General features: G+C 75.0%; 51 protein-coding genes (1 of these 51 running past the window's edge). 22 read left to right on the top strand and 29 right to left on the bottom strand.

Annotated elements, in window-relative coordinates:
- The 4 genes from ACFV4F_RS17025 to ACFV4F_RS17010 all read right to left on the bottom strand — a co-directional run.
- A protein-coding gene (locus ACFV4F_RS17025; protein ID WP_380438251.1) for a PP2C family protein-serine/threonine phosphatase crosses the window boundary here: on the bottom strand, window positions 1-353 show its beginning. Its footprint begins 835 nt before the window's first position; the window shows 353 of its 1,188 coding nt (coding positions 1-353); its start codon is at window positions 351-353; the stop codon falls past the left edge of the window.
- A 191-nt stretch (window positions 354-544) separates the two neighbouring features.
- A complete protein-coding gene (locus tag ACFV4F_RS17020; RefSeq protein WP_380503160.1) occupies window positions 545-3,766 on the bottom strand; it encodes a UvrD-helicase domain-containing protein in 3,222 nt (1,073 codons plus the stop codon).
- Window positions 3,767-3,812: 46 nt separating this feature from the next.
- A complete protein-coding gene (locus ACFV4F_RS17015) occupies window positions 3,813-7,148 on the bottom strand; it encodes an ATP-dependent helicase (RefSeq protein WP_380503157.1) in 3,336 nt (1,111 codons plus the stop codon).
- A 312-nt stretch (window positions 7,149-7,460) separates the two neighbouring features.
- Window positions 7,461-7,838, bottom strand: a complete 378-nt coding sequence (locus tag ACFV4F_RS17010; RefSeq protein ID WP_380503154.1) for an MGMT family protein — start codon at window positions 7,836-7,838, stop codon at window positions 7,461-7,463.
- Window positions 7,839-7,973: 135 nt separating this feature from the next.
- Here ACFV4F_RS17010 and ACFV4F_RS17005 point away from each other — a divergent pair, with 135 nt between their 5' ends.
- Window positions 7,974-10,805, top strand: a complete 2,832-nt coding sequence (locus ACFV4F_RS17005; protein ID WP_380503151.1) for a flippase-like domain-containing protein — start codon at window positions 7,974-7,976, stop codon at window positions 10,803-10,805.
- Between the two features lie 168 nt (window positions 10,806-10,973).
- Here the strand turns inward: ACFV4F_RS17005 and moeZ are convergent, their stop codons facing one another.
- The 5 genes from moeZ to ACFV4F_RS16980 form a co-directional block, all read right to left on the bottom strand.
- The gene (gene moeZ, locus ACFV4F_RS17000; RefSeq protein WP_380438241.1) at window positions 10,974-12,152 is read right to left on the bottom strand and encodes an adenylyltransferase/sulfurtransferase MoeZ; all 1,179 of its coding nucleotides are present in this window, start codon (window positions 12,150-12,152) and stop codon (window positions 10,974-10,976) included.
- Window positions 12,153-12,396: 244 nt separating this feature from the next.
- A complete protein-coding gene (locus ACFV4F_RS16995) occupies window positions 12,397-13,398 on the bottom strand; it encodes an NAD-dependent epimerase/dehydratase family protein (protein WP_380503148.1) in 1,002 nt (333 codons plus the stop codon).
- A 136-nt stretch (window positions 13,399-13,534) separates the two neighbouring features.
- The gene (locus ACFV4F_RS16990) at window positions 13,535-14,641 is read right to left on the bottom strand and encodes a hypothetical protein (protein WP_380503145.1); all 1,107 of its coding nucleotides are present in this window, start codon (window positions 14,639-14,641) and stop codon (window positions 13,535-13,537) included.
- Window positions 14,641-16,323, bottom strand: a complete 1,683-nt coding sequence (locus tag ACFV4F_RS16985; RefSeq protein ID WP_380503142.1) for a DUF3492 domain-containing protein — start codon at window positions 16,321-16,323, stop codon at window positions 14,641-14,643. The genes ACFV4F_RS16990 and ACFV4F_RS16985 overlap by 1 nt, the downstream gene beginning before the upstream one ends.
- A gap of 226 nt (window positions 16,324-16,549) precedes the next feature.
- Window positions 16,550-17,467 carry an alpha/beta fold hydrolase gene (locus ACFV4F_RS16980; RefSeq protein WP_380503139.1) on the bottom strand — a complete coding sequence of 306 codons (918 nt, stop codon included), beginning with the start codon at window positions 17,465-17,467 and terminating at the stop codon, window positions 16,550-16,552.
- A 234-nt stretch (window positions 17,468-17,701) separates the two neighbouring features.
- On the opposite strand from ACFV4F_RS16980, the gene ACFV4F_RS16975 reads away from it, so the two are divergent.
- The 3 genes from ACFV4F_RS16975 to ACFV4F_RS16965 all read left to right on the top strand — a co-directional run bounded on the left by ACFV4F_RS16975 (window position 17,702) and on the right by ACFV4F_RS16965 (window position 19,190).
- On the top strand, window positions 17,702-18,343 hold the full coding sequence (locus ACFV4F_RS16975) for a TetR/AcrR family transcriptional regulator (RefSeq protein ID WP_380438231.1): 642 nt from the start codon (window positions 17,702-17,704) through the stop codon (window positions 18,341-18,343).
- A gap of 164 nt (window positions 18,344-18,507) precedes the next feature.
- Window positions 18,508-18,735 (top strand): DUF3107 domain-containing protein, encoded by a 228-nt coding sequence (locus ACFV4F_RS16970; RefSeq protein WP_359963217.1) that lies wholly within the window; start codon window positions 18,508-18,510, stop codon window positions 18,733-18,735.
- A 128-nt stretch (window positions 18,736-18,863) separates the two neighbouring features.
- Window positions 18,864-19,190: a hypothetical protein gene (locus ACFV4F_RS16965; protein ID WP_380438229.1), complete on the top strand. Its 327-nt coding sequence runs from the start codon at window positions 18,864-18,866 to the stop codon at window positions 19,188-19,190.
- A 21-nt stretch (window positions 19,191-19,211) separates the two neighbouring features.
- Here ACFV4F_RS16965 and ACFV4F_RS16960 read toward each other — a convergent pair whose 3' ends face one another.
- Entirely contained in the window at window positions 19,212-19,937 is a 726-nt protein-coding gene (locus ACFV4F_RS16960) for a ferritin-like fold-containing protein (RefSeq protein WP_380438227.1), read from the bottom strand.
- 709 nt (window positions 19,938-20,646) lie between these two features.
- Here ACFV4F_RS16960 and ACFV4F_RS16955 point away from each other — a divergent pair.
- The 5 genes from ACFV4F_RS16955 (at window position 20,647) to ACFV4F_RS16935 (ending at window position 26,052) form a co-directional block, all read left to right on the top strand.
- Window positions 20,647-22,617: a DEAD/DEAH box helicase gene (locus ACFV4F_RS16955; protein WP_380503136.1), complete on the top strand. Its 1,971-nt coding sequence runs from the start codon at window positions 20,647-20,649 to the stop codon at window positions 22,615-22,617.
- A gap of 156 nt (window positions 22,618-22,773) precedes the next feature.
- Window positions 22,774-23,685 carry an alpha/beta fold hydrolase gene (locus ACFV4F_RS16950; protein ID WP_380438223.1) on the top strand — a complete coding sequence of 304 codons (912 nt, stop codon included), beginning with the start codon at window positions 22,774-22,776 and terminating at the stop codon, window positions 23,683-23,685.
- A gap of 343 nt (window positions 23,686-24,028) precedes the next feature.
- On the top strand, window positions 24,029-24,187 hold the full coding sequence (locus ACFV4F_RS16945) for a hypothetical protein (protein ID WP_359963543.1): 159 nt from the start codon (window positions 24,029-24,031) through the stop codon (window positions 24,185-24,187).
- A 319-nt stretch (window positions 24,188-24,506) separates the two neighbouring features.
- Window positions 24,507-25,145, top strand: a complete 639-nt coding sequence (locus tag ACFV4F_RS16940) for a DUF6758 family protein (RefSeq protein WP_380438221.1) — start codon at window positions 24,507-24,509, stop codon at window positions 25,143-25,145.
- 46 nt (window positions 25,146-25,191) lie between these two features.
- On the top strand, window positions 25,192-26,052 hold the full coding sequence (locus ACFV4F_RS16935; RefSeq protein ID WP_380438219.1) for a PHP domain-containing protein: 861 nt from the start codon (window positions 25,192-25,194) through the stop codon (window positions 26,050-26,052).
- 136 nt (window positions 26,053-26,188) lie between these two features.
- On the opposite strand, the gene ACFV4F_RS16930 is transcribed toward ACFV4F_RS16935, so the two are convergent.
- Window positions 26,189-26,827 (bottom strand): suppressor of fused domain protein, encoded by a 639-nt coding sequence (locus tag ACFV4F_RS16930; RefSeq protein WP_380438216.1) that lies wholly within the window; start codon window positions 26,825-26,827, stop codon window positions 26,189-26,191.
- A 347-nt stretch (window positions 26,828-27,174) separates the two neighbouring features.
- On the opposite strand from ACFV4F_RS16930, the gene corA reads away from it, so the two are divergent.
- Window positions 27,175-28,299, top strand: coding sequence for a magnesium/cobalt transporter CorA (corA, locus tag ACFV4F_RS16925; protein WP_380503133.1), 1,125 nt, complete (start codon window positions 27,175-27,177; stop codon window positions 28,297-28,299).
- Between the two features lie 26 nt (window positions 28,300-28,325).
- On the opposite strand, the gene ACFV4F_RS16920 is transcribed toward corA, so the two are convergent.
- Entirely contained in the window at window positions 28,326-29,249 is a 924-nt protein-coding gene (locus ACFV4F_RS16920) for a DMT family transporter (protein WP_380503130.1), read from the bottom strand.
- Window positions 29,250-29,384: 135 nt separating this feature from the next.
- On the opposite strand from ACFV4F_RS16920, the gene ACFV4F_RS16915 reads away from it, so the two are divergent.
- The 4 genes from ACFV4F_RS16915 (at window position 29,385) to ACFV4F_RS16900 (ending at window position 33,196) form a co-directional block, all read left to right on the top strand.
- Window positions 29,385-29,918, top strand: coding sequence for a hypothetical protein (locus tag ACFV4F_RS16915; RefSeq protein ID WP_380499237.1), 534 nt, complete (start codon window positions 29,385-29,387; stop codon window positions 29,916-29,918).
- Window positions 29,919-30,055: 137 nt separating this feature from the next.
- Window positions 30,056-31,351, top strand: a complete 1,296-nt coding sequence (locus ACFV4F_RS16910; protein WP_380438208.1) for a magnesium transporter MgtE N-terminal domain-containing protein — start codon at window positions 30,056-30,058, stop codon at window positions 31,349-31,351.
- A gap of 40 nt (window positions 31,352-31,391) precedes the next feature.
- On the top strand, window positions 31,392-31,979 hold the full coding sequence (locus tag ACFV4F_RS16905) for a DUF1003 domain-containing protein (RefSeq protein ID WP_380438280.1): 588 nt from the start codon (window positions 31,392-31,394) through the stop codon (window positions 31,977-31,979).
- 56 nt (window positions 31,980-32,035) lie between these two features.
- Entirely contained in the window at window positions 32,036-33,196 is a 1,161-nt protein-coding gene (locus tag ACFV4F_RS16900) for an Mrp/NBP35 family ATP-binding protein (RefSeq protein ID WP_380438206.1), read from the top strand.
- An 88-nt stretch (window positions 33,197-33,284) separates the two neighbouring features.
- Here the strand turns inward: ACFV4F_RS16900 and ACFV4F_RS16895 are convergent, their stop codons facing one another.
- The 4 genes from ACFV4F_RS16895 to sigE all read right to left on the bottom strand — a co-directional run bounded on the left by ACFV4F_RS16895 (window position 33,285) and on the right by sigE (window position 36,622).
- Entirely contained in the window at window positions 33,285-33,962 is a 678-nt protein-coding gene (locus tag ACFV4F_RS16895; protein WP_380438204.1) for a hypothetical protein, read from the bottom strand.
- Window positions 33,963-34,187: 225 nt separating this feature from the next.
- On the bottom strand, window positions 34,188-34,625 hold the full coding sequence (locus ACFV4F_RS16890) for a sec-independent translocase (RefSeq protein ID WP_380438202.1): 438 nt from the start codon (window positions 34,623-34,625) through the stop codon (window positions 34,188-34,190).
- A 153-nt stretch (window positions 34,626-34,778) separates the two neighbouring features.
- Window positions 34,779-35,780 carry a zf-HC2 domain-containing protein gene (locus ACFV4F_RS16885; RefSeq protein ID WP_380438200.1) on the bottom strand — a complete coding sequence of 334 codons (1,002 nt, stop codon included), beginning with the start codon at window positions 35,778-35,780 and terminating at the stop codon, window positions 34,779-34,781.
- A complete protein-coding gene (gene sigE / locus ACFV4F_RS16880; RefSeq protein ID WP_380503174.1) occupies window positions 35,777-36,622 on the bottom strand; it encodes an RNA polymerase sigma factor SigE in 846 nt (281 codons plus the stop codon). Before sigE ends, ACFV4F_RS16885 begins: the two co-directional genes overlap by 4 nt.
- A gap of 174 nt (window positions 36,623-36,796) precedes the next feature.
- On the opposite strand from sigE, the gene ACFV4F_RS16875 reads away from it, so the two are divergent.
- A complete protein-coding gene (locus ACFV4F_RS16875; RefSeq protein WP_380503171.1) occupies window positions 36,797-37,429 on the top strand; it encodes an O-methyltransferase in 633 nt (210 codons plus the stop codon).
- 124 nt (window positions 37,430-37,553) lie between these two features.
- On the opposite strand, the gene ACFV4F_RS16870 is transcribed toward ACFV4F_RS16875, so the two are convergent.
- Window positions 37,554-37,721 (bottom strand): DUF3117 domain-containing protein, encoded by a 168-nt coding sequence (locus ACFV4F_RS16870; protein ID WP_014137929.1) that lies wholly within the window; start codon window positions 37,719-37,721, stop codon window positions 37,554-37,556.
- 298 nt (window positions 37,722-38,019) lie between these two features.
- Between ACFV4F_RS16870 and ACFV4F_RS16865 the strand changes: the two genes are divergently transcribed.
- A complete protein-coding gene (locus ACFV4F_RS16865) occupies window positions 38,020-38,820 on the top strand; it encodes an enoyl-CoA hydratase-related protein (RefSeq protein WP_380438198.1) in 801 nt (266 codons plus the stop codon).
- Window positions 38,821-38,828: 8 nt separating this feature from the next.
- Here ACFV4F_RS16865 and ACFV4F_RS16860 read toward each other — a convergent pair whose 3' ends face one another.
- Both ACFV4F_RS16860 and ACFV4F_RS16855 read right to left on the bottom strand, forming a co-directional pair.
- Entirely contained in the window at window positions 38,829-39,449 is a 621-nt protein-coding gene (locus tag ACFV4F_RS16860) for a DNA-3-methyladenine glycosylase I (RefSeq protein WP_380438196.1), read from the bottom strand.
- Window positions 39,446-39,916, bottom strand: coding sequence for a DivIVA domain-containing protein (locus ACFV4F_RS16855; protein ID WP_380438194.1), 471 nt, complete (start codon window positions 39,914-39,916; stop codon window positions 39,446-39,448). Before ACFV4F_RS16855 ends, ACFV4F_RS16860 begins: the two co-directional genes overlap by 4 nt.
- Before the next feature lie 118 nt (window positions 39,917-40,034).
- On the opposite strand from ACFV4F_RS16855, the gene folP reads away from it, so the two are divergent.
- On the top strand, window positions 40,035-40,847 hold the full coding sequence (gene folP / locus ACFV4F_RS16850; protein WP_380438276.1) for a dihydropteroate synthase: 813 nt from the start codon (window positions 40,035-40,037) through the stop codon (window positions 40,845-40,847).
- A 69-nt stretch (window positions 40,848-40,916) separates the two neighbouring features.
- Here the strand turns inward: folP and ACFV4F_RS16845 are convergent, their stop codons facing one another.
- Both ACFV4F_RS16845 and dapE read right to left on the bottom strand, forming a co-directional pair.
- Window positions 40,917-41,726 (bottom strand): TIGR00730 family Rossman fold protein, encoded by an 810-nt coding sequence (locus ACFV4F_RS16845; protein ID WP_380438192.1) that lies wholly within the window; start codon window positions 41,724-41,726, stop codon window positions 40,917-40,919.
- Between the two features lie 113 nt (window positions 41,727-41,839).
- On the bottom strand, window positions 41,840-42,916 hold the full coding sequence (gene dapE / locus ACFV4F_RS16840; protein WP_380438190.1) for a succinyl-diaminopimelate desuccinylase: 1,077 nt from the start codon (window positions 42,914-42,916) through the stop codon (window positions 41,840-41,842).
- Window positions 42,917-43,061: 145 nt separating this feature from the next.
- Here dapE and ACFV4F_RS16835 point away from each other — a divergent pair, with 145 nt between their 5' ends.
- Entirely contained in the window at window positions 43,062-44,126 is a 1,065-nt protein-coding gene (locus tag ACFV4F_RS16835) for a hypothetical protein (RefSeq protein WP_380503127.1), read from the top strand.
- 292 nt (window positions 44,127-44,418) lie between these two features.
- Entirely contained in the window at window positions 44,419-45,192 is a 774-nt protein-coding gene (locus ACFV4F_RS16830; RefSeq protein ID WP_380503125.1) for a hypothetical protein, read from the top strand.
- A gap of 101 nt (window positions 45,193-45,293) precedes the next feature.
- Here the strand turns inward: ACFV4F_RS16830 and dapC are convergent, their stop codons facing one another.
- On the bottom strand, window positions 45,294-46,445 hold the full coding sequence (gene dapC, locus ACFV4F_RS16825; protein ID WP_380503123.1) for a succinyldiaminopimelate transaminase: 1,152 nt from the start codon (window positions 46,443-46,445) through the stop codon (window positions 45,294-45,296).
- 20 nt (window positions 46,446-46,465) lie between these two features.
- Window positions 46,466-46,792, bottom strand: a complete 327-nt coding sequence (gene fdxA, locus ACFV4F_RS16820) for a ferredoxin (protein WP_030061559.1) — start codon at window positions 46,790-46,792, stop codon at window positions 46,466-46,468.
- A gap of 131 nt (window positions 46,793-46,923) precedes the next feature.
- Here fdxA and ACFV4F_RS16815 point away from each other — a divergent pair, with 131 nt between their 5' ends.
- Together ACFV4F_RS16815 and ACFV4F_RS16810 are read left to right on the top strand one after the other, a co-directional pair.
- Window positions 46,924-47,940, top strand: a complete 1,017-nt coding sequence (locus ACFV4F_RS16815) for a GNAT family N-acetyltransferase (protein ID WP_380503120.1) — start codon at window positions 46,924-46,926, stop codon at window positions 47,938-47,940.
- 57 nt (window positions 47,941-47,997) lie between these two features.
- Entirely contained in the window at window positions 47,998-48,870 is an 873-nt protein-coding gene (locus ACFV4F_RS16810) for a transglutaminase family protein (protein WP_380438180.1), read from the top strand.
- 58 nt (window positions 48,871-48,928) lie between these two features.
- On the opposite strand, the gene ACFV4F_RS16805 is transcribed toward ACFV4F_RS16810, so the two are convergent.
- From ACFV4F_RS16805 to ACFV4F_RS16795, 3 genes are read right to left on the bottom strand one after another with little or no spacing between them, the layout of a single operon-like run.
- Window positions 48,929-49,558, bottom strand: a complete 630-nt coding sequence (locus ACFV4F_RS16805) for a response regulator transcription factor (RefSeq protein WP_359963282.1) — start codon at window positions 49,556-49,558, stop codon at window positions 48,929-48,931.
- Window positions 49,551-51,248, bottom strand: coding sequence for a Mu transposase C-terminal domain-containing protein (locus ACFV4F_RS16800; protein ID WP_380503117.1), 1,698 nt, complete (start codon window positions 51,246-51,248; stop codon window positions 49,551-49,553). The genes ACFV4F_RS16805 and ACFV4F_RS16800 overlap by 8 nt, the downstream gene beginning before the upstream one ends.
- On the bottom strand, window positions 51,245-51,835 hold the full coding sequence (locus ACFV4F_RS16795) for a TnsA-like heteromeric transposase endonuclease subunit (protein WP_380438175.1): 591 nt from the start codon (window positions 51,833-51,835) through the stop codon (window positions 51,245-51,247). Before ACFV4F_RS16795 ends, ACFV4F_RS16800 begins: the two co-directional genes overlap by 4 nt.
- Window positions 51,836-52,188: 353 nt before the next feature.
- Between ACFV4F_RS16795 and ACFV4F_RS16790 the strand changes: the two genes are divergently transcribed.
- Window positions 52,189-52,785: a hypothetical protein gene (locus ACFV4F_RS16790; RefSeq protein ID WP_380438173.1), complete on the top strand. Its 597-nt coding sequence runs from the start codon at window positions 52,189-52,191 to the stop codon at window positions 52,783-52,785.
- Between the two features lie 104 nt (window positions 52,786-52,889).
- Here the strand turns inward: ACFV4F_RS16790 and ACFV4F_RS16785 are convergent, their stop codons facing one another.
- The 3 genes from ACFV4F_RS16785 to ACFV4F_RS16775 are packed head-to-tail and all read right to left on the bottom strand — an operon-like array spanning window position 52,890 to window position 55,851.
- The gene (locus ACFV4F_RS16785; protein ID WP_380503114.1) at window positions 52,890-54,149 is read right to left on the bottom strand and encodes a sensor histidine kinase; all 1,260 of its coding nucleotides are present in this window, start codon (window positions 54,147-54,149) and stop codon (window positions 52,890-52,892) included.
- Between the two features lie 8 nt (window positions 54,150-54,157).
- A complete protein-coding gene (locus ACFV4F_RS16780; protein ID WP_380438169.1) occupies window positions 54,158-54,880 on the bottom strand; it encodes an ABC transporter permease in 723 nt (240 codons plus the stop codon).
- Window positions 54,877-55,851 (bottom strand): ABC transporter ATP-binding protein, encoded by a 975-nt coding sequence (locus ACFV4F_RS16775; RefSeq protein ID WP_380438167.1) that lies wholly within the window; start codon window positions 55,849-55,851, stop codon window positions 54,877-54,879. The genes ACFV4F_RS16780 and ACFV4F_RS16775 overlap by 4 nt, the downstream gene beginning before the upstream one ends.
- Between the last annotated feature and the right edge of the window lie 234 nt (window positions 55,852-56,085).

The raw sequence follows: 56,085 nt of genomic DNA, 5'->3' as shown, positions 1-56,085 counted from the left end.
CTGACCCAGCCGATCGCCGCGACCAGGACGATCGCGACGACGCTGGCGGCGTGCACGGACTGGCCGAGCGCGTCGCCGCGGAAGGCCATCAGGAAGGCCACGGCCTCGGTGCACAGGCCGATGGCGAGCGGGTACCAGGTGCGGCGGCTGACCACGGCGGCCAGCGCGGGTACGGCGGTGAGGGCGGGTTCGACCGTGACCTCGGTGCCGCTGACGTAGTCGAGGAGGACGATCAGCGCCATGCCGATGTAGGGCAGCGCGAGCGCCGTCCTCGGCCAGGTGCCGGTCGTGCCCGGAGCGGGTCCCGGGGTCGGCCCGGTGAACCGCTCTCTGATCCATCCGGTCGCGCTCAACTTCGGTTTCTCCAGCAGAAGACGCCGATGCCCGGAGGCACCTGCGGCGATGACTGAGGGTTAGGAAATGCGGGCCTCGCCGGCGGCCGGAGTACGGGGGTTGACCGGTTACCGACCCCACAATAGGCGCGAAACGTGCACTACGCACAGGTTTCGCCCGTTGCCATGATGACTTGGATGCTCTCCGTGACTCATTCTTCACTGTTCCCGATCAGGAGCCGTTCCAACTCTTTTCGGTCGGGAAGTCCTGACGGTCGCACGACGCGCCCGCTGCGGACGTACAGGAACGACGCCGTGACCTGCTCCGGCGGGACTCCCGCGTACTCGGCCCACGCGACCCGGTAGACCGCGAGCTGCAGCGGGTCGGCGGTCTCCTCGCGGTGGGTCTTCCAGTCCACCACTTCGTAGCGTGACGCACCACCGGATCCTGACGTTTCGTCACCTTCCCGGTAGACCGCGTCGATCCGGCCGCGCACCACCCGGCCCGCCAGCACCAGCTGGAACGGCGCCTCCACCCGGTACGGGCGCCGGCCGGCGTACGGGGTGCGCAGGAACGCCTCCTTGAGGCGCTCCAGGTCCTGCTCGTCCTCGACGCCGTCGTCGTCCGCGCCGGGCAGCGCGCCGGGCTCGACCAGCAGCAGCGGTTCGATCCGGGACTGCACCCACGCGTGGAAGCGCGTGCCCCGGCGGGCCGCGGGCTGCGGGGGGCGCGGCATCGGGCGGGCGAGGTCGTGCGCGAAGCCGTCCGGGTCGGCGGCCAGGCGCAGCAGCTGGGTGGCGGACAGGGCGGCGGGCAGCGGCACCTCCCGGACGCTGCGCCGGGTCCGCTCCAACTCGCCCAGCAGGGCGGTGAGATCGCGGTCCCAGGACTCGACCTGGCGGCGGTCCTCGGCGCCCATCGGCTCCGGGTCAGGGGCGGGCGCGCCGGCGAGGCGGGCGCGCACGACGCCGGCGACGCGGCGCCGGGCGTGCTGGGCGGCCGGGTCCAGCGGCAGCGGCCAGGGCCGCTCGGCGGGCGCGGCGAGGGCCGGGTTCTCGGCGCCCTTCTCCGGCTGCTCGGCCCAGTGCTCGATCTCGCCCGCGCCGGGCCGCTCGCAGTGCTCCCGCAGCTGTTCGAGGAACGCGGACGGGCCGCGGACGGTCTTCTGGGTGGGCCCCCACCAGTGGCCGGAGGCGAGCAGCAGGGAGCGCGGCCGGGTGAACGCGACGTAGCCGAGGCGCAGTTCCTCGACGCCGGAGTGCTCGGCCAGCTCCTTCTTGAACGCGGCCACCGACTTGGCGTTCCACCCGCCGCGCACGTCGGGCAGGGTGGCGGCGTCACCGCGCAGGGCGTGCGGGAGCACGCGCTTGGTGCTGGTCCAGCGCTCGCGCGGGCTGCCGGAGGGGAACGCGCCCTTCACCAGGCCGGGCACGGCGACGACGTCCCACTCCAGGCCCTTGGACTTGTGGGCGGTGAGGACCTTCACGGTGTCCTCGCCGCCGGGCAGGCTGCTGTCCAGGCCGCGCTCGTACTCCTGGGCGGCGCGCAGGAAGCCGAGGAAGGCGGCGAGGCCCGGGTCGCCGTCGAGGTCGGCGAAGGAGGCGGCGACGTCCAGGAAGGCGTGCAGGGTCTCGCGGCGGCGGGCGGCCAGTGCCTGCGGGGAGGCGGCGAGTTCGACCTCCAGGCCGGTGGCGGCGAGGACCCGGTGCAGGACGTCCATCAGCGGCTCGGACAGCGAGCGGCGCAGGTCGCGCAGCTCCTGGGCGAGGCGGGCGAAGCGCACCCGGGCCTCGGCGGAGAACGGCAGGTCGTCGGTCTGATCGCCCTGATCGGCGTCGAGGAAGGTCTCCAGGGCGTCGGCCAGCGAGACCACCTCGGTCGGGTCGGTCTCGGCGACGGCGGCGGCCAGCGCCTCCACGCCCTCGGGCCGGCCGGTGCGCACGAGGTCGGCGGCGCGGCGCCCGAGCAGGGCGAGGTCGCGCGGGCCGATCCGCCAGCGCGGGCCGATCAGCAGCCGCACCAGGGCCGCGTTCGCGGTCGGGTCCTGGAGCACCTCGCAGACCGCGACCAGGTCGGCCACCTCGGGCAGCTGGAGCAGCCCGCCGAGGCCGACCACCTCGACCGGCACATCGCGGGCCACCAGCGCCGCGTGGATGTCCGGGAAGGCGGCGCCGCCGCGGCACAGCACGGCGATCCGGCCGGGCGCGGTGCCGGTGCGCACGAGGTGGGCGACGGAGTCGGCGAGCCAGTCGACCTCCTCCGCGTGGGTGGGCAGCAGCGCGGCCCGGACGAAGCCGTCGTGCTCGGCGCCGGGAGCCGGGCGCAGCGCCTCGACGCCCTCGTGCATGGCGCGCAGCGGCGCGGCGAGTTCGTTGGCGAAGGCGAGCAGGCGCCCGCCGCTGCGGCGGTTCTCGCTGAGCGCGTAGCGGGCGGCGGGCCGGCCGCCGGCCCGCGGGAAGTGCCGGGGGAACTCGTCGAGGTTGGCGACGGAGGCGCCGCGCCAGCCGTAGATCGCCTGGCAGGGGTCGCCGACGGCGGTGACGGGGTGGCCGCCGCCACGGCCCTCGGGCCCGGCGCCGAACAGCCCGGCGAGCATGAGCCGCTGGGCGACGGAGGTGTCCTGGTACTCGTCGAGCAGCACGACCCGGTACTGGCCGCGCAGGAGTTCGCCGACCTCGGGGCGGCGCTGGGCGAGCCGGGCGGCGGCCGCTATCTGGTCGCCGAAGTCCATCAGTCCGGCGGCGGCCTTGCGGCGCCGGTAGTCCTCGACCAGGCGCAGCAGTTCGAGCCGGGCGCGGGCGGTGGCGGGGACGGCCCGCAGGTCGTCGTTGGTGAGCTTGGCCGTGGCGAGGGCGTCGAGCAGGTCCTCGTCGTGGGCGCGCAGGGTGTCGGGTTCGACGAGGTGTTCGGCGAGTTCGCCGTCGAGGGCGATGAGGTCGGCGACGAGGTTGGCGAAGGTGCCGGTGAGGGCGGGGAACGGGCCGGGGCTGGTGCGCAGCACCTTGGCGGCGAGCTGGAAGCGGGTGGCGTCGGCGAGCAGCCGCACGTCGGGTTCGACGCCGATGCGCAGGCCGTGCTCCTTGAGGAGGCGCCCGGCGAAGGCGTGGTAGGTGGAGATCTCGGGTTCGCCGAGCGGCTCGGCGTCGTCAGAGTCGGCGACGCCGGCGCGCAGGAGGGCGGTGCGCACGCGTTCGGCGAGCTCGCCGGCGGCCTTGTTGGTGAAGGTGAGGCCGAGGACCTCCTCGGGGCGCACGGCGCCGGAGCCCACCAGCCACACCACCCGGGCGGCCATCACGGTGGTCTTGCCGGAGCCGGCGCCGGCGACGATCACGGCGGGTTCGAGGGGGGCGCCGATGGCCGCCATCTGCTCCCGGTTGAACGGGATCCCGAGCAGCTCCTTGAGCTGGTCGGGATGGCTGAGCACGGCGGTCACCCCGCAACGTTAACCGGAGCGGCGGACATTCTTTGCCCCGCGACCATCACTCCACCAGCTGGGCCCCGTCGCGCTGGGCCGAGCAGCTGCGCCGGAACGCGCAGCGGTCGCAGCCGCCGCCGGTGCGGGGCACGAAGCGCTCGGCGAGGACGCGTCCGGCGGCCTCGGCGAGCAGGTTCTCGATCCACGGCTCGCCCTCGGGCGGCTCCTGGCGCTGCACCTTGGGGGCGTCCTGGGCGGCCTTGGCGGCCGGCTCGCGCAGGTGGACCAGCTCGGCGCCGCCGGCGTGCGGGGCGCCGCCGGCGAAGCCGGGCAGCTCGTTCAGCGCCCCGGCCCGGACGGCGAGCTGGTAGACGGCGAGCTGCTTGTGCTCGGGCAGCGACTTGTCGGTGGGGATCTGCTTGCCGGTCTTGAAGTCGACGACGTAGGCGCGCCCGGCCGCGTCCTTCTCGACCCGGTCCATCGAGCCGCGGATGCGCACCGAGACGCCGCTGACGTCAAGGGTGACGTCGAAGCCGTGCTCGGTGGCGACGAGGTCGCGGCCGCGTTCGAGGACGTGCCAGTTGAGGAAGCGCTCCAGGGCGGCGCGGGCCTCGGTCTTCTCCTGCCGGGACTTCCACGGCGCGTCGAAGGCCAGCGCGTCCCAGACGGTGTCCAGGCGCTCCATGAGGACGGCGAGGTCGGCGGGGGTGCGCCCGGAGCCGACCTCGTCGGCGAGGGCGTGGACGACGTTGCCGAAGCCCTGGGCGGCCGAGCTGCGGACCTGGGCCTTGACCTCCTTGTCCAGGAACCACTGCAGCGAGCAGTTCTCCAGCTGCTCCAGGCCGCTGCCGGACAGCCGCACCGGCAGGTCGGGGCCGCGCAGCGGCTCGGGGGCGGCGGTCGGGTCGTCCAGGCCCCACCAGCGCTCGGGGTGGGCGGCGGGCACGAGCGGCAGCCCGTCCTCGTCCGCGGCGGCGGCGAGGACGGCGAGGCGTTCGGCGGCGGCCCGGCGCAGCTCGGGCGAGCGGGCCGGGTCGACGGTGACGGCGCGCAGCTCGGCGACGAGCGCGTGGACGGCGAGCGGGCGGCGCGGGCGGTGGGTGACGTCCTCGACGGTGACGGGCGGGGTGCGGCGCACGACGCGGCCGGTCCCGGGGTCGACGTCGTCGCGGTAGAGCTCGCGCAGGAAGCGGGAGGGCTCGTCGCCGTCCTCGGCGGGCGCCTTGACGGCGGTGACGATCAGCCGTTCCTTGGCGCGCGTCGCGGCGACGTAGAAGAGGCGGCGTTCCTCGCCGAGCAGGGCGGCCGGGGAGAGCGGTTCGGCGAGGCCGTCGCGGCCGATCCGGTCGGCCTCCAGGAGGGAGCCGCGGCGGCGCAGGTCGGGCCAGAGGCCGTCCTGGACGCCGGCGACGACGACCAGGCGCCACTCCAGGCCCTTGGAGCGGTGGGCGGTCATGAGCCGGACGGCCTCGGGGCGCACGGTGCGCACGGTGAGGGTGTCGGCGGCGATGTCCTGGGCCTCCAGCTCGGCGAGCAGGTCGAGGGCGCTGCGGTGGCCGGTGACCTGCTCCTCGGCGCGGGCGGCGGTCTCGAACAGGGCGCACAGCGCGTCGAGGTCGCGGTCGGCGTTGCGGCCGGCGGCGCCGCCGCGCAGGGCGGCCCGCTCCAGGCGCTCGCGCCAGCGGCGGCTGCCCTCCCACAGCGCCCACAGGGCGTCCTCGGCGGTGCAGCCGCCGGCGAGCGCCTCGCGGACCTTGCGCAGCAGCGTGCCGAGGTCGCGGGCGCGCCGGGCGGGGGTGCCGCGGGCGTGGAGGGGGTCGAGGGCGACGAGCCGCTCGGGCTCGGCGAGGGCCTCGCGCACCAGCTCGCCGGCCGGGCGCAGCGCCGCGGCGGGGCGGCCGTCGGCGCGCAGCGCGGCGCGTTCCTCCTCGCGCAGGGCGCGGCCGAGGCGGCGCAGGTCGGAGCCGTCGAGGCCGCCGAGGGGGCCGGTGAGCAGGGCGTGGGCGGTGTCGGTGGTGAGGGGATCGGCGGCGTCCGGGTCGCCGTGCCGGTCGCGGGCGGCCTGCTCGGCGCAGACCCGCAGGGCGAGCAGCAGCTGGGCGACGGCGGGCTCCTCGCGCAGCGGCAGGTCGTCGCCGTCGATCTCCAGGGGCACGCCGGCCGCGCCGAGGGCGCGCCGCACGCCCGGTATGGAGCGGGCGCCGGCCCGGACGAGGACGGCCATCTCGCCCCACGGCACGCCGTCCTCCAGGTGGGCGCGGCGCAGCAGGTCGGCGACGGAGTCGAGCTCGGCGCCGGGGGTCGGGTAGGTGTAGACCTCGACCCGGCCGCCCTCGCGGGAGGGCAGCAGGGCGCGGTGCTGGGCGAGCTTGTCGGCGGGCAGGCGGCCCATCGGCATGCGGCGGGCGAGTTCGCGGGAGGCGGCGAGCAGGACGGCGCCGGAGCGGCGGGAGACGCGCAGCACCCGGACGTCGGCGGGGGTGCCGTCGGCGCGGGGGAAGGCCTGCGGGAAGTCGAGGATGCCGTTGATGTCGGCGCCGCGGAAGGCGTAGATCGACTGGTCGGGGTCGCCGACGGCGACGAGGTCGCGCCCCCCGCCGGCGAGCCGGCGCAGCAGGCGGACCTGGGAGGGGTCGGTGTCCTGGTACTCGTCGACGAAGACGACGTCGTAGCGGGCGCGCAGGTCCTCGGCGACCTCGGGGCGCTCGGCGAGCAGGACGGCGCGGTGGACGAGCTCGGCGTAGTCGAGGACGCCGCGCAGGTCGAGGACGTCGAGGTAGTCGGCGAGGAAGTGGGCGGCGGCGGCCCAGTCGGGGCGCTGGACGCCCTGGGCGAAGCGTTCGAGCTCGGCCTCGCCGAGGCCGAGCTCGCGGCTGCGGGCGAGGACGGCGCGGACCTCGTCGGCGAAGCCGCGGGTGGTCAGGCAGGCGCGCAGGTCCAGCGGCCAGGGGATGCGGGAGCTGCCGAGGCGGGCGTCCTCGGCGCCGCCGGCGAGCAGTTCGCGGACCATGACGTCCTGCTCGGGGCCGGACAGCAGGCGCAGCGGCTCGGCGTAGTCGGCCGGGTCCTGGTGGGCGCGCAGGAGGGCGTAGCAGAAGGAGTGGAAGGTGGTCGCCTGCGGGGCGGGGGTGGAGGTGGCGAGGCGTCCGGACATCCGGTCGCGCAGCTCCATGGCGGCCTTGCGGCTGAAGGTGAGGACCAGGATCCGCTCGGGGTCGGTGCCGCGCTCGATGCGCCGGGCGACGGCCTCGACGAGCGTGGTGGTCTTGCCGGTGCCCGGCCCGGCGAGCACCAGCAGCGGCCCGCCGGGGTGCTCGACCACGGCGCGCTGGTACTCGTCCAGCGCGGGCGGTGCGGGCTGGACGAGCGGGCTGCGCACGAGCCGGAAGGGGGTGCTCACGCGCCCGCCTCGCTACGCTCGGCAGGGGCGTTCGCCCATGCGCACTTCTTGATGGTTCGCTCGCTGCTCTCGCTCACGCGCCCGCCTCGCTACGCTCGGCAGGGGCGTTCGCCCATGCGCACTTCTTGATGGTTCGCTCGCTGCGCTCGCTCACGCGCCCGCCTCGCTACGCTCGGCAGGGGCGTTCACCCATGCGCACTTCTTGATGGTTCGCTCGCTGCGCTCGCTCACGGAGGTTCCTGGGGTCGAACAGGGGCATGACGGGGGCGGGCCGCGCGGGCCCGCCCGCATCGAGCCTACGATCCTGCCCCGTCAATCCCCTCGGCGTCCCGGGTTCAGGGGGGATTGGGAACCGTCCCAGCGGGCGCGCTTGAGGTCCACGCGCGGCGGGTCGGAGAGTTCGCGCAGCGGGGTGCCCTCCTCGCCGTAGTGGGCGAGGGCACGCTGCTCGTGGCCGGGCAGGAAGCGTCCGTCGGCGCGGATCACCCGCCACCAGGGCACCGAGCCGCCGTACAGGGCCATGACCCGCCCGACCTGGCGCGGACCGCCCTGGCCGAGGTACTCGGCAACGTCCCCGTAGGTCATCACCCGGCCGGGTGGAATCCGCTCGGTCAGGTCGAGAACCAGTTCGGCGAAGGGCGGCAGGTCCGCCGGGAAGCCGTCGTCGTCAGCGTCCGTCACCTGCGGCATTCTTCCTTATGGGGGCGCGTGCGGAACCCCGCGGATTCGATCCGCCGCGCCCGATCCGGCCCCTGTCCAGCACGGGGGGCCGGGGCATGCCACCATCTTCCGGGGCGGTGAGTGGTGATACGAGGACAAGACCAGATGACCGGGACGGCAGACGTGGGCGCGCACGAGGACTCCGACGAGTCCGCCGCCCGCATGCCCGCAGGTCCCGGCGGTGAGCCCGCTCCCGGGCCCGCGCCGGAAGTCTCCCTGATCAAGGACCGTACGATCAAGACCCCCCAGCCGACCGGCCCCGCCGCGACCCCGACCGTGCCGCTGCCCGAGCCCGCCCAGGCGCCCGAGGCGGGCCCGCGTCCCACCGGCGCGGCCGTCCCCGGGGCCGGCCCGGAGCCGGTGCCCGCCCCCGAGCCGGTGCCCGCCCCCGAGCCGGCGCCCGCGCCCGACGCCACGACCGCGGAACACGCGCTCGCGTCCTTCCACGACCCGCTGGACGACACCCCGCACCTGGACGTCGACGAGCCGCTGCTCGCCGCCCGCGCGCACCGCCCGACCGACCTCCTGCGCTTCCTCGCCGGCGTCTTCGGGATAGTCGCCGTGTTCGTCCTGGCCGGCGTGGCGACCTCGACCACCACCGGCATCGAGCAGGACATCGCGACCAACGCGCCGCGCTTCTCCGCGGTGCTGTCCACGATCACCGGCCTGCTCTCCAGCGTCGCGGTGCTGGCCGTGCCGCTGGCCTTCGCGGTCGAGCGGCTGATCAAACGCGACGGCCTGCGGGTCGCCGACGGCGTCCTCGCCTCGGTGCTCGCCTACGGCGTCTCGCTGGGCATCGACTGGTGGGTCGCCGAGGGCGCCTCCGAACACATCAGGGACGCCCTGACCAGGCTCCCCATGGACAGCAACGGGGCCCTGACCGACCCCGTCCACGGCTACCTGGCGCCGGTGATCGCCTACATGACCGCCGTCGGCATGTCGAGCCGACCACGATGGCGGGTCGCCCTGTGGGTCGTGGTGGTCTTCAGCGGGATCACCGAACTGCTCGGCGGCTACACCACCCCGCTGTCGCTGCTGCTCACCGTCCTGATCGGCTGGTCCGTCGCCTACGGCACGCTGTACGCGATCGGCTCGCCCAACATCCGCCCCACCGGCCAGCACCTGATGATCGGCCTGCGCAAGGTCGGCTTCACCCCGGAGAGCGCCCACCGCGCCCCCGACGCCCCCGGCGGCACCCGCCGCTACTACGTCGCGCAGCAGGACGGCCCGCCGCTGGACGTCCACATCATCGACCGCGAGCAGCAGGCCTCCGGCTTCTTCTACCGTGCCTGGCGCCGGCTGCGGCTGCGCTCGGTGGCCGTGCGCCGCAGCCCCCAGTCGCTGCGCCAGGCGCTGGAGCAGGAGGCCCTGATCGCGTACGCGGCGGCGGCCTCCGGGGCCCGCGCGCCGCAGCTGGTCGCCACCTCCGAGCTCGGCCCGGACGCCGCGATCCTCGTCTACGAGAACGTCGAGGGCCGCACCCTGGACGAGCTCTCCGACGACGAGGTCACCGACCGGGTGATGGCCTCGCTGTGGGAGTCGGTGGCCGCCCTGCACGAGCGCCGGATCGCCCACCGGCGCCTGACCGGCGAGTCGCTGCTGGTCGTCGACGACAAGACGGCCTGCCTGGTCAACCTGTCCGGCGGCGACATCGCCGCCACCGACCTGACCCTGCGCATCGACGTCGCCCAGCTGGTCACCACCTTCGCGCTGCGGATCGGCCCGGAGCGCGCCGTCGCCGCCGCCAACGCCGTGCTCGGCGCCGAACGGGTCGCCCAGGCCCTGCCGCTGCTCCAGCCCGTCGGGCTCTCCCGCTCCACCCGCATCGACCTCGCCAAGCTCTCCAAGGAGCGCAAGACCGCCGCCCGGGCCAAGGCCCTGGAGCAGGTCGCGGCCGGCGAGCGCACCCAGCAGCAGGCCGAGGAGGACATCGCGGCGGCCGGCGAGGACCTGCTCAGCCGCATCCGCGGCCAGATCCTCCAGATCGCCCCCGAGGCCCCGATGGAGCCCGCCAAGCTGGAGCGGCTGAAGCCCAAGAGCCTGATCATGGTGATCGCGCTCACCTTCGCCGCGTACCTGGCGCTGACCACCATCAAGCCCGCCCAGCTCAAGCTCTCCCAGATGGACTGGGCCTGGGCCGCGGCGGCCCTCGTGGCGGCCGCCTTCAGCTACGTCGCCGCGGCGATGAGCCTCACCGGCTTCGTGCCCGAGAAGCTGCCGTTCCGGCGCACCGTGGCCGCCCAGCTGGCCGGCTCCTTCGTCAAGCTGGTCGCCCCGGCGGCGATCGGCGGCATCGCGCTCAACACCCGCTACCTGCAGAAGGCCGGGATCCGCTCCGGTCAGGCGGTCGCCTCCGTCGGCGCCTCCCAGCTGGCGGGCCTGGCCGGGCACCTGCTGCTGCTGTTCAGCTTCGGCCTGATCACCGGCAGCCAGACCAACGGCGACCTCTCCGCCTCCCGCGCGGTGATCATCGGCGTGCTGACCGCCGCCGTGCTCGCCCTGGTCGTGGCCGCCGTCGCGCCGCTGCGCCGCTTCGTGCTGGGCCGGCTGCGCTCGCTGTTCTTCGGCGTGGTGCCGCGCATGCTCGACCTGATGCAGACGCCCAGCAAGCTGGTCACCGGCTTCGGCGGGATCCTGCTGCTGACGCTCTCGTTCACCGCCTGCCTGGACGCCTCCGTGCAGGCCTTCGGCGGCAGCGTCAGCTTCTCGGCCGTCGCCGTCGTCTTCCTGACCGCCAACGCGGCCGGCTCCGCGATCCCCACGCCGGGCGGCATCGGCCCGGTCGAGGTCGCCCTGATCGGCGCGCTCACCGTCGCCGACGTCTCCCCCGCCGTCGCCACCCCGGCGGTGTTCCTCTACCGGGCGCTCACCTTCTGGCTGCCGGTGCTGCCCGGCTGGATCGCCTACAACGTGCTCCAGCGCAAGCACGCGCTCTGAGCGTCACGAGACAAGCGCGCGTACGGAGGAGGGCGGCCCCCCCCCCCCCGGGGGGGCCCCCCCCGGGGGGGGGGGCCGGGCCGGGGAGGCCGCCGGTTGGGGGGGCGCGAGGGGGGCCCCCCCCCCGGGGGGGGGGGGCCCGCCCTCCTCCGTACGTGCGCGCCGGGCCTAGTAGACCGGCTTGTGCGGCTCGATCTGGTTCACCCAGCCGAGCACGCCGCCGCCGAGGTGCACGGCGTTCGAGAAGCCCGCGGCCTTGACCACGGCCAGCACCTCGGCCGAGCGCACGCCCGACTTGCAGTGCAGCACGATCTTCTTGTCCTGCGGCAGCTTCTCCAGGGCGTCGCCCATGAGGAACTCGTTCTTCGGGATCAGCACCGCGCCGGGGATGCTGACGATCTCGTACTCGCCGGGCTCGCGGACGTCGATCAGGAAGATGTCCTCCTTCTCGTCCTGCCACTCCTTCAGCTGCTTCGAGGTGATCGTCGAACCGGCGGCGGCGGCCTGCGCCTCCTCCGACACGACGCCGCAGAAGGCCTCGTAGTCGATCAGCTCGGTGACCGTCGGGTTGTCGCCGCAGAGCGCGCAGTTCGGGTCCTTGCGGACCTTCACCTGGCGGTAGTTCATCTCCAGGGCGTCGTAGATCATCAGCCGGCCGACCAGCGGGTCGCCCACGCCGGCCAGCAGCTTGATGGCCTCGGTCACCTGGATCGAGCCGATCGACGCGCACAGCACGCCGAGCACGCCGCCCTCGGCGCAGGAGGGGACCATGCCCGGCGGCGGGGCCTCCGGGTACAGGCAGCGGTAGCAGGGGCCGTGCTCGGCCCAGAAGACGCTGGCCTGGCCGTCGAAGCGGTAGATCGAGCCCCACACGTACGGCTTGCCGAGCAGCACCGCGGCGTCGTTCACCAGGTAGCGGGTGGCGAAGTTGTCGGTGCCGTCCACGATCAGGTCGTAGCCGGAGAAGATCTCCATGACGTTGGAGTTGTCGAGGCGCTCCTCGTGGAGGATCACGTCGACGTAGGGGTTGATCTCCTTGACCGAGTCCCGCGCCGACTCCCCCTTGGAGCGGCCGATGTCGGACTGGCCGTGGATGATCTGGCGCTGCAGGTTCGACTCGTCCACCACGTCGAACTCGACGATGCCGAGCGTGCCCACACCGGCCGCGGCGAGGTACATGAGCGCGGGCGAGCCGAGGCCGCCGGCGCCGACGCAGAGCACCCTGGCGTTCTTCAGCCGCTTCTGCCCGGCCATGCCCACGTCGGGGATGATCAGGTGGCGCGAGTACCTGCGGACCTCGTCAACGGTGAGCTCGTCGGCCGGCTCGACCAGGGGTGGCAGCGACACGGAAACTCCGATGGTCGTCGGTTTCAGGTGGCCGGGGCCAGCCTGTCTGTGGGCATGTTGCTCCGCCACTCGGGTGGCTCTGCTACGCCAACAGTGTCACGCCCCTCCGGTATTCCGAGACAGCCCGTCCGATGGGCGAGACGGGCGGCGTCGGATCGTGGACCCGCCGCCTCGGGCCCCCCGGACGGCGCCCCGGCCCCTCCCAACGGGCCGGACGCGCCCGCCGGGCCGCCGCCCGGACCGCTCAGACCCGGCAGGCCGTCTCCAGCCAGACGTCCCCGAGCGACTCCTCCAGCGGCACCTGCGTCCGCCATCCGAGACGGTCCCTGGCGGTGCGCACGTCCGCCTGCCGCCACGGCACCGGCTCCCCCGGGGCCGGCCGGCCCTCGGCCCGCGGCCCCTCCGGGCGGTGCCCCGGCAGGTACGGCCCCGGCGCGTGCCCGGGCGGGTGGTCCCCGCCCGCCGCGACGGCCTGCGCGGGCAGCAGGACCTGCCGGTTCTCCTCCACGACGGACCCCTCGAAGCCCGCCGCCCGCACCAGCAGCTGCGCCGCGTCCCGGGCCCGGACGGCGTGCCCGCTGCCGATGTTGATCACCCCGGTCGCGGCCGACACCGCCGCCGACTGGATCGCCCGCGCGACGTCCCGCACGTCCACGAAATCCCGGTATCCGGACAGGTCCGGCATCCGCACCTGCGACTCGTCCCGCTCCAGCGCCCGGCGCAGCCCCTCCGCGAGCCGTCCGAACAGCGAGGCGGTCGGCGCCCCCGGGCCCACCACGTCGAACACCCGCAGCACCGTCGCGTCCAGGCCGGAGGCCAGCACCAGCTCCGTCCCGGCCAGCTTGGACACCCCGTACGGGCCGACCGGCCGCGGCTCGGCCTGCTCCGACACCGGCACCCCGCCGGGCACCGGTCCGTACTCGGCCGCCGAGCCGACGTGCACCAGCCGGGCCGGCTCCCGGCTGCGCCGGATCGCCTCGCAGACGGTGGCGACCGCCAGCGTGTTCGCCCGGATCAGGGTGCGCGAGCTGCCGTAGGTGGCGCCCGCGCAGTTGATCACCACCTGGGGGGCGACGGCGTCCAGGAAGCGCGCCAGCGCGCCCGGGCTGCCGGTGGTCAGGTCGAAGCGGATGTCGGCCGAGTCGCGCCGGCCGAGGACCGTCACCTGCAACTCCTGGTCCAGCAGCAGACGGTCGGTGACGCGGCGGCCGATGAAGCCGTCGGCACCCAGCAGCAGCACCCTCATCGGGGGTGTCCTTCCACGAAGCGAGGTCGGGGTCGACCTGGCGGGCTGAAATCGGGCATGTACGGGGGCCGGTTCGACGGCCGGGGTCCAGGGGATCGGGGCGTGCGGGCGGACGGACGAACGGGCGCGGTACAGGTCAGCGGTGCGCCTCGGCGCGGCCGAGCACCGCCCAGGCGTACCCGAGCAGCACCGCCGCGACGACGCCGCCGCCGAGCAGAGCGGCCGACGGGCCGGAGCGGCCGAGCCCGAGCACCGCCAGGGTGGCGGCCGGGCCCGCGAGCGCGCCCAGCGCGGCCGCGGTCCACCGGCCGCAGCGCGCCAGCAGCGCGGGCAGCACCAGCAGCAGGCCCAGCACGCCCTGCGCCGCCCACGGGAGGGCGCCGGAGCGCTCGGCGGCCACGTGCAGCAGCCCGCCCCCGTGGGACGGCCCCGGGCGCGGCGCGACGACGGTCAGCACGGCGAGCGCGGCGAAGGTCAGCACCGCGAGGACGGCGAGGTGCAGGGCCACCGCGACCGGCAGCACCGGCCGCATCCGGGCCCGGAACTCGGCCAGCGTGCCCGCCGCGCCCAGGTGGCCCCGGCCGACCTGCCGGTACCACCGGGCCGCCCGCTCGGCCGACCCGGCCGACGCGGCGGCCGCCAGCGCCAGGGCGATGGTCAGCGGGCGGTCCCCGCCGGGCAGCGCGGGCGGGAGCAGCAGGAGGGCGGCCAGGCCGAGGCCGTAGGCGAGGGCGGCGGGGCGCCAGCGGGTGCCGGTGCCGGGCGGGGCGGCCTCGGGGCCGAGGCCGTCGGGGGCGGCGGGGCCGGCGAACGGCGGCCGGGGCGGGCGGGCCGGCCGGTCCGCGGTGAGGGCGGGGACGAGCACGAGCGGGACGGCGGCGGTCAGCAGCACCGGCCAGCGCGCCCCGAACCAGGCCACCGCCGCGCACGGCGGGGCGGCCAGGGCGACGGCGACGAGCGTGGCCCTGGCGGCGGCGCCGCACTCCCGGCCGGGGGGCTGCGGCGGCACGTACGGGCGGCGCGGCACGCGCGCGTACAGCTCGTCGGCCAGCGCGAACAGGTCGGCGTGCCGGCAGCGGGCCGCCGCCTCGGCGCCGAGGCCCGCCTCCTCCAGCCCGGCGGCGATCTCCAGCGGGTCGACGGCCCGCTCGCACAGCGCCCGGTGCTCGGCCATCACCTCGCGCACCGGATCGCCCGAGGGGCGGCCGGCACCGCCCCCCGCCTCCGCGCCGCCCGCGGACATCAGACCGCCTCCGCGAGGGCGCCGGGGTCCGTCTCCAGGCTCCCGCCGTCCGCCCGGAGGGCCGCCGGACGGGCGGGGGTCCGCAGCCGGCCCCCGCGCTCCCGCGCTCCGTCGCCGCCGTCCTCGGCCGCGTCGTCGGGGGCGCCGCGGCCGACCCCGTCGGCGCCGCCGCGCAGCCAGAACTCGGCGGGCCGGGCGAACGGGCGGGGCGCCTCGCCGGGCGTGCCGCCGCCCCCGCCGCCGGGGAAGGCCGGGAACTGCGAGACGAGCTCCAGGTAAATCTCCCGGAAGGCGCCGATCACCGGTTCGACGGCGAAGCGTTCCTGCGCCCTGAGCCGTCCGGCGAGCCCGAGCCGCGAGCGCCGCTCCTCGTCGCGCAGCAGCGCCAAGCAGGCGCCGGCCAGGGCGCTCGGGTCGCGCGGGGGCACCAGGAGCCCGGTCGGTCCGACCACCTCGCGGGCCACCCCGACGTCGGTCGACACGACCGCCCGGCCGCTCAGCATCGCGTCCGCGAGCAGCCGCGGCCGGCGCTGGGCCAGCGCGGAGAACACCGCCACCGTGCCGCTCTCCCAGGCCGCGGCGAGCGAGTCGGGCCGCCCGGCGAAGTCCACCCCCGCCGCGATCCCGAGCCGGTCGGCCAGCGCCGCGCAGTGCGCGAGGTAGCCGGGCCGCGCCTCCTCGCCGTGGACGACGAGCCGGGCGTCGGGGAGTTCGGCCCGCACCCGGGCGAAGGCGTGCAGCATCAGCTCGGTGTCGCGGCCGGGTTCCAGGGCGCCCGCCCAGGTCAGGGTCGGCGCGGCCGGTTCCGGTCCGGCGGCGGGCCGGGACACCGCGGGCGTGCCCTCGTACACCACCCGGGTGCGCGCCGGGTCAGCCCCGCAGCGGCGCTGCCACTGCTGGTCGTGCGCGCTGCCCGGGGTCAGTATCGCGGCCTGCCGGTACGTCTCCTCGGTGAGCGCCCGGAAGAAGGCCAGCAGCAGGGCCCGGACGGGCCACCGGTAGGGCGCCTCGCGGTAGCCGAGGTACTGCTCGCGCAGGTGCAGCCCGTGCTCGGTGACGACGAACGGGACGCCGTGCAGGTGCCGGGCCACCAGGGCGGGCAGCGCGGCCGGGCCGCCGCCCACGACGTGGCACAGGTCGGCGCCGCCGAGGCCGCCGGGCCCGGTGCCGTACCAGGGCGCGGACAGCGGGCGCAGGCACTGCTCCAGGAGGTCGGCGGCGACCAGGACGTCGCACACCAGCGGCTGCCCGGCCGAGGTGTCCGCGCCGGGCAGCCGCCAGACCCGCTCCAGGGCGCGGCGGGCGTGCGCGGAGGCCAGGAACGCGGACAGGTCGGCGTCCTCCCGGGCGAGCGCGGCCAGCCGGTACAGCCCGGCCCCGAACCCGTCGCGCTCGCCCGGCAGGACCAGGGCGCGCACCAGTTCCTCGTACGCCCGCGCGTACTGGCGTCTGCGGAGTGCGCCGGGGGCCCGCCCGGCCGGCCTGCGCCCCCACAGCGCCAGTTCGTGGACCCCGCGCCAGGCGGGCGAGATCCGGTCCCCGACGCCGAGGGCGTCCGGGCCGGTGAGCAGGTAGAGCTCGAACCCGTGCTCCGGCAGGCCCTCGGCCAGCCGGTCGCACCAGGGTCCGGTGCCACGGCCCGGGTACGGACGGGCACCCTCGGTGAGCAGCGCGACGCGCACGGAAGACCTCCTCTTGCTGCCCCTCCCGGGGGCTGCGGAAGCTGGTGGCCGACCGCCTGCTGCCCGCCGTGTGGCGCGGCGTGTGTGGCTCTCCCCCCACACCTGTTCGGTCCGGCAGCAGAAAGGTAGGACCGGCCCGCGGCCATCCATCGGTCACATGCCTGGTTGCCACCTGAACGAGTGAACCGGCGTGACCTCGCCGCGAACGGGGCCGTTAGCGCCGCCGCTACCGGGCGCGGGCGGCCAGCAGCTCCCGCACCTCGCGCGCCACCTGCCCGGGGTGCTCCATCATCGCCACGTGCCCGGACTCCGGGAGCACCAGCAGCCGGGCGTCCGCGAAGGCCGCGCAGGCCCGCCGGGCCGAGCGGTAGGAGACGAGCTTGTCGCGCAGCCCGTACACGAGCAGCACCGGCACGCGCACCTGCCCGGCCTGGCGCCACAGCGCCTGCTCGCCGCGCTCGGTGTAGGCGGAGACGATCCCGCGCACCGAGCCGACCAGGGCCCGCGCCGCGTGCGGCACCGCGAGCCGGCGCCGGTACTCGGCCACCACCTCGGCCCGGGTGGCCGCGGGCAGCCCGTCCGGGTCGCCGTAGACCAGCCGCAGGATGCCGTCGGCGGCCTCCTCGGGGCCGCGCGCGCCCGCCGGGAGCCGGCCCAGCAGACCGGGCAGACCGGGCACCGCGAGCAGGCCGGTCGGCCAGGCGGTGCGCTGCGGCGGCAGCTCGGGCAGCGCGGGCGAGACCAGGGTGAGGGTGCGGACGAGGTCGGGGCGCAGGGCCGCGAGCCGGACGGCGACGGCACCGCCCAGCGAGTTGCCGAAGAGGTGGACGGGCCCGCGGCCGGCGGCCTCCAGGTAGCCGATGACGGCCCGGACGTGGCCGTTGACGCTCAGGTCGCCGTCCGCGGGCGGCGCGGAGGCGCCGAAGCCGGGCAGGTCCACGGCCTCGCCGTCGATCCGGTCGGCGAGCAGGCCCATGAGGGCCGTCCAGTTGCCGGCCGAGCCGCCGAGCCCGTGCACGAACAGCCCCGGCTCCCGCCCGTCCGTCCCTCTCCCGCCGGGCCCGCCCGCACCGGCCGGCCGGTGCACCGCGAGCACCGCGCCGGGGACCTCGACCGACCGTATCTGCTGCTCAGCGCCGCTCATGGTGGACGATGGTAGTGAGCGCCGGCCGGGCGGCCGCCGCCGGGCGGGCACCCTGCGTGGCCGGGCCGTTCCACCCCCGTCACACCACTGCCGATGCCGAGGTCAGCGCCGTATTGTGGGCTCCTGACAAGGAGGCCGGGGGCTTTTCTCACGTCCGCCGAACGCGGACGCGGTTACCGAAAAGTAGAATCGGTCACCTCGCAGCCCCGTACGAACCCCGAAGTGAGGAGCGCCGTGACGGCCATCCAGGAGGCGCAGGAGCGCCCGCGCGGTGCCCGCCTGCCGCGAAGCGCCCGCCGTGAACAACTGCTCGGTGCCGCCCAGGAGGTGTTCGTCGCGCAGGGCTACCACGCGGCCGCCATGGACGACATCGCCGACCGCGCCGGGGTCAGCAAGCCGGTGCTCTACCAGCACTTCCCCGGGAAGCTGGAGCTCTACCTGGCGCTGCTGGACAAGCACTGCGACGCCCTCGTGGAGTCGACCCGCGAGGCGCTGTCCACCACGATCGACAACAAGCTGCGGGTGGCCGCGACGATGGAGGCGTACTTCAACTACGTCTCCAGCGAGTCGGGCGCCTTCCGGCTGGTCTTCGAGTCGGACCTGACCAACGAGCCGGCCGTGCGCGAGCGGGTCGAGCGGGCCTCGGAGGCCAGCGCGACGCTGGTCAGCCAGGTGATCCAGGAGGACACCGACCTGCCCGAGGCGGAGTCCAAGCTGCTCGCGGCCGGGGTCTGCGGCCTCGCCCAGATCACCGCCCGCTACTGGCTGTCGCAGGGCCTGGAGATCCCGCGCGACGAGGCGGTCCGGCTGGTCGCCAGCCTCGCCTGGCGCGGCCTGAAGGGCTTCCCGATGCACCCGGCCGGCGAGTCGGCCTAGGGCCGGCCCGCGGCCGCGGTGGGCTCCGGTGATCCGCTGACCTTCGCCTCCGCGGTGATCGCGTGCTCTATGGTGAAGCCGTACGGCGCGGTCGTCGCGAACGCTTGTCCCAGGCGCTCCGGTGCCCGCGCGTGGATGGCTGCAACCCCGGAGGGACGGAAGCCGTGGAGGTCAAGATCGGCGTGCAGAACGCGCCGCGCGAGATCGTGATCGAGAGCACGCAGACTGCCGATGAGGTCGAGAGCGCGGTCGCCAAGGCGCTGGAGGGCAGCTCGAAGCTCTTCTCGCTGACCGACGAGCACGGCCGCCGCGTCATCGTCCCGGCCGAGCGCCTGGCGTACGTGGAGATCGGCGAGCAGGCCGTCCGCAAGGTCGGTTTCGGCACTCTCTGAGTCGCCCGCCCGGTGCCCCGTTCCCCCCGAGGGAGCGGGGCACCGTTGCGTGTACGGCCGGTCGGACCGGGGTAGGGCGCAGGTGCGGCCGTTCGAGTGCCGCGCGCCCGTCCCCCGGGGAGGCAGCCTTGCTGGTCGAGTCGATCGTCTTCGCCCTCGTCGGCCTGGTCGTGGGCCTGGCCGCGCTCCTGGCGCTGCCGGCGTACTTCCCGGCGGCCCGCGCCCTGGTGCTCGGCACCGCGGTGGCGGCGGCGCTGGTCGGCGGGGCGGTCGCGGCCTTCGGCCTCGCCGGGCGCTACCCGGCCGGAGCGGCCTTCGCGGCGGCGGTCGCCTCGGTGGTGCTCACCTCGATGCTGGCCCGGCCCGACGTGGCCGCCGGCCGGGCCCCGGCGCACCGGCACCACCCGCACCGCGGGGGCGCCCACCGCGCGCCGCGGCGGCACCGGCCGGCGTAGGGCGCGTCGTCGGGACGGGCCCTAGGAGGCCAGGCCGAGGGCGGCCATCCGCCTGGTGTGCGCCTCGGTGATCCGGTTGAACATCTTGCCGACCTCGACCAGGTCGAAGCCCTGCACCTGCACGCCGCCGACCAGCAGGTTGGACAGCGCGTCACGCTCGGCGACCACCCGCTGGGCCTGGCTGAGCGCCTCGCCCATCAGCCGCCGGCCCCACAGGGCGAGCCGGCCGCCGGCCCGCGGGTCGGCCTCGATCGCCTGGCGCACCTTGTCGACGGCGAACTGGGCGTGGCCGGTGTCGGACATGACGCCGAGGACGAGGTCCCGGGTGTCGTCGTCGAGGCGGACGGCCACCTCGCGGTAGAAGTCCGTCGCGATGGCGTCGCCGACGTAGGCCTTGACCAGGCCCTCCAGCCAGTCCGAGGGCGCCGTCATGCGGTGGAACAGCTCCAGCGGCTCGACGAAGGGGCGCATGGCCTCCTGCGGGTCCGCGCCGATCTCGGCGAGCCGGTCGTGCAGGCGCTGGTAGTGCTGGAACTCGGAGGAGGCCATCCGGGCCAGGGCCGCCTTGTCGGCGAGGTCGGGCGCCAGCTTGGCGTCCTCGGCGAGCCGCTCGAAGGCGCTCAGCTCGCCGTACGCGAGGGCGCCGAGCAGGTCCAGCACCGCCGCGCGGTAGCCCGGGTCGGCCGAGCAGCTCGCCCAGTCGCCGATCGAGCCGGCCTCGTCCTGCGTCTCACCATGGGTCTCCATGACCCGCCACCTTAGTCCCGCCCGCCCGGCTCCCCCACACGGACCGGCCGCCCCCGGGCGTGCCGGGTGACCACCCGGAACGCCCGGTCACGCGCCGGTCGCCGGGGGCAATGTCAGACGCGTCACGTGTTCGAGTCGTCGCCTGACTGTATGGTGGTACGGAGCCCCGTCGTGCTCGCACGGTGTCACCGCCGTCTCGGTGTCCCGCGCAAGCCCGCTCCCCAGCGGCACCGTCCCCTCGGACGTGTCCGCATCGGAGGCACGGGTACTCACGTACGCGGATGCCCGGTCGGAGAGCCGATCGGCTCCGACCATGGCTTGGACTTCAAGCCTTGGCACCGCATCAGTGGCCGAGCGAGGGCCGCCGAGACCGCGCCCACCCGGCGGAGGTCCCGCGCAGGTCCCTCACGGGAATCCTCCCCGACGCCGCCGGCGACGCGCCCCGCCATCGGGCCGCGCGCACCGGCCGGCCGCAGGGACCGGCGCGGTTGTGCGTCCGCGCAGCTGTTTCAGGACCGTCCAGGTCCGTACGCAGCCGCGCGCCCGCCCGCCCGCCGCTCGCTCTCGGCCCCTCCCACACGGAAGAGGCAGCACCCTGTCCACCACCGCTGAACCCATCAAGACGACGTTCCGAGAGCTGGGAATCCTCCCGGAGACCGCCGAGGCCCTGGAGGCCGTCGGCATCGTCCACCCGTTCCCCATCCAGGAGATGACCCTGCCGGTCGCGCTGACCGGCCACGACGTCATCGGCCAGGCCAAGACCGGCACCGGCAAGACCCTCGGCTTCGGCCTCCCGCTGATCGAGCGGGCCGTCGTGCGCGCCGACGTGGACGCCGGCCGCGCCACCGAGGAACAGCTCACCGACTTCCCGCAGGCGCTGATCGTCGTCCCGACCCGCGAGCTGTGCACCCAGGTCACCAACGACCTGCAGACCGCCGGCAAGGTCCGCAACGTGCGCGTCCTCGCCGTCTACGGCGGCCGGGCGTACGAGCCGCAGGTGGAGGCGCTCACCAAGGGCGTCGACATCGTCGTCGGCACCCCGGGGCGCCTGCTCGACCTGGCCGGCCAGAAGAAGCTCAACCTGTCCAGGGTCCGCGCGCTGGTCCTGGACGAGGCCGACGAGATGCTCGACCTGGGCTTCCTGCCCGACGTCGAGAAGATCATCACCATGCTGCCGGCCAAGCGGCAGACCCTGCTGTTCTCGGCCACCATGCCGGGCCAGGTCATCAACCTCGCCCGCCGGTACATGAGCCAGCCGACGCACATCCGGGCCGCCGCGCCGGACGACACCGGCGCGACCGTCGCCAACATCGAGCAGCACATCTTCCGCGCGCACTCGCTGGACAAGGTCGAGATGGTCTCGCGCATCCTGCAGGCCGACGGCCGCGGGCTCGCGATGATCTTCTGCCGCACCAAGCGCACCGCCGCCGACGTGTCCGACCAGCTGACCCAGCGCGGCTTCGCGGCCGGCGCGGTCCACGGCGACCTCGGCCAGGGCGCCCGCGAGCAGGCCCTGCGGGCCTTCCGCAACGGCAAGGTCGACGTGCTGGTGTGCACCGACGTCGCCGCCCGCGGCATCGACGTCGAGGGCGTCACGCACGTCATCAACTACCAGTGCCCCGAGGACGAGAAGACCTACCTGCACCGGATCGGCCGCACCGGCCGGGCCGGCGCCTCCGGCACCGCCGTCACCCTGGTCGACTGGGACGACATCCCGCGCTGGCAGCTGATCAACAAGGCGCTGGACCTGCCGTTCAACGAGCCGGAGGAGACCTACTCCACCTCGCCGCACCTCTACGAGCTGCTGAAGATCGCGCCGGGCACCAAGGGCATCCTGCCCCGCTCGGAGCGCACCCGCGCCGGCCTGGGCGCGGAGGAGGTCGAGGACCTCGGCGAGACCGGCGGGCGCGGGGCGCGCTCCGGCCGGGGTGGCCGCGGCGGGTCCGCCGGCTCGAACGGCTCCGGCGGCTCGAACGGCTCCGGCGGCTCGGGCGGCTCCGGTCGCTCCGGCCGTCCGGGCGGCCCGGCCGTCGAGGCGGCCGAGGAGAAGCCGAAGCGGACCCGCGAGCGCCGGCGCACCCGCCGGGGCTCCGAGGTCGGCGCCGAGGGCGAGGCCGCTGCCGCGGTGACCGCGTCCGCCGCGACGGCCCCGGCCGTCGAGGGCGCCGAGGGCGAGGCCGCGCCGCGCCGTCGCCGCCGCCGCTCGCGCGGTGGTGCGTCGGGCGCCGAGGCTGCCGTGGCCGAGGCCGCGGTGGTCGAGGCCGCCGAGGCCGTCGTCGCCGAGGCCGTGGCGGCCACCGAGGCTCCGGCCGAGGAGAAGCCGGCCGCGCGCACCCGGACCCGGACGCGGAAGCCCAAGGCGGAGGCCGTGGTCGAGGCCGCCGAGGCCGTCGTGGCCGAGGTCGTGGCGGAGGCCGTCGTCACCGAGGCTCCGGCCGAGGAGAAGAAGCCCGCCACCCGGACGCGCACCCGCAAGCCGAAGGCCGAGACCGTGGCCGACGCCGCCGTCACCGAGGCCCCGGCCGAGGAGAAGCCCGCCACGCGCACCCGGACGCGCAAGCCCAAGGCCGAGGCCGTCGCGGCCGAGACCGAGGCTGCGGCCGCCGAGACCGCCGAGGTCCCGGCCCCGCGCCGCCGGACGCGCGCCCGCAAGGCCGCCGAGGCGACCCCGGAGAGCTGACGCACCCACCCCGGAGGGGGTGGGCGGGCCGACAACGGGCCTGCCCACCCCCTCCGGCGTTCCCGGGGCGTGGAGACGGGCCCCAGGACGTGGAGACACGCCCTAGGCTCGGGCTTCGCCCGGGTAGTCGTACGACGCACGCAGGAGAGCAGGCCCATGAGCACGCCGCCGTTCCTCACCCTTCCCCGTTGTGCCCGCGCCGTGCGGGTCGCGACCGAGCGGGGCGGGTTCGCGGCGCTGCGGGCCGAGCCGGCCGGCGAGGTGCGCGGGTCGGCGCTCCTGGTGCCCGGGTTCACCGGCAGCAAGGAGGACTTCATCGCGCTGCTGGAGCCGCTCGCGGCGGCCGGGTACCGGGTGACGGCCGTCGACCAGCGCGGGCAGCACGAGACCGGCGGGCCCGACGATCCGGCCGCGTACGCCGTCGGGGCCCTCGGGGAGGACGTCCGGGCGCTCACCCGTGCCCTCGCCGGGGAGGCCGGCGACGGCCGGCCGCTGCACGTCGTGGGGCACTCCTTCGGCGGGCAGGTGGTGCGGGAGGCGGTGCTCGCGGCGGCGGCCGAGGGGGCCCTGCCGTGGGCCTCGCTGACGCTGATGTCCACCGGCGCGGGCGCCATCGACCCGGCCGAGGCGGCCCGCACCAAGCTGTTGCTGGACGCGCTGCCGGTGCTGAGCCTGGAGGAGATCTGGCAGGTCATGCGGCAGATGGAGGAGGGCGGCGGCGATCGGAAGGAGCGCCCGGCCGCCGACGTCGCCGCGTTCCTGCACCGCCGCTGGCTGGCCAACGTGCCGCGCGCGCTGGCCGTCACCGGCGGCCACCTGGTCGCCGGGCCCGACCGGGTCGACGAGCTGGCCGCCGCCACCGCCGGGCTGCCCGTGCTGGTGCTCTCCGGCGTGCGGGACCACGCCTGGCCGGTGCCGGCGCAGACGCGCATGGCGGAGCGGCTCGGCGCCCGCCGCGTGGTCGTCGAGGACGCCGGCCACTCCCCCAACGCCGAGCGCCCGGCCGCGACGGCGCAGGCGCTGGCCGCGTTCTGGGCCGGTGGCGGGGCCTCGCCCGACGTGGTCTGAACCACTTCTCGAAGTTCGACCGCGTTCAACGGAGGACAAAAGTCGTTAGTTACGGTAATCTTTGATTCTGTCCGGGAATCATCGCCGGCCCTCCGCGGGTTTCAATCCATTGAAACCAGTACTTAACGGACGGGCAACGGCCCGGAAGCACCGCCACGACACCGTGGTCCACGAGGCACCAGCAGCACCGGGCAAGCAGGGGGAGCCCTTGCCGCAGCAGACCGCCACACGTACGAGCCGCGTGATCCGGCCCCATCGCCGGACCGCCCGCAAGACCCTGGAAGGGCTGATACCGACTCAGCCGCAACCGCCCCGCGACGCGGGGCGAGGAAAGGAGACGCCCATGACGAAGCCCATGCGCTTCGAGATCGTCCGGCTGGACGACGCCAACGGCTCCGCGACCGACCGCCTGATCGCCGACGCCGAGACCGTCCGCGAGGTCGTGCAGGCCGCCGCCCGCACCGGCGAGCGCCTGCTCATCCGTCCGTGCCCGACCGTCTGACCCCGCGCGGCGCCTCCGACCGGGAGACCCCGCCCGCCGCCGACGAGCCCGGAGCGTCCGATCCGGACGTGCCGAAACCCGACTGACGCCCCGTCACCGCTATCGCCGATGACGGGGCGTCAGTGCGTCCGGGCCCCGCCCGGCCCCACCGGCCCGACGTTTGCCGCCCCCCGCCGCTGGACATCCCCCAACCTGAGCCGCCCGCACCCGCGCCCACCCGCGCCGGGCCGGGCGTCCCGCCACCGACAGGTGCCGCCGAACCCTCCGTACGGGTGATCGTCCTTGACGCGGCGGTCCGGAGGGAGGAGCGTTGTCGGCTATGAGGGGCGAGCCCAGCTGCCCGAGGTGCGCCGGTCGGGTCCGCGCCCCCGGCCTGTTTTCGGACACCTGGCAGTGCGACCAGCACGGAGCCGTGCACCCGATGCAGCCGGTGCTGCCCCCGAGCGTGGAGGCGCTCGGCGTGGCCGTCGCCCGTTCCCAGGTCCCGGTGTGGCTGCCCTGGCCGCTGCCGGTCGGCTGGCTCTACACCGGCATCGCGCACGTCGGCGACGACGTCTCCGGCGCCCGCGCCACCGCCGTCGCCTGTTCCGGGCCGGCCCCGCTCGGCGGTTTCGGCGAGCTGGTGCTGGTGGCGGAGGAGCTGGGCGTCGGCCTCGGCGCCCGCTACGCCGGGATGCCCGGTCCCGACCCGGGCGAGTCCGTCGCCCTCTACAAGCCCGCCGACGCCAAGCTGATGGCCGCCGGGCGGCCCACCCCGATGTTCCACGTCCCGGACGCCCCGGCCGACCGCGCCGTGTTCGTCGGCGAGGCCCGCGGGCTCTGGCTGTGGGCCGTCGCGTGGCCCGAGCAGTCCGCGCTGGTGATGTACGACGAGCTCGTCCTCACCGACCTGCGCGAGGCGGGCGCCGAACTGGACCTCCTGCCCTGCGGGGCCCTCTCCCCCCGGCTCCTGGGCTGAGCGCCCTATCCTGGGCCGCATCCGCGAGCTCCAGGAGGTCCGACCCGTGCGCATCGACCTGCACGTCCACAGCACCGCGTCCGACGGCACCGACAGCCCGGCCGAGCTGGTCGCGGCGGCGGTGGCCGCGGGCCTCGACGTCGTCGCGCTCACCGACCACGACACCGTCGCGGGGCACGCCGAGGCCGCCGAGGCCGTGCACGCGCTGCCGCCCGGCACCGCGCTGACCCTCGTGCCAGGGGCCGAGCTGTCCTGCGTCGTGGACGGCATCAGCATGCACCTGCTGGCGTACCTGTTCGACCCGGCCGAGCCGGCCTTCGCGGCCGAGCGGGAGCTGGTGCGCACCGACCGGTTCCGGCGCGGGCAGGCGATCGTCGAGCGCTGCCGGGAGCTGGGGGCGGACATCGACTGGGAGCAGGTGAAGCGGATCGCGGGCGAGGGCTCGGTGGGCCGGCCACACATCGCGAGCGCGCTGGTCGAGGCCGGCGTGGTGGCGACCGTCTCGGACGCCTTCACCGCCGAGTGGCTCGCCAACGGCGGCCGGGCGGACGTCCGCAAGCACGAGACCGACCCGGCCGAGGCGGTCCGGCTGGTCCGGGCGGCCGGCGGCGTGCCGGTGTTCGCCCACCCCGGCGCGGTCAAGCGCGGGCGGACCGTCTCCGACGAGGTGATCGCCGGGCTCGCGGCGGCCGGGCTGGCCGGGCTGGAGGTCGACCACACCGACCACGACGAGGAGACCAGGGCCCGGCTGCGCGGCCTCGCCGGCGAGCTCGGGCTGCTGGTCACCGGGTCCAGCGACTACCACGGCGAGCGCAAGACCGTCCGGCTCGGCGAGCACACCACCGACCCCGGGGTGTACGAGGCGCTGCTGGCCCAGGCCACCGGCGCGAAGCCGATCGGGGGCTGAGCCCGCGCGCGGAGCCGCGCGGGCGTGCGGGAGCGCCGGGGCGGGGTGCGCCCGGAGCGCGCGCCCGGGCGTGCCTTCCGGTTCGGATCGCAGGGCCCCGGCCTGAGCCGAGAACCGCACCCCGGGTGGCGCCCCGTCAGTCCAGGCGGACGCCGCGGCGTTCCGGGTCGCGCAGGTCCGTACCGTGCTCCAGCCAGCGCTCCTGGAGGGCGGCGGCGCCGTGGACGCGCTTCCAGCCGGCCTCGTTGGGGGTCATCGGCAGCAGCGGGAGGAAGCGGACCGGGTCGGCCGGCTCGTCCAGGTCGAGGTCCGGCACCAGGCCGCCCGGCTCGGCGACCAGGACCGAGGTGAACGGCGCGCCCGCCCACAGCGGGGAGCCCAGGTCCAGCGAGCCGCCGGGGGCCACCACCAGGCCCTCCACCTGCGGCGTGGCGGCGAAGGTGGCGAGGCTGCGCAGCACGTCGTCGCGTCCGCCGCGGACGGTCAGGACGAGTTCGGCGCGCGGGCCGCGCACCTGGTCGGCGACCATCGCGGTCGGGTCGGCCATCGGGACGGCGGCCATGCCGAGGGTCGTGTAGCGGACGAGGCCGCCGGCGTCCGGGCCGAAGCGCAGCAGCTCGATCCGGTCGGTGCCGAGGAAGGTGACCGCGGCGCGGCCGCTCGGCTCGCCGAAGGTGGCGATCAGCCGGGCCTCGACGGCCGCCAGCACCGCCTCCCGGGAGAGTTCCGGGGAGGAGCCGTGGGGGTCGCCGAAGATCGGGAAGTCGTGCGCCATGCCCGTGAGCGTATCCCGCGCACCGGGCCCGGCGCCGGTCGCCGGCCGGATGTTAGGGTGAGCGACTGGCCACCGGGAACCATGAGTTCGGGCCTTCCGGGGCCGCGGCGCGAAGGAGGTGGTTGCGGTGGATACCGGCCGAGATCGGAGTACCGGCAGCTCTCCCCAGCGCCCTTCCCGCACGTCCCGCCCCGCCCGCTGATCCCGTAGCGGCGACCGGGGGCGGCCCGCGGAGAAACCGGCCGGGAGAGCTCCCCGCCCTTCACCGGTGTTCCTCGCCGTCGCACCCGCGGCCCTCCGCCCGCTCGCGCCGCACGTGCGGCGGCTCCTGTTCCAGGGAGCCTGCCATGTCGATGATCAACAACCTGCGCGCCGCCGTCCGCCCGGGCCGCCGCCGTCCGGCCACCGGCCGCTACGACACCGTGCCGCCGGGTGATGCCGGCTCGGCCGTGGTGGACTGCGCGGTCTACCAGGACGGCCGTCGGCACGGGCAGCGCTGCAGCCCGCGCGAGGCCGCCCGGCGGGTCCGGGCCGCGCGTCAACTGCCGGGTGGAGTGGGCTCGTTCAGCTGGATCGGACTGCACGAGCCGACCGAGGAGGAGTTCGAGGGCATCGCCCAGCGCTTCGGGCTGCACCCGCTCGCGGTCGAGGACGCGGTGCACGCGCACCAGCGGCCCAAGGTCGAGCGCTACGACGACGTGCTGTTCGCGGTGTTCAAGACGATCCGCTACGTCGAGCACGACCAGCTGACGCCGACCAGCGAGGTCGTGGAGACCGGCGAGCTGATGGTCTTCGCCGGGCGGGACTTCGTGATCACCGTCCGGCACGGCGGTCACGGCTCGCTCCAGGACCTGCGCCACCGGCTGGAGGCGGACGCGGACGAGGCCGGGCTGCTCGCCAAGGGCCCGGCCGCGGTGCTGCACGCGATCGCCGACCACGTCGTGGACAACTACCTGCTGGTCGCCGAGCGGCTGCAGAACGACGTGGACGAGATCGAGTTCGACGTCTTCTGCAACCGCGGCGGGCGCGGCACCGACGTCGGCCGGGTCTACCAGCTCAAGCGCGAGGTGCTGGAGTTCAAGCGGGCGGTGGTCCCGCTGCTGCGCCCGATGCAGCAGCTCTCGGAGCCGCAGCAGGGGCTCGTCGACCCGGACGTCCAGAAGTACTTCCGGGACGTCGCCGACCACCTGGCGCGGGTGACCGAGCAGGTGCACGGCTTCGACGAACTGCTCAACTCACTGCTCCAGGCGAACCTCGCGCAGGTGTCCGTCGCGCAGAACGAGGACATGCGCAAGATCACCGCCTGGGCCGCGATCTTCGCCGTGCCCACCATGATCACCGGCGTGTACGGCATGAACTTCGACTACATGCCCGAGCTGCACCACCGGTTCGGCTACCCGCTGGTGCTCGGCACGGTGGCCGTGATCTGCGTGGCGATGTACCGCGGCTTCCGCCGCAACGGCTGGCTGTAGCGCACGCCCCGGCCGGCGGGACGCCGTCAGCGCCGCCCGGCGCGGGCCACCAGCACCAGGCCGAGCAGGATCAGCACCACCGCCGGGTAGGCGGCCGCCGGGGGCCACTGGCCGAGCCAGAGCGCCGCGATCAGCGCCGCGCCCGGGGCCTCCAGCAGGATGGCGGTGGAGGTGACGGACGGGCCGAGCGTGCGCACCACGCGGTTGCTCAGCGAGTGGCCGAGGAACTGCGCGGCGACCATCAGCAGCACGATCTGCCACCACACCCCGGCCGGCCAGCCGGACATCCGCGTCCCGGCGGCCAGGCAGACTCCCAGCAGCACGACCGCCGTGGTGGCGTAGCAGACCAGCGTGTACGCGGTGGTGCTGACGGTCTTGCGGACCTCGGCGCCCAGCAGCATGTACCCGGCCGCGGCCAGGCCCGCGCCGAGCGCGAGGGCGTCGCCGAGGAGCGCGCGCGGGGAGAGCGAGAGGTCGACGCCGGTGAGCACCAGCACGCCGGCGAAGGCGGCGCCCATGCCGAGCCAGACCATCCGTGGCGCCCGGGTGCCGAACAGCCGCATCAGCAGGATCGTCCACAGCGGGGACGTGGTGACCAGGGCGGTCGCCGAGGCCACCGAGGTCATCCGCAGGCTCGGCATCCAGAGTGCGAAGTGCAGCGCGAGCAGGGCGCCGGCCGCGGCCGCGAGCAGCAGCGCCCGCCGGCCGATCCCGCGCAGCTCGGCGCGGTGGCGCAGCAGCGCGTACGGGCCGATCACGCCGACCGACATGACGTTGCGCCAGAACGCGATCGCGAGCGCCGGCGCGGCGGTGGCGCTGATCAGCGGGCCGGAGAGCGAGATGCCGCTGATGGAGACGGCGAGCAGCAGGAGGTCGAGGGTGGGCAGCGGGTGCGAGGGGGACGCACCGGCGGTGGGCGCGGGGGCGGTGGCGGGCCGGGCGGCGGGCACGGCGCTCCTTCGCGGGCGAGGGTGGCTGGCGGGGTGGCTGAGCGGGTCTCACCGTAAGGCCCGTGCCAGAGCGATGGAACTGTCGCCCGACGGGTGAGACGGCCCGTACGAGGCGGAGGCCGTACGCTGTGGGCCATGGACCGTACGCCCGCCACCGCCGACGACTTCCTCGACCAGGCCCTCCTGGAGGAGGCCGCGAAGAAGTCCGGACTGCTCTGGGTCCGCGCCGACGGCCAGGAGCAGTCCCGCCCGGTCTGGCACGCGTGGCACGACGGCGCCGTGGTCGTCGTCGGCGACGGCGGCGAGCAGCCGCTGCACGGCCTGGCCGCCGGCTCCGGCGCCGTGGTCACCGTCCGCAGCAAGGACAAGGGCGGGCGGCTCACCGGCTGGCCGGCCCGGGTCACCGAACTGGCCCCGCACAGCGAGGCCTGGCTGGGCGCGGTCGAGGAGCTCAAGGGCAAGCGGCTGAACGCGCCCGACACCGACACCATCGCCGACCGCTGGGCCCGCGAGTGCCGGGTGCTGCGGCTGGAGCCGGCCGGCGCCCTGGCCGAGCGCCCGGGCGCGATGCCGGACGGCTCGCACGCCGCCGTGCCGCCGGCGACCCCGGCGACCACCCGCCGGCCGATCCCGGCCGGCCTGCCCAAACTGCTGTTCAAGCGCCGCTGAAGGTTCGCCTCCGGTACTCCGTCGCGACGGTGCCTCGTCGGGCCGCTCCCGCACGCCGCGGGTAGCCTTGGCCAACGGGTGCGCCGCGGCGCGCGCCCAGCACGGTTTCGGACCGGTCGAGCGAGTCGAGGGAGTTCATGGCAGGGCCAGGCACCCGGGTCTTCATCTCCCATCTCTCCGCGATCGCGGTCTTCGACCCGAACGGGGACCAGGTCGGCCGGGTCCGCGACGTGGTCGTCACCCTGCGCCTGGGCGGGCGCCCGCCGCGGGTGCTCGGACTCGTGGTCGAGGTGGTCGGACGGCGCCGGATCTTCCTCCCGATGACCAGGATCACCAGCCTGGAGTCCGGCCAGGTGCTCACCACCGGCGTGATCAACCTGCGCCGCTTCGAGCAGCGCCCCGCCGAGACCCTCGTCCTCGCCGAGCTGCTGGACCGCACCGTCACGTGGTCGAAGACCGACGAGCCGGTCACCGTGCTGGACGTCGGCATGGTCCAGAGCCGGCTGCGCGAGTGGGAGATCAGCAAGGTCTTCGTCCAGGTCGGCCGGGCCGGGCGGCTGCGCAAGGGCAAGGGCGAGCGGCTCACCCTGGACTGGCAGGACGTCACCGGCTTCGCCCTGCTCGAACAGGACCAGGGCGCGGCCAACCTGCTCGCCACCTTCGAGCAGCTGCGCCCCGCCGACCTCGCCGGCGTGATGCACCACCTGTCCGCCAAGCGCCGAGCCGAGGTGGCCGCCGCGCTCGACGACGAGCGGCTCGCCGACGTCCTGGAGGAGCTCCCCGAGGACGACCAGGTCGAGATCATCGGCAAGCTCCAGGAGGAGCGCGCCGCCGACGTCCTGGAGGCGATGGACCCGGACGACGCCGCCGACCTGCTCTCCGAGCTGCCGAACGACGAGGCCGAGCGCCTGCTCCAGCTGATGGAGCCGGACGAGGCCGAGCCGGTGCGCCGCCTGCTGTCCTACGAGGAGGACACCGCGGGCGGTCTGATGACCACCGAGCCGGTCGTGCTGGAGCCGGACGCGACGGTCGCCGAGGCCCTCGCCCGGATCCGGGTGCGCGACCACAAGCCCGCGCTCGCCGCGCAGGTCTTCGTCTGCCGCCCGCCCAACGAGACCCCGACCGGCCGCTACCTCGGCACCGTGCACTTCCAGCGGCTGCTGCGCGAGCCCCCGTACGTCCTGGTCGGCTCGTTGGTCGACGACGACCTCGACCCGCTGCCGCCGGACACCCCGCTGCCGCTGATCACCAGCTACCTGGCGACCTACAACCTGGTCGCGGCCCCGGTCGTCGACGACGCGGACCACCTGCTCGGCGCCGTCACCGTCGACGACGTGCTCGACCACCTGCTGCCGGAGGACTGGCGCGACGCCGCGCTGCACGCCCGGGACCACGACCAGCACGAGACGGAAGGGGCGATCGGTGGACGCTGACCGCAAGGGACGGGCGGACGACGACCCCGCACGCCGGCGACTGCGCGGCGAGCTGCGGGAACTGCGCCAGCTGCGCGAGCTGCGCACCCGCGAGGGCAGCAGCCGCGAGCGCCTGGAGACCTCCCCGATCAGCGGCTCCAACCGCGCCCGGTTCGACCAGCCGCGCACCGCCCGGCCGGGCCTGCTCTCCCTGCCCTCGTACGACCCGGAGGCCTTCGGCAAGCTCTCCGAGCGCATCGCCCGCTTCCTCGGCACCGGACGGTTCATCGTCTGGATGACCGTGGTGATCATCATCTGGGTGGCCTGGAACACCCTGCTCCCGGACGACGTGCGCTTCGACTCCTACCCGTTCATCTTCCTGACCCTGGTCCTGTCGCTGCAGGCCTCCTACGCGGCGCCGCTGATCCTGCTCGCGCAGAACCGCCAGGACAACCGGGACCGCGTCAACATGGAGCAGGACCGGGCCCGCAGCGACCGCAACATCGCCGACACCGAGTACCTGACCCGCGAGGTGGCGGCGCTGCGCCAGGGCCTCGGCGAGGTCGCGACCCGGGACTTCATCCGTTCCGAACTCCAGTCCCTGCTGAAGGAGATCGAGGAGCGCCGGGAGACCAGCGAGGCGCTGTGACCGGCGGCACGCTACCGACGGGTTAAGGGGATCGGCGGGCGCCGTACCATCAAGGCATGGCCAACGAGACAGAGGTCGCGGCCGGCGTCACGGAGGACTCCGTGCGCCAGGCGCTGTCGACCGTCAACGACCCGGAGATCAACCGCCCGATCACCGAGATCGGCATGGTGAAATCGGTCGAGATCGCCGAGGGCGGCGCGGTGCGGGTCGCGGTCTACCTGACCGTCTCCGGCTGTCCGATGCGCGAGACCATCGTCACCCGGGTCCGCGAGGCGGTCGGACGGGTCCCCGGCGTGAGCGGCGTCGAGGTCGAGCTCGACGTGATGAGCGACGAGCAGCGCAAGGAGCTCTCCCAGCTGCTGCGCGGCGGCGCCCCCGAGCGGGAGATCCCGTTCGCCAAGCCCGGCACCCTCACCCGCGTCTACGCCGTCGCCTCCGGCAAGGGCGGCGTCGGCAAGTCCTCGGTGACCGTCAACCTGGCCGCCGCGATGGCCGCGGACGGCCTGAAGGTCGCCGTGGTGGACGCCGACATCTACGGCCACAGCGTGCCGCGCATGCTGGGCGTCGAGGGCCGGCCCACCCAGGTCCAGGACATGATCATGCCGCCGCAGGCGAACGGCGTGAAGGTCATCTCGATCGGCATGTTCACCCCGGGCAACGCCCCGGTCGTGTGGCGCGGCCCGATGCTGCACCGCGCCCTCCAGCAGTTCCTCGCCGACGTGTACTGGGGCGACCTGGACGTGCTGCTGCTGGACCTGCCGCCCGGCACCGGCGACATCGCGATCTCGGTGGCGCAGCTGGTCCCGAACGCCGAGATCCTGATCGTCACCACCCCGCAGATGGCCGCCGCCGAGGTGGCCGAGCGGGCCGGCACGATCGCGGTGCAGACGCACCAGAAGATCGTCGGCGTGATCGAGAACATGTCCGGCATGCCGTGCCCGCACTGCGACGAGATGATCGACGTCTTCGGCACCGGTGGCGGCCAGACCGTCGCGGAGGCGCTCACCCGCACCGTCGGCGCGACCGTGCCGGTGCTCGGCTCGATCCCGATCGACGTCCGCCTGCGCGAGGGCGGCGACGACGGCCGCCCGGTCGTGCTCGCCGCGCCCGACTCCCCGGCCGGCGCCGCCCTGCGCGCCGTCGCCGGCAAGCTCGGCGGGCGCCAGCGCGGCCTGTCCGGCATGTCGCTCGGCCTGACGCCCAGGAACAAGTTCTAGCCGTACGTCACGAGGGGCCGGGTGGTGCGCCACCCGGCCCCTCGGCGCGTTCGCGGACGGCGCCGGTACCGGTGCCGGTGCCGTGGCGCTAGGGGCGGGTGTAGGCGGTCAGGTCCGGGACGGTCGAGAAGCCGGCGCCGTAGGCGCTGACGCCGCGGCCGTACGCGCCCAGCAGGACGCCGGGGGCCTCGCCGGCCAGCACCCAGCCGTACTCGGACTCGCGGTAGCGGAACGGCTGCGGCAGCCCGTTCACCGGCAGGCTCAGGGTGGACCAGCCGGGGCCGGCCAGGTCGTCGGCGAGGTCCCACGCGAGGGAGCTCTGCTGTTCCAGCCAGTCCTGGCGCAGCGCCCGGTCCAGCTGGCCGGGCCAGGTGGCGGCGAGCAGGCCGGAGCCGGCCAGCCAGGCGGCGGAGGAGGCGGAGGTCGCCTCCAGGGTGCCGGTGTTGTCGGCGCTGCGGCGGCTGTCGCGGCGGGCGACGGTGACGACGACGGCGAACTTGCGCACGTCGCGCGGCTCGAACTGGCGGGCCGGCTCCTCGCCGTGGCCGAGGGTGCCGTAGTCGACCCCGGCGGACGCCCCGCCGCGGGGGCCGCCGGCGCCGGCCTGCATCAGGTAGCGGCGGCCGGTCCAGCCGTCGTCCAGGCCGTACCACGGGAAGTCGGCGGACAGGTAGGGCACCAGCGGGTCCGCCGGGCCGGCCTGCCCGCCGACCACCGGGCCGCCGGCCGTGGCCGTCGCCCCTCCCGCCTGACTCGTCGCGTCCATCCCCGGGCCTCCTCTAAAGCACGTGTGCCTGCCGGGACCCCGCTCCCTTGGTGGCGGGCCCCGGCGCCCCCGCCGCGCGTCCTGCGGCCCGCGCGGGCGCGGGAACTGACGGACAGCTCGACGGGAACAATCAGCACAATAGCGGCGCGCACGCCGCCGCCCCGCTCAACCGTGCGGGCGAGCGGGGCGGCGGCGTGGCCGAAGAGCGACGGCGCGGGGGCGCGGTCAGGTCGCGTCGGGGTCGAACGGGGGGCGCTCGCCGGGCTGGAGCGGCGGGCCGGCGGAGGCGGCGGCCGGGGCGGCGGCCTTGTCGAAGCTGACGCTGCCGGCGCGGCCGTTCACCGGGCCGGTGGGCTTGTCGTCCAGGACCGACCGGATGTCCAGCGAGTCCTTCATGTCCTTGAGGCCCAGCGGGTCCTCGTTGCCGCCCATGAGCTGCTTGCGGACGAAGGTCTTGGGGTGCAGGTCCTCGAACTCGAAGTCCTTGAACTCCGGGCCGAGCTCGCTGCGGATGTCCTCCTTCGCGCTGTCGGCGAAGGAGCGGACCTTGCGGATGAAGCCCATCGTGTCCTGGATCAGCTTCGGAAGCTTGTCGGGGCCGAAGATGATGATCGCCATGACGATCAGGGTCAGGATCTCCAGCCCGCCTACGTCGCTGAACACCTATGCTCCCTAGCTCGCCGGACGACGGTTCCTACAGGGTAATGGCCATCGGCGGGTCTCCGGTCCACGGTGTGATGAACCCGTGGTAAAGACCGGCCGATGGCCGGAAGCCGTCCGCGAGCGGCGCTGTGGCGCGGGTCTTGAGGACCGGGTCTAGCGGAGTTCCCGGTGCAGGGCGGTCAGCCCGCCCACCGGGCGGTCCGGCAAGGGGGTCGCCTCGCGCGTCGCGGCGACCGGGAAGCCCGGGAAGTCCACCGGGACCTGCGCGTTCATCGGGACCAGTCCGCCACCGCGGCCGGGGGTGCCGGCCGAGCCGACCGGGCTCACCGACGTACCGTGCTGGTCCTCGCTCTGCGCGCTCAGGCCGCCGACGCCGCCCAGCGTCACCGCGGCCACCGAGAAGGCGCCGGCGGCGGCGAAGACGAAGCGGCGCCCGCGCGGCGCGGACGGCCGGACCACGGCCACCGCGGCGGCGGGCTGCGGCCGGGCCGGGGCCTCGGGGCGCGCGGCGCGGCGGCCCATCAGCGGGCGCAGGACGGCCCCGCCGCGGCCGAACGCGCGCGGGTCGACCCCGGGCAGCGGGGTGCCGGCGCCGAGCGCGCCCGCGCCGAAGGAGGCGCCGGCGCCGCGGCCGAAGGAGCCGCCGTCGAGCCGGCTGCCGCCGAGCGTGCCGGGGCCGGTGACGCCGCCGCCGGGCAGGTCGTCGTCGTCCCGGCCGTCGCGCCAGTCGGAGCCGGGCTGCTCGTCGTCCGGCAGGCTCCCGACGGCCATCAGGCGGGCCATCAGGCCCGAGGACGGGCCGGGGGTGCCGGTGCGGGTCAGCAGGTGCTTGACGCCGCGGCCCTCGTCCGCCTCGGCCAGGCACTGCGGGCAGGTCGCCAGGTGGGCCTGGACGCGTTCGCGGGAGTCGTGTCCGAGCTCGCCGTCCAGGAAGGCGGACAGGCGCTCGCCGAGGTGGTGCTCCTCGGCGGCGGGCTCGGCGGGGCGCACGGCCACGGCCCGCAGCTCGGCGTCGCCGGGCAGCGGGGCGGCGGACGGCAGCGGCTCGCCCGGCTCGTCACCGCCGCGGCGGCCGGGCAGGGACCAGCCCCGCCTGGCGGCGGACCGGCCGGACGGCTCCGGACGGCCCGACCCCGAGCGGCCGGTTCCGCTCACGATCGCCTCCGTCCGCGCCCGCCCGGTGCCGCCGGGACCTCGCCGGCGGCGGCGCCCACCGGCACCGGCTCCTCCGAGCCGCCGCGGCGCTCGCGCCCGGGGGCCGAGCCGGGGGCGCGGTGCTTGAGCGCGGCGCGCAGGTGGGAGCGGCCGCGGTGGATGCGGCTGCGGACGGTGCCGAGCTTGACGCCCAGCGTGGCGGCGATCTCCTCGTAGGACAGGCCCTCGATGTCGCAGAGCACCACGGCGGCGCGGAACTCCGGCGCGAGGGTGTCCAGCGCCTGCTGGACGTCGGCGTCGAAGTGGGTGTCGCTGAAGTGCTGGGCCGGGCTGGGCTCGCGGGAGGCGAGGCGCTCGGCCGCGTCGTCGCCGAGCGCGTCGAAGCGGATGCGCTGGCGGCGGCGGACCATGTCCAGGAACAGGTTGGTGGTGATCCGGTGCAGCCAGCCCTCGAACGTGCCGGGGGTGTACGTGGACAGCGAACGGAACACCCGGACGAAGACCTCCTGCGTGAGGTCCTCGGCGTCGTGCTGGTTGCCCGTCAGGCGGTAGGCGAGGCGGTAGACGCGGGCACTGTGGGCCTCGACGATCTCCTCCCACGTGGGGGGAGTCCAGGACTGCGCGTCGGGGCCCTCGGTGAAGGTCGCGAGGGCGGGGGCCTCGGTGGTACCGGCGTCCGGCGTCGCGGCGGCGGGCTGGTCCAGGTCGGAGTGCGCAGGCTGGTTCATCACGGGCTTCGGCGTACGGGCCGACGCGGTGCCGCGGACGTGCCGCCGCACGGGGACGTCGCCCTCGGCCACACCTCCTCGGTCGGCTCTTCTGCCCAGCAGGGCCACCACCATATCCACCTCACCCGTCAAGCCCGGATAAAAGTGCCCGGGAGGTCTCCCGCACCCGGTCCCTCCTCACAACGGCCCGCCGCCGTACGCGGTTCCCGCCCGGCCAGTAATCTGTGGCAGGAAATATCGACATCCCCCGGCACCGGGCCGCCACCCGGGGCTCCGAAAGAGGCAGCCATCAGCGAGTTCGGGCCCGCGCGCGCGGCCCTCGCAGACACCTACGTGGGCGAGGACGCGGTGCTGACCTACGCCCGGGCGCAGTCCGCGCGGACGGGGATAAAGGCGATCGGGCCGAGCGGCGGGGCGTGCCTGAGACTGATGGCGGCCGCGCTGGACGCCAAGGCGGTCGCCGAGATCGGTACCGGGACGGGCGTCTCCGGGGTCTACCTGCTGCGCGGGATGCGGCCGGACGGCGTGCTGACCACCGTGGACTCCGAGCCGGTGCGCCAGCAGCTGGCGCGCGAGGCGTACCAGGCGGCGGGTTTCGCGGCCAACCGCTCGCGGTTCATACCGGGACGGGCGCTGGAGGTGCTGCCGAGGCTCGCGGACGGCCAGTACGACCTCGTGTTCTGCGACGGCGATCCGGCGGAGTCGCGGGAGTACCTGGCGGAGGCGCTGCGGCTGCTGCGGCCGGGCGGGATGGTCTGCTTCGAGGGGGTCTTCCAGGAGGGCCGGCTGGCCGAGCCGGAGCTGCAGGACCCGCAGACGGACGCGGTGCGCAACCTGGTCCAGGACGTCCGGGAGAGCGACGGGCTGCTGCCCGCGCTGCTGCCGGTCTCGGACGGGCTGCTCTGCGCCGTCAAGCGCTGAGCGCCCCCGGGAGCGCCTCCGGGCCGGTCCCGGGCCGGTCCCGGGAAGCCGCCGGCCCGGGCCGACATGACGTCGGACCCGGGCCGGCAGTACATCTCCAGGAGATGGGGAGCACCCGCTGCGGTCAGCCGCAGGCCTTCTTCAGGGCCTCGCCGAGGGCGTCGGCCTCGTCAGGCGTGAGCTCCACCACGAGGCGTCCGCCGCCTTCGAGCGGAACGCGCATGATGATGCCCCGCCCCTCTTTGGTGACTTCGAGCGGGCCGTCACCCGTCCGCGGCTTCATGGCCGCCATGCTCGTTCCCCTTCCTGCAACCGCTCAGCTACGCACCGGCAGTCCGTCCACCGCCGGTATCGAACGCATTGATCGGAAGCCATTATCCCGCATGCCACGGCCTGATGACCAACATCACTCTCGGTGCAACCTCGGCCGGATCCGCCCCAACCGCCGCATTTGCCGTCATAAGCCCCGGCACGCCGGCGGTGCGGACACCACCGGAAGGTGCGATACCTCACACTCCCCAGGCGGCCCGGTGCTCCGGCATCCTGACACCCGACGAGACCGCAGCGATCACAAGGGAGACCCCTCGCCCATGTCCGATTCCGTGCTGTACGAGCTGGACGGCGGCCTGGCCGTCATCACGATCAACCGTCCGGAGGCGATGAACGCGCTGGACGTCGCGACGAAGGTCGCGCTGCGGGACACGATGACCGCCGCGGCGGCCGACCCGGCGGTGCGCGCCGTGCTGCTGACCGGGGCGGGCGAGCGCGCGTTCTGCGTCGGACAGGACCTCAACGAACACCTCGCGATGCTCAAGCGGGCCGACGAGACCGGCGAGGGCGCGCTGCGGACCGTCGCCGAGCACTACAACCCGCTGGTGCGGGCGCTGGCGGGCATGCGCAAGCCGACCGTCGCGGCGGTCGGCGGGGTCGCGGCGGGCGCGGGCGCCTCGCTCGCCTTCGCCTGCGACTTCCGGATCCTGTCCGAGAAGGCCGGCTTCAACACCGCGTTCGCCGGGATCGGGCTGACCGCGGACTCGGGCGCCTCCTGGACGCTCCCCCGGCTGGTCGGGCACGCCAAGGCCACCGAGCTGCTGATGCTGCCGCGGACGGTCAGGGCCACCGAGGCGATGGAGCTGGGCCTGGCCACCAAGGTCGTCGCGCCCGAGGAACTGGCCGCCACCGCACGGGTCTTCGCCCGCGAGCTGGCCGAGGGCCCGACGGTGGCCTACGGCGCCATCAAGGAGTCGCTGGCGTACGGGGCTTCGCACTCGCTGGACGAACTGCTCGACAAGGAGGACGAGCTGCAGACCCTGGCCGGTGAGAGCGAGGACCACCGGATCGCGGTCCGCGCCTTCATCGCCAAGGAGAAGCCCGCCTACCGGGGCCGCTGAGCGCCGCGTTACCGGGGCCGCCGGGCCTTGCCGGACGGGCTCCGGAGCTCGGTGCGCACGTGGCAGGCCGCCAGGTGGTCGTCGACCAGGCCGCAGGCCTGCATGAGCGCGTAGGCGGTGGTGGGGCCGACGAAGCGGAAGCCCTCCTTCTTGAGCGCCTTCGCGAGCGCCGTCGACCCGGGCGTGACGGCCGGGACCTCCGCGAGCGTGCGGGGGGCCGGCCGGTCCGGGTCGCCGGCGAAGCCCCAGATCAGCTCCTCCAGGCCGCCGTCGAGCCCGCGGGCGACCCGGGCGTTGGCGATGGCCGCCTCGATCTTGGCCCGGTTGCGGATGATGCCGGCGTCGGCGAGCAGCCGCTCGACGTCGGCCTCGCCGAACTCGGCGACCGCGGCGATCTCGAAACCGGCGAACGCGGCCCGGAAGCCCTCGCGGCGGCGCAGGATGGTCAGCCAGGACAGACCGGACTGGAAGGCCTCCAGGCAGACCCGTTCGAACAGGGCGTCGTCGCCGTGCACCGGGCGGCCCCACTCGGTGTCGTGGTAGACCCGGTAGTCGTCGGTCGAGTCGCCCCAGCCGCAGCGGCGCAGGCCGTCGGCGCCGAGGACGGTGCCGTCCTGCGGACCGGTCACCGGTCCTCCACCGGCTTCGCGTCCTCGGGCGCCCCGGCCGGCTCGACGACCTTGGCGAACGCCTCCAGGCCCGGCAGCGGTTCGGCGCCGGCGTCGGGTCCCGTGGTGGCCTCGACCGCGCCGCGCAGGTGGGCGGCGGCCTCCAGTTCGGCGATCCGCGAGTCGCGGTAGGCGAGTTCGGCGCCGAGGCGGTCCAGGACGTCGTCGACCTCGTCCATCCGGTAGCCGCGCACGGCCATCGGCAGGCGCAGGTCGTCCACGTCCGTCTTGTGCAGCGGACGGTCCTGCGGCAGCCGCGCCGCGAGGCGGTCCTGAACCGCCTCGGGCATCGAACCGCCGCCGCCGAGCGCCACCAGCGCGGCGCCGCCGACCACCACGGCCATGGCGACCACGATCACCCAGAACACGAGCTGTCCTCCCGACTTCCCGGCCGGCCTGCTGTCAGGTGCCCGGACCGCGCTGATCATGACAGCATGGTCCCTAGTGAGGCCGGGGGCCATCATCGCACCCTGGGGAGCCGTGGAGGAGACATCGGTGGCGCTGCGCCTGGGACCGCGCGAATTCGGTGACGACGAGCTGGTGATCATGGCCATCGTCAACCGGACCCCGGACTCGTTCTTCGACCGGGGGGCGACGTTCGCGGACGAGGCCGCCTTCGCGGCCGCCGACCGGGCGGTGGCCGAGGGCGCCGCGATCCTGGACATCGGCGGGGTCAAGGCCGGGCCGGGCGACGAGGTCACCGTCGAGGAGGAGCTGCGCCGCACGGTGCCGTTCGTCGCGGAGCTGCGCAAGCGCCACCCGGACGCCGTGATCAGCGTGGACACCTGGCGGCACGAGGTCGGCGAGGCGGTCTGCGAGGCCGGCGCGGACCTGCTGAACGACGCCTGGGGCGGGGTGGACCCGAAGCTCGCCGAGGTGGCCGCGCGGTACGACGCGGGGCTGGTCTGCACGCACGCGGGCGGCGCCGAGCCGCGCACCCGGCCGCACCGGGTGGGCTACGAGGACGTCATGGCGGACATCCTGCGGGTGACCGTCGGCCTGGCCGAGCGGGCCGTGGAGCTGGGCGTGCGGCGGGACGCGCTGATCATCGACCCCGGGCACGACTTCGGCAAGAACACCCGGCACTCGCTGGAGGCGACCCGGCGGCTGCCGGAGATGACCGCGACCGGCTTCCCGGTGCTGGTGTCGCTGTCCAACAAGGACTTCGTCGGCGAGACGCTCGACAAGCCGGTGGACGAGCGGCTGCTGGGCACGCTCGCGACGACGGCCGTCTCGGCCTGGCTGGGCGCGCGGGTCTACCGGGTGCACCAGGTCGCCGAGACCCGGCAGGTGCTGGACATGGTCGCCTCGATCCGGGGCACCCGGCCCCCGGCGGTGGCCCGCCGGGGACTGGCCTGACCGCGGCGCCCGGATCCGGTCGGCCCGGATCCCGCTTGCCCGGATCCCGTCGGCTCGGATCCCGTCGGCTCAGATCTCGTTGACCGGCCGGCGGGCGTCGGCGAGGATCTTCAGGACGTCGTCGATCTCGTCGGTGATGTGGAACAGCTCCAGGTCGCGCGGGGCCGCCTTGCCCTGCGCGACGAGGGTGTTCTTGAGCCACTCGTAGAGCCCGCCCCAGTAGGAGCTGCCGAAGAGGATCACCGGGAAGCGGGTGACCTTCTTCGTCTGGACGAGGGTGAGCGCCTCGAACAGCTCGTCCAGCGTGCCCAGCCCGCCGGGCAGGACCACGAAGCCCTGGGCGTACTTCACGAACATCGTCTTGCGGACGAAGAAGTAACGGAAGTTCAGCCCGAGGTCGACGAACTCGTTGAGCCCCTGCTCGAAGGGCAGCTCGATGCCGAGGCCCACGCTCAGGCCGCCGGCCTCGGAGGCGCCGCGGTTGGCGGCCTCCATGGCCCCCGGGCCGCCGCCGGTGATCACCGCGTAGCCGGCCTCGGCGAGCGCGCGGCCGATGGCCACGCCGGACTCGTACTCGGGCGAGTCGACCGGCGTCCGGGCCGAGCCGAACACGCTGATCGCGGGCGGGAGTTCGGCGAGGGCGCCGAAGCCCTCGACGAACTCCGAGGTGATCCGCAGCACCCGCCACGGATCGGTGTGCAGCCAGTCGGTCGGCCCGGTGGTGTCCAGCAGGCGCTGGTCCGTGGTGCTCGTGCCGACCTGGTCCCGGCGCACCAGCACCGGGCCCTTCTGCTTCTCCGGCCAGGCCTTCTTCTTCCGCGGCACGCCGACCTGCTCGGGGCCGTGCCCGTACTGCTTCTCGTCTCCGGTGCCTGTCATGACGAAACCCTACGCCGGACCTCCCCCGTTTTCAGGCAACGGGGGAAGGTCGGTTGGGGAACCGGAAGATGGCGTTCGGCTTCTGATCGGATCAGCTGCCGGGCGGCCGGCGGTCAGCTGGTGAGCCAGGCGCGCAGCCGCTCCTCGGCCTCGGCGATGGCGCTCAGCGAGCAGTGCTCCTCCCGCTTGTGCGCGAGGTTCGGGTCACCGGGGCCGTAGTTGACCGCCGGGACGCCGAGCGCGCTGAAGCGGGCGACGTCGGTCCAGCCGAACTTGGCCCTGGCCTGGCCGCCGGTGGCCGCCAGGAAGGCCTGCGCGGCCGGCTGGGCGAGGCCGGGCAGGGCGCCGGGGGCGAAGTCGGTGACGGTCACCTCGAAGCCGTCGAAGACCTCGCGGACGTGCTTCTCCGCCTCCGCCTCGCTGCGGTCCGGCGCGTAGCGGAAGTTGACCGTCACGACGCACTCGTCCGGGATGACGTTGCCGGCCACGCCGCCGTCGATCCGCACCGCGTTCAGGCCCTCGCGGTACTCCAGGCCGTCGATCTCCACCCGGCGCGGCTCGTAGGCCGCGAGCCGGGAGAGCACCTCGGCGGCGTGGTGGATGGCGTTGTCGCCGAGCCAGCTGCGGGCCGCGTGGGCGCGCACGCCGGTGAGCCTGACCTGGGCCCGCAGGGTGCCCTGGCAGCCGCCCTCGACGACGCCGCCGCTGGGCTCCAGCAGCACCGCGAAGTCGGCGGCCAGCCAGTCGGGCCGCTCCCTGGCGAGGTGGCCGAGGCCGTTGCGGTGGGCCTCCACCTCCTCGCAGTCGTAGAACACGAAGGTCAGGTCGCGGTTGGGCTCGGGCAGCGTGGCCGCGAGCCGCAGCTGGACGGCGACACCGGACTTCATGTCCGAGGTGCCGCAGCCGTAGAGCAGATCCCCGTCGACGTACGAGGGCACGTTGTCGGCGATCGGGACGGTGTCCAGGTGGCCGGCCAGCAGGACGCGCTCGGAGCGGCCGAGGCGGGTGCGGGCCACCACGTTGTTCCCGTACCGGTCGACGGTCAGGTGCGGGTAGGCGCGCAGGGCGGCCTCCACGGCGTCGGCGAGCGGCTGCTCGTCGCCGCTCACGGACGGGAAGTCGACGAGGCGGGCGGTCAGCGTGCCGCCGTCGAGGGTGAGGTCCAGGGGCGTCGTCTCGGGGCTGCTCATGACGCCAGCCTAGTGCGCGCCGCGGAGACCCTGCGTAGCGGTCCTGTGACAGGGTCGGCGAAGCGTAACGGCAACCGGGGGGCGCCGCACACCCGTCCGAGTGGGTACGGTGTCGGATCAAGAAGCAGGCGCGAGAGGGGCGAGGGTGGCCAGGAAGAAGAGCAGCGAGGACCAGGGCGACGAATTGGAGCCCCCCCGCCGCGGGCCGCTGCGTGCCCTGCTGCTCGTGATCGTCGGGCTGCTCGGTCTCGCGCTCGTCGGCGGGGCGGCCGTGGTCGGCATCTGGTGGTTCGGTTTCAAGGGCACCGAGCCCGAGGGCTGCACGGTGAAGACCGCGACCGGCGAGGGCACCCTGGAGGTGTCGCAGGCCGCCAACGCCGCGACGATCGCCGCGGTGGCCCGCTCGCGCGGGCTGCCGGACCGGGCGACGGCGATCTCGCTGGCCACGGCCATGCAGGAGTCCAAGCTGCGCAACCTCGCCGGCGGCGACCGGGACTCGCTCGGCCTGTTCCAGCAGCGCCCCTCGATGGGCTGGGGCACCGCGGCGCAGATCCAGGACCCGGTCTACGCGACCAACAAGTTCCTGGACGGCCTGGTCAAGGTGCCCGGCTACACCCGGCTGCCGCTGACCGACGCCGCCCAGGCGGTGCAGAAGAGCGGCTACCCGCAGGCGTACGCCAAGCACGAGACCAAGGCGACGCTGCTCACCTCGGCGCTGGCCGGCCGCGAGCCCGCCTCGTTCAGCTGCGTCGTGCACGACTACGCCAAGCCGGGAACGGACGACTCCGCCGACTCCGCCTCGCCGACCGCGTCCGCCTCCGCGACCCCGGCGGCGGCGCCGGACCGCACCCAGGTGCTCTCCGACCGGGTGCGCCGCGAGTTCGGCCGCACGGTCGCCGCGGCCCCCGGCTACACGTCGTCGATCAAGGGGGCCGAGAACGCCGTCGCGCTGACCCCGGACCCGTCCGCCGCCGCGCTGACCACCTCGGCGGACGCCGGGGCCGACGCCGCCGCGGCCGCCGAGCGGGCGAGCGGCTGGGAGGTCGCGCACTGGGCGGTCGCCCAGGCGCAGCAGCTGGGCATCGCGACGGTGGCCTACGACGGGAAGATCTGGCGCAAGACCTCGTCGGAGGACGGCTGGCAGTCGCAGCCGACGGGGACGACGACCAAGCTCGTCCAGGTCACCCTGGCGCCGTCCGACAAGAGCTGACGCACTGACGTACGGGTTGCCGCCGGACGGGTGATTCCGGTCAACCTTTGTGGACCGGCCGCCCGTTCCGGCGACCCCCGCCGGAGAACCGTCACTCCCCTTGCCCGGTGCAGGATCCACGGGCTCCGACGGGCTCCGCCAGGGCACCCCCGCGCGGTCATACGATCCGATGGTCGGTCGGACACTTTCCTTGCACCGGCCGAAACCTTCTGGCTTCTCAAGCGGTAACAACGTCGTCCGCCCGGTCGTCCACCCGGCGGACGGGACGGACCCAGACCCTTCGAGGAGCCCCATGTCTCACCCCCTCACGCGCCGGATCGCCCAGGCCGCGCTCGTCGTGGCGGCCGGAGCGACCCCGCTGGTCGCGGCCGGCTCCGCGTCCGCCCTGGGCGGCGACGCCCTGCTGCCCAAGAGCGACCTCGCCGCTCCGCTGGGCCAGCTGACCAACACCGACGCGGGTTCCAGCCTCCAGCACACCACCCACCAGCTCGGCGAGGCCGCCGGGACCACCGGCGCCGCCACCGTCGCCGCGGGCGTACCGGCCTCCGCCGACGCCGCCGGCAACATCGTCGCCCACCAGCTGCCCGAGGCGAACGAGAAGGCCAGCTCGCTGACCGCCCCGGTCGACCAGACCGCCGCCACCACCGGGCAGCTCTCCGCCGTCACCCCGAAGGTCGCCTCCGCGCTGGCCGGCAAGCTCGGCGAGGCCGTCACCGGCAAGGCCATGGGCACCCGCAGCGCCGCCAGCCCGGTCGGCGGGCTCGCCCAGACCGGCTCGGTCGCCAAGCAGGTGCCCAGCCTCGGCAGCCTCACCAACGGCGTGCCCAGCACCAGCGCCGTCACCGACGCGCTGCCGCTGGGCTCCGTCGAGCGCTCGCTGCCGGCCGGCGGCCTGGCGGGCGCCGTGCCCGGCGCCGACGTCCTCGGCCTCGCCGAGCACGGCTCGGCCAACCGCCTCGGCGGCGCCGACCTCGGCCCGAACAACCCGCTGTCCGGCGTCACCGGTGCGCTCGGCCCGATCGGCGGCCTCCTGGGCGCCGTGAACGGCGGCGGCGTCGGCCTCTAGGCCACCCCCGGACGGGCCCGCTGACGGGGCCTCGACGACGTACGACGAAGACGGCGAAGGGCCGGTGTCCGAGGCGGACACCGGCCCTTCGTGCGGTCCCGCTAGCGCGCCGCGTTCAGCCGCTCGACGGCCGCGGCGACCCGCTCGTCCGTCGCCGTGAAGGCGACCCGGACGAACTGCCCGCCGGCCGGGCCGTAGAACTCCCCGGGCGCCACCAGGATGCCGAGGGCGGCCAGTTCGGCCACCGTCTCCCAGCACGGGCGGTCCTGGGTGGCCCACAGGTAGAGGCTCGCCTCCGAGTGCTCGATCCGGAAGCCGTACGCCTCCAGCGCCGCCCGCAGCGCCGAGCGCCGGGCCGCGTAGCGCTCCCGCTGCTCGGCCACGTGGGCGTCGTCGTCCAGCGCGGCGATCGTCGCGGCCTGCACGGGCGCGGCGACCATCATGCCGCCGTGCTTGCGCAGCCCCAGCAGCTCCTTGACCACGACCGGGTCGCCCGCCAGGAAGGAGGAGCGGTAGCCGGCCAGGTTGGAGCGCTTGGAGAGCGAGTGGACGGCCAGCAGGCCCTCGTGGTCGCTCCCGCACACGTCCGGGCGCAGGACGGACACCGGCTCGGCCTCCCAGCCGAGCTCCAGGTAGCACTCGTCGCTGACCAGCAGCACCCGGTGCTCCCTGGCCCACGCGACGGTGCGGCGCAGCTCGTCCGCGCCGAGCACCCGGCCGGTCGGGTTGGACGGCGTGTTCACCCAGAGCAGGCGCACGCGCGAGCCGTCCAGCTCGTCCACCGAGTCGTACTCGACGGGCTCCGCGCCGCACAGCCGCGCGCCCACCTCGTAGGTGGGGTAGGCGAGGCGCGGGTAGGCGACCTGGTCGCCCGGGCCGAGGCCGAGCTGGGTCGGCAGCCAGGCCACCAGCTCCTTGGAGCCGATGGTCGGCAGCACGGCCTGCGGGCCGATCTCGGCGCCGCAGCGGCGGCGCAGCCAGCCGGCGATCGCCTCGCGCAGCTCCAGCGGGCCCCAGACGGTCGGGTAGCCGGGGGTGTCCGAGTGGGCGGCCAGCGCCTTCTGGATCACCTCGGGGACCGGGTCGACGGGGGTGCCGACGGAGAAGTCGCACAGGCCGCCCGGGTGGGCGAGGGCCGTCCGCTTGTACGGCTCCAGCTTGTCCCACGGGAAGACGGGCAGGCGGTCCGAAACGCGGCGCGCCGCCCCCGGGTGGCCCGGGAACGGCGCGCGCGTGCTGTTGTCGGTGCTCACAGCTCAGATGCCACCGATCGTCAGTGGTCGGCGTTCTGCGGCGGCAGAGCGGCGATGAACGGGTGGTCACGCTCGATCAGGCCGAGCTTCGAGGCGCCACCGGGCGAACCGAGGTCGTCGAAGAACTCGACGTTCGCCTTGTAGTAGTCCTTCCACTCCTCCGGAGTGTCGTCCTCGTAGAAGATCGCCTCGACCGGGCAGACCGGCTCGCAAGCGCCACAGTCGACACACTCATCCGGGTGGATGTAGAGCGATCGCTCGCCCTCGTAGATGCAGTCAACCGGGCACTCTTCGATGCACGCCTTGTCCTTCACGTCGACACAAGGCTGCGCGATGACGTAAGTCACGCTGTCGTTCCTCCTCGGAAGGGCCCTGGCGGCCCGTTCTGTTCTGCTCGCGTGCGCGGTGAGCGCGGCGTCGTCGATGCCCGCCCCTAGTATCGCGGGTCGGAGACCGCAAATGCACAGGAGGTGCCCAGATGACGGCAGGCGGCCCGGAAAGCAGCCGTCCGCAGGACCGTCCGGAGGTCCGGATAGATCGCTCCGACGTGGGACGACGCGTGTCCGCCCGGCGGCTGTCCGGGTTCGTGGACGACCGGCCGGTCTTCCGTGATGTGATCGGCGTGCTCACATCGTGGGACGATCACGGGTTGACGGTCGTGCCCCGCGCGGGCGAGCCGGTCTCCTTCCCCGAGAAACTGCTGGTCGCGGGCAAGGTGGTCCCGCTCTTCCCGGCCCGACGGGCCCCGCTGCCGGCCGCGACGCCGGTCGAGCTCCAGCGGATCGCGGCGCGCGGCTGGCCCGGCGTCGAGCAGGAGGCGCTCGGCGAGTGGACCCTGCGCGCCTCGGCCGGGTTCACCCAGCGGGCCAACTCCGTCCAGGCGCTCGGCGACCCCGGGCTGCCGCTGCCGGCGGCACTGGCCGCCGTCCGCGACTGGTACGCCGAGCGCGAACTGCCCACCCTCGTCGAGGTCGTCACGCCCGGCACCGCGGACGGGCTGCGCGAACTGCTCGGCCCCGCGCAGTCGCCGACGCTGGTGCGCACCGCCCCGCTGGCCGCACTCGCCAGGATCGGCTCCGGGCACGACCGGGTGCGGCTCTCCCGCACGGCCGGGCCCGACTGGATGTCCCTGTACGGGAAGCTGAGCGCGGACCCGGCGGTGCGCGAGGCCGCCCGGCGGGTCCTGCACGGCGGGCCCTCGGTCTGGTTCGCCACCGTGCCCGGCGCCGCGGGACAGCCGCCGCTGGCCATCGGACGCTGCGTCGTCGACGGCGCGTGGGCCTGCTTCGGCGCCATCGAGGTCCAGCCGCACGCCCGGCGGGCCGGGCTGGCCACGGCCGTCATGGCGGTGCTCGCCGCCCGCGCCGCCGAGGAGGGCGCCACCGGGGCCTACCTGCAGGTCGAGGCGGACAACGACGGTGCGGTCGCGCTCTATGACGGACTCGGCTTCACGACCAGTCACACTTACCACTACGCCCGGCCGCCCCAGGGGTAGCCCAGGCCACCGCTTGCCCGATCGCCCGCCCGCCGTAGGAAAGCCGTCGCCGTCACCGTGACCGAGCAGAGCAGAGACCGCTTCCGGACCGCCGCCCGCGCCGAACAGCCCGACCCCGTGCTGCTCTGCCTGCTCGCCGCCGCCGAACACGGCCCCCTCACCGACCCGGACGACCCCGGCGAGCCGCCGGGCCTCGACGCCCTGCTCGCCGCGTGCGGGGCCGCCCTCGACCGGCACGCCGCCGCCGTCCGCCTCGCGGTCGCCGAACGCGCCCCCGCCGGGCCCGAGGAGACCGCCGCCCTGCTCGCCGCCGTCCTCGGCGGGCGGGAGCGGTTCCACGGGCGGCAGTCCGACTACCGGCGGCTGGAGTCCTCGCTGCTGCCGGAGGTCCTGCGGCGGCGGCGCGGGCTGCCCATCACGCTGTCCCTGGTGTGGATGGCGGTCGGCCGGCGGGCCGGTCTCACCGTCCACGGCATCGCGCTGCCCGGCCACTTCATCGTCGCCGTCGGCGGCCCGGCCGGCGGCGAGGAGTACGTCCTGGCCGACCCCTTCCACGGCGGACGGCTGCTCGACCCCGGCGACGCCGAGCGCCTCGTCGAGGCCACCGGGCACCCCTTCGCGCCCGCGCTGCTCACCCCCGCCCAGCCGCTCGACATCGTCCACCGCGTCCTCGGCAACATCCGGGCCTGGGCCTCCGAACGGCCCGAACACGCCCGCACCCAGCTCTGGGCCACCGAACTCGCCCTGCTGCTCCCCCGCCACCCCGCCCAGCTGCGCCTCGAACGCGCCGAACTCCTCGTCCGGACCGGGGACTTCCTCGGCGGCTCGGCCGAGATGGACGCCTACGCCGAGATCCTCGACGCCTTCGACCCGGACGCGGCGGCCAAGGTCCGCCAGGAGGCCAGGGCGGCCCGGCACCGGCTCAACTGACTCGACCGACTCGACTGACTCGACTGACTCGACTGACTCGACTGACTCGACCGACGGACTACAGCCAGCCCTTCTCGCGGGCGATGCGGACCGCCTCGGTGCGGTTGCGGGCCTCGGTCTTCTGGATCGCCATCGAGAGGTAGTTGCGGACCGTGCCCTCGGACAGGTGCAGGCGCTTGGCGATGTCCGCGTTCACCGCGCCGTCCGCCGCCGCCCCGAGGACGTCCCGCTCGCGGGCGGTCAGCGGGTTGGCGCCCTCGGCCAGCGCGGCGGCGGCCAGCGCCGGGTCGATCACCCGCTCCCCGCGCAGCACCCGGCGGATCGCCTCGGCGAGTTCGGAGGCGGGCGCGTCCTTCACCAGGAACGCGTCCGCGCCTGACTCCATCGCCCGCCGCAGGTAGCCGGGCCGCCCGAAGGTCGTCGCGATCACGACCTTCGTCCCCGGCGCCTCCCGGTGCAGCTTCGCCGCCGCCTCGATGCCCGTCATGCCGGGCATCTCGATGTCCAGTACGGCGACCTGGACGTCGTTCGCCAGCACCGCCGCCACCACCTCGTCGCCGCGGCCCACCTGCGCCACGACGTCGATGTCCCCCTCCAGTCCGAGCAGCGCCGCCAGCGCCTCCCGGACCATCCCCTGGTCCTCGGCCAGCAGCACGCGGATCGAGGGGCCGTTCTGATCGTCACTCATTGGCTGATCTTGGCACGGCGGCCTGCTCCCCCGGGAGTCCGCCGGCCGGTTCGGCGGCCCGCTCCCGGCTCAGCGGGCCGCGCTGCGCGGGGACGGCGCCGGTGCGGGCGCCGCGGTGGGCGAGGACCTCCCGCAGAGCCGGCGTCAGGTCCGCGAACGGCTCGACCCCGCCCGGGCCGGAGGTCCTGGCCAGCGCCGACCACGTCCCGGTGCCCGGGTCGTGGAAGTGGACCCGGCCGGGGTCGCGGGGGTCGTAGCGGATCGGCCACCGGCCCCCGGGGTACGGCGACGGCCGTCCGACGTGGCGCCGCAGCGCGCGGCCGTCGTAGCGCAGGCCGTCCTTGTGCACCCCGTCGGGGCGGATCACGGCCCAGTGGATCGGGAGGAGTTCGAGGAACAGCGCCGGATCGCGCGGGGCGGCGATGTAGCCGCAACGGTGGACCGCGAGCCGGTAGGCCTCGTTCGGGCTGAGGTCGGGGCCGGGCAGGCCGGGCAGGGCCAGTCCGGGCTGGCGGCGGCGCTGGTAGCCGGCGACGGCGTACTCGGCGAAGAGCTCCTCCAGTTCGCCGGTCGTCCGGGGGCGGTCCGGCTCCTCGCCGCGGCCGGCGAGGTGGGCGGCGAACTGCGCCCGGACGTGCGCGAGGGCGGCGACGGCCTGGGGTTTGCCGGCCGGCGGGTACGCCCGGCCGCCCTGGACGACGATGCCGTAGCGGCGGCAGACGTCCTTGACCGTCTCCGGGACGACCGCCGCGCCGCGGTCGACGACGATCCGCTCGGGGAAGACCACCGGACGGGCCGCGGCGGCCGCGAACCGCTCGTCCGCCGCCAGCAGCGGTTCGCAGGGCAGCCGCAGCGTCCGGTGCCGCAGATCGTCCGGCCAGCCCGGCCGCATCGGCTCGGGCACGAGGGCGTCGGCGATCACGAGCCCGGCGTCCACCGGCCCCGCACCGCCCGGCAGCAGGCGCCAGCCCAGCAGGCTGCGGGTGCAGAGGTCGACGGCGGCGGTCAGGCCGACCGGGGTCACGGCGCCGGTGGCCGGGTCGACGGCGCTCACGTCCAGCGGGACGGTGTCGACCAGCACCACCGCGCCGGGGCGGTCCGCCACCAGGGGCAGGCCGGGGCTCTCCGGCGGCTCGGCCCGGTCGGGCTTCGCGGGTGCGCCCGCCGGGCCGGCGGGGCCAAAGCGGCGCAGCGAGCGGCGGTCCACCAGCCCCCACAGGCCCTCCTCCCGCCAGCGCTTCAGGCGCCGCCACATCTGCACCGGCGCGTAGCCGAGTTCGGCGGCCTTGCTCTCCACCCGGCGGGTCAGGGAGAGCCCCGGCGCGTACTGGGCCCGGGGCTCGTCCGGCCTGGAGTCGTCCGGGCAGCCGGAGCGGTAGCCGGTGGTGAGTTCCAGGAGGTGCTCCTGGGCCCGTAAGAGTTCGCGCCACTGCTGGGGACTCAGCCGGTCCAGCAGGGCGCCAGCGTCCGGGCGGCCCTCCTCGGGGACCGTGCCGTCCGGTGCCTGGCCGTACGGCCGGAAGGTGGGCTCGGCGAGCAGGGCGCCGGCGCCGATCAGGGTGAGCGCTCCGGTGTCCGCGCGGAGCCGGACCGTGTCGTCGGTGATGCCGGTGACGGTGTGCGGCCGGCCGTCGAGCCAGAGCCGGGCGCCGCAGTGCAGCCGGAACGGTCCGCGGGTGGCCGGGGTCACGCCGGCTCCCCGGCGGTCGTGACGAGGGTCGCCTCCCGCAGGGGTACGTCGAGGTCGGCGACCACGCGGTGGTGCCACATCAGGTGGAACAGCACGCCGCGGGCCAGGTCGGGGTACGGCATGCGGGCCAGCAGGCCGCCGATCGTGGTGCCGCCGCGGGCCAGTCGCAGCAGCCGGGGGGCGAGTTCCGCACCGAGGTGGACCGGGCGTCTCGCGCCGGAGAGAAACTCGACGTTCGCCCAGCGCTGGCGGTCCGGCTCGCCCACCCGGCGGTGGTCCCAGCCCAGTTCGGCGCAGGCGCGCCGGACCCGCTCGGCCCGGTGCCCGGGCGCCGGCTCGTCGGTCTCCAGGACCAGGCTCCGGCCGTCGGCGCGGCGCGCCAGGACGAACGGGGCGTGCCGCCACGGGCCGTCGTCGTCGACCGCCCCGAACCGCAGCGGCCGGGTGGCGAAGGCGGTGATCCCCGGGTCGAAGTCGAGGAGCGTCAGCCAGGCGCGCTCCAGTCCGGTCCGGTACTCGACCAGGTCACCCGTCGTGGCGGACCAGTAGGCGTCCGGCCCGGACTCCCGGGCCGGCCCCGCCGTCAACGTCGCGTCTCCCCCGTGCGCAGGCACAGCCGCTTCCCCCGATTCTCGGACCCGTGCAGTCCGGACCACTATCAAGTAGCAGTCCCCCGCTGACAATTGCACTATCACGTTGGTCCGGTCACCCTCATTTACGGGCCTTGGTCACCGGTTTCCGCTACGTTTTCCACTCGTCCGGACCGGCGGGCTCGACCACCGCCGGGGGCGCGATCATCCGTGATCGTCCCGGACCGACGGGGATCGGCGCGCTCGGGGGCTTCGGCGCCGCAATTCGGGGGATCCTGCTCGCGGTTGTGCACTTCCTCCCGAACGGATACGAGGACCCCTGTGTGCGCACAACAGACAGGGAAACGAAAGTGACCAAGAACCAGCTCCGCATGGCCGCCGTCACGGTCGTCACCGCTCTCGCACTGGGCAGTGGTGCGGGCATGGCGAGCGCCACCGAGCAGCACAACGTCCGGCTCGCGCAGGCCACCGTCGAGGCGCACGCCCTCGCCCAGGCCTTCGAGGGCACGCCCGCCCCGACGATCGTCGAGGACGGGCTGGAGGACCGCCTGGCGGACCTGCCGGAGGACGCCTCGCTCGACCAGGTCGTCCAGGCGATGTACCCGGACGACGAGGACGCCCAGGCGTCGGCCCTCGCCTACCTCACCGCGGCGTCGGACGACGCGTCCTCGGACGACGCGACCGGAACCGGCGCACCGGAGGGCGCCGTCACCCCGCAGTTCTGGGGCTGGGGCGACGCCTGGCACCTGGCCAAGTGCGTGGGTGCCGTCGGCGGTTTCATCGCGGGCAACGCGCTCGCGGTCTCGAAGATCCGCAAGTTCGGCGGCGTGGTGAAGCTCGCCAAGGTGCTCATCAAGGGCAAGAACTTCGAGCAGCGCATGAAGGCCCTGCTGGCGGCCTTCGGCGACATCAGCGGCCTCGGCGCGGTGGCGAGCTCCTGCGGCTGACCGCAGCGGCCGGGGTGACCGGCGGCACCCCGTGGGGCTCGGTCCGCCCACCGTGAGCAGGAGGAGCCCGTGCGCACCCGCGCACGGGCTCCTCTGCGTTCCCCCTACGACCGCTCGGCCGTCGGCGTCACCGGCGCCGGCACCTCGCGCAGCGGCACCATCGCGCGCAGCCGGAAGCCCTTGCCGCGCTCCCCCGGGCCGCTCTCCAGGCGGCCGCCGACGAGGGCGAGGCGCTCGTCCAGGCCCGAGAGGCCGTTGCCCGGCTGGGACTTGCCCGGGCCGCGCCCGTCGTCGGTGATCTGCAGGACGGCGAAGCGCTCGCCGCTGTCCTCCCACGCCGTGTCGGCGGTGACGGTGCAGACGGTGGCGCCCTCGCCGTGACGGACGATGTTGGTGACGGCCTCGCGCAGCGCCCAGGCCAGCGCGCCCGCCTCCTCGGTGGCGAGGCCCGGCCAGCTGTCGACGAGCTCCGGCGACGCGTCCAGCCGTACCTGCGCCGCGGCCAGCGCCGTGCGGGCGGCGGCGAGTTCGACCGGCAGGGTGGGCCGGCGGAAGCCGGTCACCGCCTCCCGGACGTCGATCAGCGACTGCCGCGCCACCTGCTCGATGTCCGCGACCTGCGCCCGCGCCGCCTCGTCCTTCCCGGCGTCCATGAACCGCCCGGCGAGCTCGCTCTTCAGCGTGATCAGCGACAGCGAGTGCCCGAGCAGGTCGTGCAGGTCGCGGGCGAGCCGCAGCCGCTCCTCGGAGGCGGCCAGGTGCGCGACGGCGGCCCGGGCCTCGCGCAGTTCCTTCATGGTGGCGACGAGCCGCTGCAGGCCGGTCATCGCGATGCCGGAGAGGAAGGCGCTGAGGGCGAAGGTCGTGGTGGCGTCCGAACCGGCGTCGACGGCCAGGCCGGTGGCGCCGGTGAGCACCGCCATGCCGAGGAGCGCGCGCGGCGCGAGCCGCACCGGCGTGATGATCGCGAGGCAGACCGAGGCGTAGATGAAGAGCGTCAGGAAGGTGCCGCCGAGGACGAAGGTGGCCACGACCGCGAGCACGACCATCATCGCGACGATCACCCGGCAGGCCCGCGGCTTCATCCCCGCCGTCGAGCGGAAGATCACCAGCAGGACGTAGGCGGCCACGAAGCCGACCAGGCACACCCAGCCGAAGACCCGGGCGGCCTCGCTGTGGCCGCCGCGCAGCAGCTCGCCCGCCGGGTAGGCCAGGTAGAGCATCCACAGCAGCATCCAGGCGACCTTGACCAGCATCTGCCGCCTGGTCTCCACCGGGGATCCGGGGACGTTCATGAACGACGCGCGCGCCACACCCACCTCCGGCTGCTCGTCGGTGCGGTGGGTGCGGCGGGTGTCGTCCATGTGGATCATCATGCCTGTCGGGTGTCGCGCCGGTACAAGGCGGTGGCGGCGGCGACGAACACCGCGAGGAAGGCGGCCAGCCCCGCGACGGCGACGGTGTCCAGCGAGTGCCCGGGCTGGGTGAAGGCGGCCAGCTTGTTGTACAGGAACACCGGGTTGAAGCGGGCGAACTTCTCCAGCGAACCGCTCACCGGGAACCAGGTGCCGCCGAGCAGCGCCATCGCCATGTAGGTGATCATCACGATCGGCTGCACCGAGTCCGGCGCCGCCGCGTACCCGAGCGCCACGCCGAGCGCGGCGAACACGAAGCTGCCCAGCCACAGCGCGGCCGCGAGGCCGATCCACTGCGCGGCGCCCAGCGACACGCCCTGGCTCGCGCCGACCGCGAACACCACCAGGATCGCCGGCAGCGTGGTCACCGCGCTCGCCGCGATCTTGCCGACGGTGTACGCCCGGCCCGGCAGCGCCGTCAGCCGCAGCTGACGCGTCCAGCCGCTCTTGCGCTCCAGCGAGATCCGCTGCGCGTTGCCGGTGAGCACCGCGCCGACCGCGCCGAAGGTGGCCATCGAAACCATGAAGTAGGTCTTCACCGGGAGGCCGCCCGCCTGGTTGGCGGAGCCGTAGGCGTGGATGAAGAAGAAGTACATCAGCGCCGGGTAGGCAACGGTGAAGAACAGGTAGCGCCGGTTGCGGAAGGTCCGCAGGATCTCCAGCTGGATCAGGGTGGTCATCGCACGGTCTCCTTCGGGGCGGCGTTCCGGTCGTCGCGGTCGTCCTGCTCGCCGGTGATGGTGAGGAAGGCCTGCTCCAGGCCCAGCCCAGTGACCTCCAGTCCGCGCGGGTACAGGCCCGCCCGGTAGAGCCCGGCGACGCTCGCGTCCGCGTCCGCCGTCCGGATCCGGACCGTCCGCACGCCGGGCACGCGGGCGGTGACGTCCAGGGACTGCACGCCCGGCAGGGTGCGCAGCACGCCGCCGTCGAACGGGCCGGCGTCCGGAGCGAGGTCGGCGTCGTGGAGCTCGAAGGCCACCCGGCGGGCGCCCGCACGCGCCTTGATCTCCGCGGAGGTGCCGTCGGCGATCAGCCGGCCCCGGTGCAGGACCAGGACGCGGTCGGCGATCGAGTCCGCCTCCTCCAGGTAGTGGGTGGCGAACAGCACCGTCCGCCCGGCGTCGGCCTGGGCGCGCATGCTCGCCCAGAACGCCTGCCGGACGGTGACGTCCATGCCGGTGGTGGGCTCGTCCAGCACGATCAGGTCGCTGTCGCCGGCGATCGCGAGGGCGAAGCGGACCCGCTGCTCCTGGCCGCCGGACAGCTTGTCGACCCGGCGCTCGGCCAGCTCGGTGACCCCCGCGTCGGTCAGTACCTGGGCGACCGCGCGGCCGCGCGGGTGGACGTCGCAGACGAGCTTGACCAGTTCACGGACCTTGACGTCGGCCATCAGCCCGCCGCTCTGCAGCATCGCGCCGACCCGCCCGGCCGCGATCGCCTCGCGCGGGCCGGTGCCGAACAGCGAGACGGTGCCCTGGTCGGGCTCCCGCAGGCCGAGCAGCAGGTCGAGGCTGGTCGACTTGCCCGCGCCGTTGGGCCCGAGCAGGGCGACGGTCTCGCCCGGCCGCAGCACGAGGTCCAGCCCGTCGACGGCCCGTACCCGCCCGTAGCTCTTGCCGACGCCGCGGAAGGCGGCCACATCCGTGCCCATCGCCCTGCTCCTGTCCCCTGGTGGTGTCGCGTCCGGTGCCGTTCGCACCACCTCAGAGTCCCGCGCGGGCCGGGTACGGCGGCAGTGTCCGCCGTCGTGCGTTCCGTATGACGGATGTCATGCCGGGGGGGGGGGGGGCCCCCCACGCGCGCCCCCCCCCCCCGCCCCCGGTCAGTGGGGGTGTCGCGCACCCCCCCCGCGACAAGCCCACCCCCGCCGACACCGATAGAATAC

Source organism: Kitasatospora sp. NPDC059722 (genome assembly GCF_042733235.1).
Classification (GTDB): Bacteria; Actinomycetota; Actinomycetes; order Streptomycetales; family Streptomycetaceae; genus Kitasatospora.
The sequence above is the reverse complement of the archived record's forward strand: the minus strand, read 5'-3'. Positions and strand labels throughout refer to the sequence as shown.

Excerpts from the sequence above, each read along its gene's own strand:
- ACFV4F_RS16805 (WP_359963282.1), bottom strand. The coding sequence starts at position 49,558 with ATGAGTGACGATCAGAACGGCCCCTCGATCCGCGTGCTGCTGGCCGAG.
- ACFV4F_RS16980 (WP_380503139.1), bottom strand. The coding sequence starts at position 17,467 with ATGAGCGGCGCTGAGCAGCAGATACGGTCGGTCGAGGTCCCCGGCGCG.
- ACFV4F_RS16845 (WP_380438192.1), bottom strand. The coding sequence starts at position 41,726 with ATGACAGGCACCGGAGACGAGAAGCAGTACGGGCACGGCCCCGAGCAG.
- ACFV4F_RS16855 (WP_380438194.1), bottom strand. The coding sequence starts at position 39,916 with ATGATCAGCGCGGTCCGGGCACCTGACAGCAGGCCGGCCGGGAAGTCG.
- dapE (WP_380438190.1), bottom strand. The coding sequence starts at position 42,916 with ATGAGCAGCCCCGAGACGACGCCCCTGGACCTCACCCTCGACGGCGGC.
- ACFV4F_RS16815 (WP_380503120.1), top strand. The coding sequence starts at position 46,924 with ATGACGGCAGGCGGCCCGGAAAGCAGCCGTCCGCAGGACCGTCCGGAG.
- ACFV4F_RS16775 (WP_380438167.1), bottom strand. The coding sequence starts at position 55,851 with ATGGGCACGGATGTGGCCGCCTTCCGCGGCGTCGGCAAGAGCTACGGG.
- ACFV4F_RS16780 (WP_380438169.1), bottom strand. The coding sequence starts at position 54,880 with ATGACCACCCTGATCCAGCTGGAGATCCTGCGGACCTTCCGCAACCGG.
- ACFV4F_RS16785 (WP_380503114.1), bottom strand. The coding sequence starts at position 54,149 with ATGGACGACACCCGCCGCACCCACCGCACCGACGAGCAGCCGGAGGTG.
- ACFV4F_RS16910 (WP_380438208.1), top strand. The coding sequence starts at position 30,056 with ATGGCAGGGCCAGGCACCCGGGTCTTCATCTCCCATCTCTCCGCGATC.
- ACFV4F_RS16870 (WP_014137929.1), bottom strand. The coding sequence starts at position 37,721 with ATGGCGGCCATGAAGCCGCGGACGGGTGACGGCCCGCTCGAAGTCACC.
- ACFV4F_RS16900 (WP_380438206.1), top strand. The coding sequence starts at position 32,036 with ATGGCCAACGAGACAGAGGTCGCGGCCGGCGTCACGGAGGACTCCGTG.
- sigE (WP_380503174.1), bottom strand. The coding sequence starts at position 36,622 with ATGGTGGTGGCCCTGCTGGGCAGAAGAGCCGACCGAGGAGGTGTGGCC.
- ACFV4F_RS16940 (WP_380438221.1), top strand. The coding sequence starts at position 24,507 with ATGAGGGGCGAGCCCAGCTGCCCGAGGTGCGCCGGTCGGGTCCGCGCC.
- ACFV4F_RS16895 (WP_380438204.1), bottom strand. The coding sequence starts at position 33,962 with ATGGACGCGACGAGTCAGGCGGGAGGGGCGACGGCCACGGCCGGCGGC.
- ACFV4F_RS16990 (WP_380503145.1), bottom strand. The coding sequence starts at position 14,641 with ATGTCCGCGGGCGGCGCGGAGGCGGGGGGCGGTGCCGGCCGCCCCTCG.
- ACFV4F_RS16865 (WP_380438198.1), top strand. The coding sequence starts at position 38,020 with ATGTCCGATTCCGTGCTGTACGAGCTGGACGGCGGCCTGGCCGTCATC.
- ACFV4F_RS16960 (WP_380438227.1), bottom strand. The coding sequence starts at position 19,937 with ATGGAGACCCATGGTGAGACGCAGGACGAGGCCGGCTCGATCGGCGAC.
- ACFV4F_RS16915 (WP_380499237.1), top strand. The coding sequence starts at position 29,385 with ATGGACCGTACGCCCGCCACCGCCGACGACTTCCTCGACCAGGCCCTC.
- corA (WP_380503133.1), top strand. The coding sequence starts at position 27,175 with ATGTCGATGATCAACAACCTGCGCGCCGCCGTCCGCCCGGGCCGCCGC.
- ACFV4F_RS16955 (WP_380503136.1), top strand. The coding sequence starts at position 20,647 with ATGACCCTGCCGGTCGCGCTGACCGGCCACGACGTCATCGGCCAGGCC.
- ACFV4F_RS16930 (WP_380438216.1), bottom strand. The coding sequence starts at position 26,827 with ATGGCGCACGACTTCCCGATCTTCGGCGACCCCCACGGCTCCTCCCCG.
- ACFV4F_RS17005 (WP_380503151.1), top strand. The coding sequence starts at position 7,974 with ATGACCGGGACGGCAGACGTGGGCGCGCACGAGGACTCCGACGAGTCC.
- ACFV4F_RS17010 (WP_380503154.1), bottom strand. The coding sequence starts at position 7,838 with ATGCCGCAGGTGACGGACGCTGACGACGACGGCTTCCCGGCGGACCTG.
- ACFV4F_RS16995 (WP_380503148.1), bottom strand. The coding sequence starts at position 13,398 with ATGAGGGTGCTGCTGCTGGGTGCCGACGGCTTCATCGGCCGCCGCGTC.
- ACFV4F_RS16945 (WP_359963543.1), top strand. The coding sequence starts at position 24,029 with ATGACGAAGCCCATGCGCTTCGAGATCGTCCGGCTGGACGACGCCAAC.
- ACFV4F_RS16830 (WP_380503125.1), top strand. The coding sequence starts at position 44,419 with ATGTCTCACCCCCTCACGCGCCGGATCGCCCAGGCCGCGCTCGTCGTG.
- folP (WP_380438276.1), top strand. The coding sequence starts at position 40,035 with ATGGCCATCGTCAACCGGACCCCGGACTCGTTCTTCGACCGGGGGGCG.
- ACFV4F_RS16950 (WP_380438223.1), top strand. The coding sequence starts at position 22,774 with ATGAGCACGCCGCCGTTCCTCACCCTTCCCCGTTGTGCCCGCGCCGTG.